At 66.7% G+C, this 52,471-nt stretch carries 65 protein-coding genes (2 of these 65 running past the window's edge); 27 read left to right on the top strand and 38 right to left on the bottom strand.

Going from position 1 to position 52,471, the window contains the following annotated elements; all coding sequences use genetic code 11:
- The 5 genes in view from ACFVTE_RS09885 to ACFVTE_RS09865 are tightly spaced (at most 1 nt apart) and all read right to left on the bottom strand, a layout consistent with a single transcriptional unit that may run on beyond the window.
- Positions 1-966: the 5' portion of a phosphotransferase family protein gene (locus tag ACFVTE_RS09885; RefSeq protein WP_387099663.1), read on the bottom strand. It extends 420 nt beyond the left edge of the window; the window shows 966 of its 1,386 coding nt (coding positions 1-966); its start codon is at positions 964-966; its stop codon lies off the left edge, out of view.
- Positions 963-2,852: an ABC transporter ATP-binding protein gene (locus tag ACFVTE_RS09880; protein WP_387099660.1), complete on the bottom strand. Its 1,890-nt coding sequence runs from the start codon at positions 2,850-2,852 to the stop codon at positions 963-965. The genes ACFVTE_RS09885 and ACFVTE_RS09880 overlap by 4 nt, the downstream gene beginning before the upstream one ends.
- Before the next feature lies 1 nt (position 2,853).
- Complete coding sequence (locus tag ACFVTE_RS09875; protein WP_387099657.1) at positions 2,854-4,020, bottom strand: glycosyltransferase family 4 protein; 1,167 nt, start codon at positions 4,018-4,020, stop codon at positions 2,854-2,856.
- Complete coding sequence (locus ACFVTE_RS09870) at positions 4,020-5,300, bottom strand: glycosyltransferase family 4 protein (RefSeq protein WP_387099654.1); 1,281 nt, start codon at positions 5,298-5,300, stop codon at positions 4,020-4,022. Before ACFVTE_RS09870 ends, ACFVTE_RS09875 begins: the two co-directional genes overlap by 1 nt.
- A complete protein-coding gene (locus ACFVTE_RS09865) occupies positions 5,287-6,552 on the bottom strand; it encodes a glycosyltransferase family protein (RefSeq protein WP_387099651.1) in 1,266 nt (421 codons plus the stop codon). Before ACFVTE_RS09865 ends, ACFVTE_RS09870 begins: the two co-directional genes overlap by 14 nt.
- Before the next feature lie 678 nt (positions 6,553-7,230).
- Between ACFVTE_RS09865 and ACFVTE_RS09860 the strand changes: the two genes are divergently transcribed.
- Complete coding sequence (locus ACFVTE_RS09860; protein ID WP_387099648.1) at positions 7,231-7,683, top strand: hypothetical protein; 453 nt, start codon at positions 7,231-7,233, stop codon at positions 7,681-7,683.
- A 241-nt stretch (positions 7,684-7,924) separates the two neighbouring features.
- Here ACFVTE_RS09860 and ACFVTE_RS09855 read toward each other — a convergent pair whose 3' ends face one another.
- Together ACFVTE_RS09855 and ACFVTE_RS09850 are read right to left on the bottom strand one after the other, a co-directional pair.
- Positions 7,925-8,233, bottom strand: a complete 309-nt coding sequence (locus ACFVTE_RS09855; RefSeq protein ID WP_387099645.1) for a hypothetical protein — start codon at positions 8,231-8,233, stop codon at positions 7,925-7,927.
- Between the two features lie 169 nt (positions 8,234-8,402).
- The gene (locus tag ACFVTE_RS09850) at positions 8,403-9,245 is read right to left on the bottom strand and encodes a hypothetical protein (RefSeq protein ID WP_387099642.1); all 843 of its coding nucleotides are present in this window, start codon (positions 9,243-9,245) and stop codon (positions 8,403-8,405) included.
- Between the two features lie 420 nt (positions 9,246-9,665).
- On the opposite strand from ACFVTE_RS09850, the gene ACFVTE_RS09845 reads away from it, so the two are divergent.
- Positions 9,666-9,827 carry a hypothetical protein gene (locus tag ACFVTE_RS09845; RefSeq protein WP_387099639.1) on the top strand — a complete coding sequence of 54 codons (162 nt, stop codon included), beginning with the start codon at positions 9,666-9,668 and terminating at the stop codon, positions 9,825-9,827.
- A 66-nt stretch (positions 9,828-9,893) separates the two neighbouring features.
- Here the strand turns inward: ACFVTE_RS09845 and ACFVTE_RS09840 are convergent, their stop codons facing one another.
- From ACFVTE_RS09840 to ACFVTE_RS09830, 3 genes are all read right to left on the bottom strand, one after another.
- A complete protein-coding gene (locus ACFVTE_RS09840) occupies positions 9,894-10,946 on the bottom strand; it encodes a hypothetical protein (RefSeq protein ID WP_387099636.1) in 1,053 nt (350 codons plus the stop codon).
- A gap of 257 nt (positions 10,947-11,203) precedes the next feature.
- Positions 11,204-12,199, bottom strand: a complete 996-nt coding sequence (locus ACFVTE_RS09835; RefSeq protein WP_387099633.1) for an aldo/keto reductase family protein — start codon at positions 12,197-12,199, stop codon at positions 11,204-11,206.
- Positions 12,199-13,278 (bottom strand): LacI family DNA-binding transcriptional regulator, encoded by a 1,080-nt coding sequence (locus ACFVTE_RS09830; RefSeq protein ID WP_387099630.1) that lies wholly within the window; start codon positions 13,276-13,278, stop codon positions 12,199-12,201. The genes ACFVTE_RS09835 and ACFVTE_RS09830 overlap by 1 nt, the downstream gene beginning before the upstream one ends.
- 218 nt (positions 13,279-13,496) lie before the next feature.
- Between ACFVTE_RS09830 and ACFVTE_RS09825 the strand changes: the two genes are divergently transcribed.
- From ACFVTE_RS09825 to ACFVTE_RS09815, 3 genes are all read left to right on the top strand, one after another.
- Positions 13,497-13,697 carry a hypothetical protein gene (locus tag ACFVTE_RS09825; RefSeq protein WP_387099627.1) on the top strand — a complete coding sequence of 67 codons (201 nt, stop codon included), beginning with the start codon at positions 13,497-13,499 and terminating at the stop codon, positions 13,695-13,697.
- A 321-nt stretch (positions 13,698-14,018) separates the two neighbouring features.
- Positions 14,019-14,651 (top strand): hypothetical protein, encoded by a 633-nt coding sequence (locus ACFVTE_RS09820; RefSeq protein WP_387099625.1) that lies wholly within the window; start codon positions 14,019-14,021, stop codon positions 14,649-14,651.
- Between the two features lie 474 nt (positions 14,652-15,125).
- Positions 15,126-15,338 carry a hypothetical protein gene (locus tag ACFVTE_RS09815; RefSeq protein WP_387099761.1) on the top strand — a complete coding sequence of 71 codons (213 nt, stop codon included), beginning with the start codon at positions 15,126-15,128 and terminating at the stop codon, positions 15,336-15,338.
- Between the two features lie 28 nt (positions 15,339-15,366).
- Here the strand turns inward: ACFVTE_RS09815 and ACFVTE_RS09810 are convergent, their stop codons facing one another.
- Positions 15,367-15,597, bottom strand: coding sequence for a three-helix bundle dimerization domain-containing protein (locus ACFVTE_RS09810; protein ID WP_387099621.1), 231 nt, complete (start codon positions 15,595-15,597; stop codon positions 15,367-15,369).
- Positions 15,598-15,906: 309 nt separating this feature from the next.
- The gene (locus tag ACFVTE_RS09805) at positions 15,907-16,380 is read right to left on the bottom strand and encodes a hypothetical protein (protein WP_387099618.1); all 474 of its coding nucleotides are present in this window, start codon (positions 16,378-16,380) and stop codon (positions 15,907-15,909) included.
- Positions 16,381-16,803: 423 nt separating this feature from the next.
- On the opposite strand from ACFVTE_RS09805, the gene ACFVTE_RS09800 reads away from it, so the two are divergent.
- Positions 16,804-17,616, top strand: coding sequence for an SGNH/GDSL hydrolase family protein (locus ACFVTE_RS09800; RefSeq protein ID WP_387099758.1), 813 nt, complete (start codon positions 16,804-16,806; stop codon positions 17,614-17,616).
- A 66-nt stretch (positions 17,617-17,682) separates the two neighbouring features.
- Here ACFVTE_RS09800 and ACFVTE_RS09795 read toward each other — a convergent pair whose 3' ends face one another.
- The gene (locus ACFVTE_RS09795) at positions 17,683-18,588 is read right to left on the bottom strand and encodes a trypsin-like serine protease (protein ID WP_387099615.1); all 906 of its coding nucleotides are present in this window, start codon (positions 18,586-18,588) and stop codon (positions 17,683-17,685) included.
- 229 nt (positions 18,589-18,817) lie between these two features.
- On the opposite strand from ACFVTE_RS09795, the gene ACFVTE_RS09790 reads away from it, so the two are divergent.
- The 7 genes from ACFVTE_RS09790 to ACFVTE_RS09760 all read left to right on the top strand — a co-directional run bounded on the left by ACFVTE_RS09790 (position 18,818) and on the right by ACFVTE_RS09760 (position 23,032).
- Entirely contained in the window at positions 18,818-19,345 is a 528-nt protein-coding gene (locus ACFVTE_RS09790; protein WP_387099612.1) for an alternate-type signal peptide domain-containing protein, read from the top strand.
- A 124-nt stretch (positions 19,346-19,469) separates the two neighbouring features.
- Positions 19,470-20,207, top strand: coding sequence for a GAF and ANTAR domain-containing protein (locus ACFVTE_RS09785; protein WP_387099610.1), 738 nt, complete (start codon positions 19,470-19,472; stop codon positions 20,205-20,207).
- Between the two features lie 112 nt (positions 20,208-20,319).
- Positions 20,320-20,847 (top strand): alternate-type signal peptide domain-containing protein, encoded by a 528-nt coding sequence (locus ACFVTE_RS09780; protein ID WP_387099607.1) that lies wholly within the window; start codon positions 20,320-20,322, stop codon positions 20,845-20,847.
- Positions 20,848-20,924: 77 nt separating this feature from the next.
- Entirely contained in the window at positions 20,925-21,545 is a 621-nt protein-coding gene (locus tag ACFVTE_RS09775; protein ID WP_387099604.1) for a SipW-dependent-type signal peptide-containing protein, read from the top strand.
- 12 nt (positions 21,546-21,557) lie between these two features.
- Entirely contained in the window at positions 21,558-21,878 is a 321-nt protein-coding gene (locus ACFVTE_RS09770; RefSeq protein ID WP_387099602.1) for a hypothetical protein, read from the top strand.
- Complete coding sequence (locus ACFVTE_RS09765; RefSeq protein WP_387099600.1) at positions 21,875-22,336, top strand: hypothetical protein; 462 nt, start codon at positions 21,875-21,877, stop codon at positions 22,334-22,336. Before ACFVTE_RS09770 ends, ACFVTE_RS09765 begins: the two co-directional genes overlap by 4 nt.
- 153 nt (positions 22,337-22,489) lie before the next feature.
- Entirely contained in the window at positions 22,490-23,032 is a 543-nt protein-coding gene (locus ACFVTE_RS09760) for a hypothetical protein (RefSeq protein WP_387099598.1), read from the top strand.
- Positions 23,033-23,174: 142 nt separating this feature from the next.
- Here ACFVTE_RS09760 and ACFVTE_RS09755 read toward each other — a convergent pair whose 3' ends face one another.
- The 4 genes from ACFVTE_RS09755 to ACFVTE_RS09740 all read right to left on the bottom strand — a co-directional run bounded on the left by ACFVTE_RS09755 (position 23,175) and on the right by ACFVTE_RS09740 (position 27,205).
- Entirely contained in the window at positions 23,175-23,585 is a 411-nt protein-coding gene (locus tag ACFVTE_RS09755) for a four-helix bundle copper-binding protein (protein ID WP_387099595.1), read from the bottom strand.
- 147 nt (positions 23,586-23,732) lie between these two features.
- Positions 23,733-24,377, bottom strand: a complete 645-nt coding sequence (locus ACFVTE_RS09750; RefSeq protein ID WP_387099592.1) for a DUF305 domain-containing protein — start codon at positions 24,375-24,377, stop codon at positions 23,733-23,735.
- A gap of 139 nt (positions 24,378-24,516) precedes the next feature.
- Positions 24,517-24,978 (bottom strand): DUF6153 family protein, encoded by a 462-nt coding sequence (locus ACFVTE_RS09745; protein ID WP_387099589.1) that lies wholly within the window; start codon positions 24,976-24,978, stop codon positions 24,517-24,519.
- An 88-nt stretch (positions 24,979-25,066) separates the two neighbouring features.
- The gene (locus ACFVTE_RS09740) at positions 25,067-27,205 is read right to left on the bottom strand and encodes a copper-translocating P-type ATPase (protein ID WP_387099586.1); all 2,139 of its coding nucleotides are present in this window, start codon (positions 27,203-27,205) and stop codon (positions 25,067-25,069) included.
- Positions 27,206-27,420: 215 nt separating this feature from the next.
- Here ACFVTE_RS09740 and ACFVTE_RS09735 point away from each other — a divergent pair, with 215 nt between their 5' ends.
- The 5 genes from ACFVTE_RS09735 (at position 27,421) to ACFVTE_RS09715 (ending at position 29,968) form a co-directional block, all read left to right on the top strand.
- Positions 27,421-27,771, top strand: a complete 351-nt coding sequence (locus tag ACFVTE_RS09735) for a metalloregulator ArsR/SmtB family transcription factor (protein ID WP_387099584.1) — start codon at positions 27,421-27,423, stop codon at positions 27,769-27,771.
- Positions 27,768-28,481, top strand: a complete 714-nt coding sequence (locus ACFVTE_RS09730) for an aquaporin (protein WP_387099581.1) — start codon at positions 27,768-27,770, stop codon at positions 28,479-28,481. Before ACFVTE_RS09735 ends, ACFVTE_RS09730 begins: the two co-directional genes overlap by 4 nt.
- A complete protein-coding gene (locus ACFVTE_RS09725) occupies positions 28,478-28,888 on the top strand; it encodes an arsenate reductase ArsC (RefSeq protein ID WP_387099579.1) in 411 nt (136 codons plus the stop codon). Before ACFVTE_RS09730 ends, ACFVTE_RS09725 begins: the two co-directional genes overlap by 4 nt.
- A 240-nt stretch (positions 28,889-29,128) precedes the next feature.
- On the top strand, positions 29,129-29,278 hold the full coding sequence (locus ACFVTE_RS09720; RefSeq protein WP_387099577.1) for a hypothetical protein: 150 nt from the start codon (positions 29,129-29,131) through the stop codon (positions 29,276-29,278).
- A gap of 12 nt (positions 29,279-29,290) precedes the next feature.
- Positions 29,291-29,968, top strand: a complete 678-nt coding sequence (locus ACFVTE_RS09715) for a class I SAM-dependent methyltransferase (RefSeq protein ID WP_387099575.1) — start codon at positions 29,291-29,293, stop codon at positions 29,966-29,968.
- Between the two features lie 52 nt (positions 29,969-30,020).
- Here the strand turns inward: ACFVTE_RS09715 and ACFVTE_RS09710 are convergent, their stop codons facing one another.
- On the bottom strand, positions 30,021-30,317 hold the full coding sequence (locus ACFVTE_RS09710) for a hypothetical protein (protein WP_387099572.1): 297 nt from the start codon (positions 30,315-30,317) through the stop codon (positions 30,021-30,023).
- A 101-nt stretch (positions 30,318-30,418) separates the two neighbouring features.
- Entirely contained in the window at positions 30,419-30,796 is a 378-nt protein-coding gene (locus tag ACFVTE_RS09705; RefSeq protein WP_387099570.1) for a MarR family winged helix-turn-helix transcriptional regulator, read from the bottom strand.
- 98 nt (positions 30,797-30,894) lie between these two features.
- Between ACFVTE_RS09705 and ACFVTE_RS09700 the strand changes: the two genes are divergently transcribed.
- Positions 30,895-32,343, top strand: coding sequence for an MFS transporter (locus ACFVTE_RS09700; protein ID WP_387099568.1), 1,449 nt, complete (start codon positions 30,895-30,897; stop codon positions 32,341-32,343).
- 87 nt (positions 32,344-32,430) lie between these two features.
- Here ACFVTE_RS09700 and ACFVTE_RS09695 read toward each other — a convergent pair whose 3' ends face one another.
- The 3 genes from ACFVTE_RS09695 to ACFVTE_RS09685 form a co-directional block, all read right to left on the bottom strand.
- The gene (locus ACFVTE_RS09695) at positions 32,431-32,826 is read right to left on the bottom strand and encodes a response regulator transcription factor (protein ID WP_387099566.1); all 396 of its coding nucleotides are present in this window, start codon (positions 32,824-32,826) and stop codon (positions 32,431-32,433) included.
- Positions 32,827-32,965: 139 nt separating this feature from the next.
- Positions 32,966-33,337: a DUF202 domain-containing protein gene (locus ACFVTE_RS09690; RefSeq protein ID WP_387099564.1), complete on the bottom strand. Its 372-nt coding sequence runs from the start codon at positions 33,335-33,337 to the stop codon at positions 32,966-32,968.
- Positions 33,338-33,340: 3 nt separating this feature from the next.
- Entirely contained in the window at positions 33,341-33,742 is a 402-nt protein-coding gene (locus tag ACFVTE_RS09685; RefSeq protein ID WP_387099561.1) for a YidH family protein, read from the bottom strand.
- A 145-nt stretch (positions 33,743-33,887) separates the two neighbouring features.
- On the opposite strand from ACFVTE_RS09685, the gene ACFVTE_RS09680 reads away from it, so the two are divergent.
- Positions 33,888-34,994, top strand: coding sequence for an EAL domain-containing protein (locus tag ACFVTE_RS09680; protein WP_387099559.1), 1,107 nt, complete (start codon positions 33,888-33,890; stop codon positions 34,992-34,994).
- Positions 34,995-34,996: 2 nt separating this feature from the next.
- Here ACFVTE_RS09680 and ACFVTE_RS09675 read toward each other — a convergent pair whose 3' ends face one another.
- The 6 genes from ACFVTE_RS09675 to ACFVTE_RS09650 all read right to left on the bottom strand — a co-directional run bounded on the left by ACFVTE_RS09675 (position 34,997) and on the right by ACFVTE_RS09650 (position 38,875).
- Positions 34,997-35,152: a hypothetical protein gene (locus ACFVTE_RS09675; protein WP_387099557.1), complete on the bottom strand. Its 156-nt coding sequence runs from the start codon at positions 35,150-35,152 to the stop codon at positions 34,997-34,999.
- Between the two features lie 118 nt (positions 35,153-35,270).
- Complete coding sequence (locus tag ACFVTE_RS09670; RefSeq protein WP_387099555.1) at positions 35,271-35,852, bottom strand: hypothetical protein; 582 nt, start codon at positions 35,850-35,852, stop codon at positions 35,271-35,273.
- Between the two features lie 333 nt (positions 35,853-36,185).
- Positions 36,186-36,482: a hypothetical protein gene (locus ACFVTE_RS09665; RefSeq protein WP_387099553.1), complete on the bottom strand. Its 297-nt coding sequence runs from the start codon at positions 36,480-36,482 to the stop codon at positions 36,186-36,188.
- On the bottom strand, positions 36,482-36,775 hold the full coding sequence (locus ACFVTE_RS09660) for a hypothetical protein (RefSeq protein ID WP_387099550.1): 294 nt from the start codon (positions 36,773-36,775) through the stop codon (positions 36,482-36,484). The genes ACFVTE_RS09665 and ACFVTE_RS09660 overlap by 1 nt, the downstream gene beginning before the upstream one ends.
- 338 nt (positions 36,776-37,113) lie before the next feature.
- On the bottom strand, positions 37,114-38,166 hold the full coding sequence (locus ACFVTE_RS09655; protein WP_387099547.1) for a hypothetical protein: 1,053 nt from the start codon (positions 38,164-38,166) through the stop codon (positions 37,114-37,116).
- Positions 38,167-38,362: 196 nt separating this feature from the next.
- Entirely contained in the window at positions 38,363-38,875 is a 513-nt protein-coding gene (locus ACFVTE_RS09650; RefSeq protein ID WP_387099544.1) for a VOC family protein, read from the bottom strand.
- Positions 38,876-38,939: 64 nt separating this feature from the next.
- On the opposite strand from ACFVTE_RS09650, the gene ACFVTE_RS09645 reads away from it, so the two are divergent.
- Complete coding sequence (locus ACFVTE_RS09645; protein WP_387099541.1) at positions 38,940-39,737, top strand: helix-turn-helix domain-containing protein; 798 nt, start codon at positions 38,940-38,942, stop codon at positions 39,735-39,737.
- A 10-nt stretch (positions 39,738-39,747) separates the two neighbouring features.
- Positions 39,748-40,230 carry a DUF3592 domain-containing protein gene (locus ACFVTE_RS09640; RefSeq protein ID WP_387099538.1) on the top strand — a complete coding sequence of 161 codons (483 nt, stop codon included), beginning with the start codon at positions 39,748-39,750 and terminating at the stop codon, positions 40,228-40,230.
- Between the two features lie 476 nt (positions 40,231-40,706).
- On the opposite strand, the gene ACFVTE_RS09635 is transcribed toward ACFVTE_RS09640, so the two are convergent.
- Entirely contained in the window at positions 40,707-40,859 is a 153-nt protein-coding gene (locus ACFVTE_RS09635; protein ID WP_387099536.1) for a hypothetical protein, read from the bottom strand.
- 372 nt (positions 40,860-41,231) lie between these two features.
- Positions 41,232-43,355, bottom strand: coding sequence for an acyltransferase family protein (locus ACFVTE_RS09630; protein WP_387099533.1), 2,124 nt, complete (start codon positions 43,353-43,355; stop codon positions 41,232-41,234).
- 210 nt (positions 43,356-43,565) lie between these two features.
- Here ACFVTE_RS09630 and ACFVTE_RS09625 point away from each other — a divergent pair, with 210 nt between their 5' ends.
- On the top strand, positions 43,566-43,856 hold the full coding sequence (locus tag ACFVTE_RS09625) for an antibiotic biosynthesis monooxygenase family protein (protein WP_387099531.1): 291 nt from the start codon (positions 43,566-43,568) through the stop codon (positions 43,854-43,856).
- A 52-nt stretch (positions 43,857-43,908) separates the two neighbouring features.
- Positions 43,909-44,580, top strand: coding sequence for a response regulator transcription factor (locus tag ACFVTE_RS09620; RefSeq protein ID WP_387099755.1), 672 nt, complete (start codon positions 43,909-43,911; stop codon positions 44,578-44,580).
- On the opposite strand, the gene ACFVTE_RS09615 is transcribed toward ACFVTE_RS09620, so the two are convergent.
- Positions 44,577-46,055: a sensor histidine kinase gene (locus ACFVTE_RS09615; protein ID WP_387099529.1), complete on the bottom strand. Its 1,479-nt coding sequence runs from the start codon at positions 46,053-46,055 to the stop codon at positions 44,577-44,579. The two genes, ACFVTE_RS09620 and ACFVTE_RS09615, sit on opposite strands and share 4 nt — an antisense overlap.
- Positions 46,056-46,573: 518 nt before the next feature.
- Between ACFVTE_RS09615 and ACFVTE_RS09610 the strand changes: the two genes are divergently transcribed.
- Positions 46,574-47,263, top strand: coding sequence for a DedA family protein (locus ACFVTE_RS09610; RefSeq protein ID WP_387099527.1), 690 nt, complete (start codon positions 46,574-46,576; stop codon positions 47,261-47,263).
- A 4-nt stretch (positions 47,264-47,267) separates the two neighbouring features.
- The gene (locus tag ACFVTE_RS09605; protein ID WP_387099524.1) at positions 47,268-47,408 is read left to right on the top strand and encodes a hypothetical protein; all 141 of its coding nucleotides are present in this window, start codon (positions 47,268-47,270) and stop codon (positions 47,406-47,408) included.
- Between the two features lie 146 nt (positions 47,409-47,554).
- On the opposite strand, the gene ACFVTE_RS09600 is transcribed toward ACFVTE_RS09605, so the two are convergent.
- The 7 genes from ACFVTE_RS09600 to ACFVTE_RS09570 all read right to left on the bottom strand — a co-directional run bounded on the left by ACFVTE_RS09600 (position 47,555) and on the right by ACFVTE_RS09570 (position 51,941).
- A complete protein-coding gene (locus ACFVTE_RS09600; protein WP_387099521.1) occupies positions 47,555-48,046 on the bottom strand; it encodes a hypothetical protein in 492 nt (163 codons plus the stop codon).
- Positions 48,047-48,125: 79 nt separating this feature from the next.
- Positions 48,126-48,518: a VOC family protein gene (locus ACFVTE_RS09595; protein WP_387099519.1), complete on the bottom strand. Its 393-nt coding sequence runs from the start codon at positions 48,516-48,518 to the stop codon at positions 48,126-48,128.
- Entirely contained in the window at positions 48,515-48,802 is a 288-nt protein-coding gene (locus ACFVTE_RS09590; protein ID WP_387099517.1) for an ArsR/SmtB family transcription factor, read from the bottom strand. The genes ACFVTE_RS09595 and ACFVTE_RS09590 overlap by 4 nt, the downstream gene beginning before the upstream one ends.
- Positions 48,803-48,834: 32 nt before the next feature.
- Positions 48,835-49,452, bottom strand: coding sequence for a DedA family protein (locus ACFVTE_RS09585; RefSeq protein WP_387099515.1), 618 nt, complete (start codon positions 49,450-49,452; stop codon positions 48,835-48,837).
- 42 nt (positions 49,453-49,494) lie between these two features.
- Entirely contained in the window at positions 49,495-50,478 is a 984-nt protein-coding gene (locus tag ACFVTE_RS09580; RefSeq protein ID WP_387099513.1) for a sensor histidine kinase, read from the bottom strand.
- Positions 50,475-51,146 (bottom strand): response regulator transcription factor, encoded by a 672-nt coding sequence (locus ACFVTE_RS09575; RefSeq protein WP_387099511.1) that lies wholly within the window; start codon positions 51,144-51,146, stop codon positions 50,475-50,477. The genes ACFVTE_RS09580 and ACFVTE_RS09575 overlap by 4 nt, the downstream gene beginning before the upstream one ends.
- Positions 51,147-51,197: 51 nt before the next feature.
- A complete protein-coding gene (locus ACFVTE_RS09570) occupies positions 51,198-51,941 on the bottom strand; it encodes a phosphatase PAP2 family protein (RefSeq protein WP_387099509.1) in 744 nt (247 codons plus the stop codon).
- Positions 51,942-52,415: 474 nt separating this feature from the next.
- On the opposite strand from ACFVTE_RS09570, the gene ACFVTE_RS09565 reads away from it, so the two are divergent.
- Positions 52,416-52,471 carry the start of a hypothetical protein gene (locus ACFVTE_RS09565; RefSeq protein WP_387099507.1) on the top strand. Its footprint extends 553 nt past the window's final position, so the window shows 56 of its 609 coding nt (coding positions 1-56); its start codon is at positions 52,416-52,418; the stop codon falls past the right edge of the window.

Raw genomic sequence — 52,471 nt, 5'->3', positions numbered from 1 at the left:
GAAGTCCCCGTGGACCAGGACCGGTGCCGTCCGGTGCCGGCCGAGCAACAGTGCGGCGATCCTGGTTTCGAGGTCCCTGGCCAGCGGCTCCAGCTCCGGGAGCAGAGCGGAAACCATGGTGCGTGTGGCCTTCAGTTGCGCTGCGAGGCCGTCACCCGGGTTGTCCGGGGTGGGACCGGCGGCTGGTCCGGCAACTCCGGCGGCGACGGGAACGCAGTGGAGGGCGGCAAGGGCCTGACCGGCGGTGTAGGCGGCGGCGCGCGCGTCGGTGGTGTCGCCGTGCGCCGCGAGATCGCCGGTACCCCACGCGGTGCTTGCGCTGATCCCGTTGGCGAGGCATTCGTCGTCGGCAATCTGCGGCAGGAGGGGGACGTCGTGGTGACGGAGCCGGTTCAGGAATTGGGTGTGCTGTCCGGGGCCGGCGGGCTTGGCCGCCGTTTTAATCACGACGGCGGTGCTCGCCTTGTGGGCCAGAAGGACCAGCCGCCGTTCCGGCTTGTAGCGGAGCACGCTGCTGCCGGCCAGCGGGGCAGCGCCCGCCCGGAGGCGGAGGTCCAGCCGGCCGATGCCGTTCCTCTTCAGCCAGGTGAGGTTCCTGTGCAGGGCCCAGTCGTCCTCGACGCCGCCCACTGCCACCAGGGTGTCCGGGTGTCCGTGGTCCGGCCGGAGGATGCGCATGTCCCCGCCGCGGCCGCGGGCGGTGTGCTCGCGTTCCAGGAGCTTGCCGCTGCTGGCGGGGGTGCGGGTCATGGCCCAGCCGTAGTCGAAGCTGCCGTTGCGGGTCCTGCGGAATGCCACCAGCAGGGAGGTGCCGGGCTTGTAGCGCACCCGGGTGACCCGGACGGTTTCGCCGAGGAGCTCGGACAGGCGGCCGTTGTCCAGCAGCCAGGGGAGGCCGGGCAGTGCGGCGTCGCGGCGGGCGAGGGAACGTTCTGCGTGCGCCGCCCGGGGTGCCAGGGTGATCATGGCACTTCCACCCTGACGGCATCCGAAGCACTGGCAGTGTCCGAAGCACCCACAGCGTCACCAAGCTGCGCACTAAGTCCTTGCTCCTCCAGCCAGCGGGCAAACCGTGAGCCGGGGTCAAGGAGCAGTTCGTCCGGTCGGCCGACCTCGATGATGTGGCCGTGCTCCAGCCAGATGATGCGGTCGCAGGAGCGGGCGGAGTGGGCGTCGTGGGTGATGGTGATGGAGGTGCGCTCGCGGGTCAGTGCGGCGAGGGCCTGCAGGACGGAGTTCCGCGAAACCGGGTCCAGCCCGGCGGTGGCCTCGTCCAGGATGACGATGGGTGCCTGCCGCAGGATGGCCCGGGCAATGGCGATGCGTTGCCGCTGGCCGCCGGAGAGATCCTTCGCGGCCTCACCGAGCACGGTGTCGTACCCGTTCGGCAGGGCACGGATGAAGCCGTCCGCCTGGGCCAGAACCGCAGCTTCTTCGATCTCTGCGTCCGTGGCGTCCAGCCGGCCGAAGCGGATGTTATCCCGCACCGAGGTTCCGAAGAGCACCGAGTCCTGCAAGAGGATGGACACGTGCGAGCGGACGGACGCGATACGGAGATCGCGCAGGTCCTCGCCGCCCACCCGGACGGACCCGGTGCCGGGGTCAATCATGCGCAGGATCAGTGAAGCCAGCGTGGACTTGCCGGCGCCGGACGGGCCCAGGATGGCGACATGCTCGCCCGCCGGGATGGTGAGGCTGATCCCGTGCAGCACCGTCCCTTCGCCGTGCCCGGCGGAGACGTTGTCCAGCACGATGTCCGGGGCGGTGGAACGGAGAACCCGGGCGTGGGGCTTTTCGGGCAGGTCCGTCTGGGCTTCGAGCAGGTCCGCGACGCGCTCCCCGGAAGCGGTGGCGCGCGCGATCCGGCCGGTCTGCTTGGCCAGGTCCTTCAGCGGCTTCATCCCGGTCTTGAGGTACATCAGGAACACCACCAGGTCGCCGGGGGTTATGGCGTGCTCCAGCACCCGCCAGCCGCCGCCGGCCAGAACCACGGCAGTGGCGACGCCGATGAGAACGTCGGTGCGGCGTTCGAGTCCGGCCGCCAGCCGCAGCGCCGCCACGCCGGTCCCGAGCGTGGCCTGGTTGCTCTTGCGGAAGCCGGAGCTAATGGTGTCCTCCAGCCCGTAGGCCTGGACTTCGCGGATGGCGCCGAGGGTCTGGGCCGCGGTGGTGGCCAGGTTTCCTTCGCCCTTCCGCGAGTTGCCGGCCGCTGCGGTGATCCGCCCGGAGCTGGACCGGGAGAGGAGCGCGAACACCCCGCCGGTCAGGAACACCACCAGCGCAAGCAGCGGGTCGAGCCACAGCAGGATGCCTGTCATCAGGACCAGGGTGACCATGTTGCCGAGCAGCGGCAGGCCGGCGGTGACCGCAACCTCCTGCAGCCGGGACACATCGCCCACCAGCCGCTGGACCGTGTCACCGGTGGAGGCGCGGGTGTGGTGCCGCATGGAAAGGCTCTGCACGTGGCGGAAGGCACGGGCCCGCAGGTCCGACGCCACCCGGGACCCCACCAGCGCGAAACAGATCGCGGACCAGTAGTTGGCCACCGCCCGCCCAATGGCGATCGCCACCACAATGGCGCCGCACAGCAGCAGGGTCTGAACGCTGGCGTCCATGGAGGGCCCGGGCTTGCGGAGGGTCGCGCCCAAAGCGCGGGAGACGGCGTCCACCACCATCTTCACCGGCCATGGCTCGATGAGGCGGAAAACGACGTCGAACGCCAGGGCGGAGAATCCGCCCGCCATCAGCCACCGGTGGCCCTGCAAATGCGGGCGCACGCAGCGCAGCGTCCGCCGCAGCCCGGACTCCGGCCTGGCCGGCGCGGCGCTTGCCTGTGCAGCTCTCGAGCCCATGTCAGGCCACGCTCCTTTCGGTTGCCAGCGCCTGGCGGATGGTTGCCAGGACGCTGTCCCAGCTGTAAAGCCCGACGGCGGCCGCCCTCGCCCGGGTGCCCAGGCGGTCCCGCAGGGCGGCGTCTGCGCCGAGGCGCCCCAGTGCAGCGGCGATCGCGCCAGGGTCGGCCGGCTTCACCAGCAGGCCGGTGCGTTCGTGCTGCAGGATGGACGGAATCTGCCCGACCCTGGAGGCGATCACCGGCAGGCCCGCGGCGAGGTATTCGTAGACCTTCAGCGGCGAGAAGTAGTCGTCCCGGCCGGGTTCCGGTGCCGGGTAGGGTGCCGCGGCGGCGTCGCACTCGTGCAGCAGCCCGGGCACGGAGTCCGGGGCCACGGCGCCGGTGAACTCGGCGTCCACGCCCAGCTGCTCTGCGGTCCATTCCAGCTCCTGCCGGCACGGTCCGTCGCCAATGATCTTTGCCCGCCACGCTGGCCCGTCACTGCGGATGTTGGCCTGGGCCACGGCCTGGAGAAGGTAGCCGACGCCGTGCCAGGGCTTCAGCGTCCCCACAAAGGCCACGGTCAGGTGATCAGCATGAAGCCGGACGGGGCGGCGCGGCGTGATGCGCTCGGTGTTGACGCCGTTGGGCGCCAGGACCGTCCGGGCCCCGGGAACGCGGGCCTCCACCCACTGCACCACGGGCTCGGAGACGCAGGCCAGCACGCCGGCCGCGGCGGCGTTGGTGCGCAGCATTCGCTCCGCCAGCCCGGCGTCGTGGAGTTCGCGGTACTGCCGCTGTTCCTCGATCAGCGGGGCGTTGACCTCCAGCACCGACGGGATCCGCAGCGCACCGGCAAACGTAACCATGGCCAGGGCAGGGCTGAAGAGCGAATACCGCTCGTAGGCCACATCGCAGCCGTCCCGGATAACAGCCAGCGCCAGGGCAACCGCCGCTTCCCGGATGGCGTGCTCCCGCCCCGCCCCGGAGGCAGACTGGGGCCGGATTTCGACGACGGGCAACCCCGCGAGGTCTGCAGGCCGGTCGGTCCCGGCGCGGGTGCAGTAGACCGTGACGTCGGCACCGGCCCGGCGCCAGGCCCGGACGATCTCCTGGACGTGGACCGAGGAACCCTTGGTGCCGAAGACGGGGACGCCGGGGTCAGCGCAGATGTAGGCGACGCGCATCAGGCCACCGCCTCTGAAGTCTGCGAAACGGGCCGGTCCGCAAGCGCATGCTCCGCAACAGGACGTTGCACAACTGTCTGGAGCGAGAGGCGCCGGAGGGCAGCTGCCTGCCGCCCGGCGTCGTACTCGCGTTCGATCAGGTCCCGCGCATTCCGGGCCAGCAGCGTCCTGTCCGTCGCTGGCGAGGTGATCCGGCGGATCGCCTGGGCTAGCAGAACGGGGTCGCCGGGTTCGATGAGGACGCCGGTGCTGCCGTCCCGGATCACCTCGGGGATGCCCGTGACGGCGGTGGAAACGCAGGGCGTGCCGGTGGCCATGGCCTCGAGCAGCACGGTGGGGATGCCGTCGGCGTTGCCGTCCGACCCCACCACGCACGGTGCGACGAAGACGTCGGCCCAGTCCAGCAGCCCGTGGATCTGGTCCTGGGTCTGCGGGCCGAGCATCCGGACCTGGCTGCTGAGCCCGAGCCGGCCGATCCCCGTCTGCAGCTCCTGGTCCATCATGCCGGTGCCGGCGATGCGCACGTCCAAACGGACACCGGAGCCGGTGAGTGAGGCCAGCGCCGGGAGCAGGTGCTGGAACCCCTTCTTCTCCACGAGACGTCCGACGGCGGCCACCCGCACCGTGCCCCCGACCGGCCGCGGGTCCCGGTAGGGGAAACGGGCCAGTTCCAGACCGTTCCGCACCAGGCGGAGCCTCTCGGCCTGCTGCGGAAAGTGGCGGCGCAGGTACTGCAGGTTGTAGTCGCTGATGGTCACCACGTGATGGGCGTCGGCCAGCTTAGCCCGCAGGTCGTCGCGGTTTACGGTGTCCCGGAAGATGTCTGCCGCGTGCGCCGTGAACGAATACGGGATGCCGGTGACCAGGGAGGCGAGCCGGGTCACAGCGGTCGCGGCGGAGGCAAAGTGCGCATGCAGGTGCCGGACGTTGCGGCGCTGCAGCTCGGCGGCCAGGTTGATGCCCTGGACGGCATCGTCAGGGTCGGCCGCGGCGAGGTCCCCGAAGGCCAGTGCCACATCGTCGGTCAGGCCCGCTGACGCGGCCGCGCGGAAGCATTCCCACACCCCGCTGGTGGACTGGGGCCGGCCAACGTAGGTGACGGGGGCTTTGACGCGTGCCAGTTCGGGGTGGAACCTGGCATCGGTGGTGGGGCGGAGCGCGAAGATTTCGATCCGTTCGCCGGCGGCCTCGCGGGCGAGGATTTCCGAGACGATGAACGTTTCGGAGAAGCGGGGATACATCTTCAGGACGTAGGCGGTGACCGGCTCAGACTGCTGCACGTGCGGCACCTCCCCGGAGGCTCTGGGCCAGGCTGTTGAGCTGGGCGCTGACCATCGGCTCGCTGGTGATCTGCTGGCTGAGCGTCCCGAGAAGGTCCGGTGCCTGCGGCTTCAGAAGGTCGGCGGCCAGTCCCGGAACCCGGGAGAGCCCGTTGAGCTGCGCGCCCCGGCGGTCCACCTTGGTGCCGGCCCGCCTGGCGATCCAGGCGGCCAGTGCATCCGGTGTCAGCGAGGCCAGCTCATGCTGTTCGAGGTACCCGGCGGCGGCGAGCGACGCTGCCCGGATCCGCTGCTCGCTGCGGGAATGGTCCCGCGGCACGATCAGCGCGGGAACGGCTGTGCTGAGGATTTCGCAGACCGAGTTGTAGCCGCCCATGGAAACCAGCGCCTCGGCGTTGCTGATGTGCGCCAGCATGTCCTCCAGTGCCTTCACAATTACGACGCCGGGACCCGCCTTCCGCTGCAGGTCGCGCCTTTGCGCTTTGGGCATCTGTGGTCCGGCCACGATGAGGTGCCTGAGGCCGGCGGGCAGCGGGGTAACAGCGGCCAGGTTTGCCAGCGCGTAGCCGTCCGCGCCGCCGCCGACGGTGGTCATGACGTACCTGCCGGGCATCTTCAGCTTTCCTGAACCTTTCGGCCGGCCCGCTGCCAAATACCCGGTGTAGCTGACCATCCGCCGTAGTGAGAAGGGGATTTCGCCGGTGTCCACGGGATCGTGAACCGAACGGTCGCCGTAGATCCAGACCGCGTCAAAGAGCTCCTGGACCCGGCGCGGACCGCCGATGCCGTCCCATTCGGCGTTGGCCGCCGCAGGGGAGTCAAGTACTTCACGAAGCCCCAGCACCACGCGGGCTTTTCCGAAGGCACGGAGCCGGCGCAGCGCTCCCTCGAGTTCGAGGTGGACTCCCGTTGCGTGCCGGTCCACGATCACCAGATCCGGATTGAAGCCCTGCAGCAGCGAGTCCAGCAGCTTCCCGCGCAGGGACACGAGGTCCTGCAGGGGGACGGACAGGTCCCGGGGCTCGTAGCCCTCCGCGCCTTTCATGACGCCGGGCAGGATCACCCAGTCCCACCCCTTGGGAATGCGGAACCCCGGGGCGAGGGCAGTGCCGGCCACCAGGATGCCGGTGACCTGCCGGCCGGTCAGGCCGGGCAGTTGCTCGCTCAGCGCGCTGGCCAGTGCCAGGTTTCGCCGCACGTGCCCCAAACCGAGTGAGTCATGCGAGTACAGGATTATTCTGATGTGTTTCATTTATGGGCCCCCACAGCCTGCCGAAAGATTCTGATAGAAAATTGACTAACCGGGCGGCCAGAGAAATACCCTGACGCCGTAAAACATTTGCCGCGTGCATCGGTTCGTTCCGCCTGAGCGGCGCCCTGTCTGACGCTTCGAATGAAGTATTGAGGCGCGTCATTTGGAAAATCCTGTGCCGTGGTTGACCCTTCAGGGTGGACTGCACCCCCTCGGCCCCCTCACTGGTCCCCCTACAAAACGCGAGGTCAGGGCGGGGTTTGGGGTGGATCCGGCCGTCCCGTCCGCTCCGGACATTGGCCGGCGACGCGCATATTTCCCTGCGCGCACGGAATTCCCGTTGCGTGAGGAACTTTGCGCGTCGCCCACCTGGCCGCGCCCATTACGGCGGCGTTTGCGGTGAGAGGATGCCCCTAATGGACGCTGTGGGGACTGCTCGTGGCTGCATGCCTCAACGCTAGGGATAACCCGTCGAGGATAGGTGCAGGGATAATCCAAGAATTGTCAAAGATTTCTCAGGTGGCTGGCTGCAAATTCTCAGGAACGTGGGGCAGCCTGGGCCGCGGAGTGCCTTCAACCCCGAATATTTACGGCCTGTTGGGGTGCCGCGGAGCTGGCTAGACTTTAAACGCGCCCCTTGGAGGACGCGGCAATTCGTCAATGAATAGAGGCAGAACCATGACGGATAGCAGCGAATTTGAAGATCCCACGAGCGATGCAGCGACCGGGCAACAGCCGGAAGAACCCGAGCTGCGTGGCCGGTACATCAAGGGCGATTATGGTGCCGCAGGCGTCAAACGTGGCCCCCACGCGGGTGAAGAGGAAGGCCAGTACAGCCGCGGAGACTTTGGTGCAGCAGGCATCGAGGGAGGCCTGCCCGAGCCGCTCGGCGGGAAGGCCAAGGAAGCCGGGCGGTTCGTCAGCGGTGACTACGACGAGGCTGGAATCGCCGGTGGCAGGACAGCGGAGTCGGAGGTAGGGCGCTACACCGAAGGGGACTACGGCAGCGAAGGTGTTGTGGGCCCGGCCCGCGAGGCCGCCGATACGGCCGCAGCCGCTACGGCCGCAACTGATGCGGCTGGCACTGAAACAGCTGCCACCGACACGGAGGAAACTCCCGGACCAAAGTAGCAGCCGGACCGGGACAGGCGCCGGCGGCGTACGAGCCCGATGGTGCCCATCCCGCGAGGCTCACATAGCCCGTTGCCGGTCCACGTCGTTTTCTTGGAGGGAGGCGGCATGCCCCGAGGCTTCAGTATGCCCTCAGGGCAAAGGGGAGGGACTGTACCCCACGGGGTGCAGTCCCTCAGTACAGTCGGGAAACGCATCAGCGCTTCAGGGCTGCAGGGTCAACTCAAGCTAACCCTCCGGGTCACTGGTTCTGCGAAATCACGACCGGGCCACTTGGTGCACGACAGACAGTTACGGCGTCACCGGAACGGTCCACCTGCCTTGCCAGTACTGCCACGGGTCCGACCTTAAGGCCGCAGACCTGAGCCACCACATTTGCTGCGACGCCGATATTGGCGTTGTTCAAAACGCTAACATCGCCAATGGCGACATTGACCAGACCATCCTGGGCCTGGTTTGCAGCAACTGCGGGACCTGCTAGTGCTCCCCCAGTCAGCAAGAGTGAGCCAGTGAGTGCGATAGTCGCGCCGGCTTTCCTCATGTTGCGCATGGTGTTCTCCTAGTTCGGTTTCAGCGTGACCCCATTCACGTAACCCTATTAGTAAGCATACTGATTAAACAAGGGATCTAAATGAGCACATGTCTTGTGTTTTGATACCTAGAAACGAAAATGTCCCGCACTGCGGTAGGCCCTGTTCGGGGCCGATCAAGTTCGAGCGTCACCGGCCGAAGCGGTCGTCCTCGCCTTTGGGCCGCGATGACCCCGCGTCCCTTCCGGTGTCGTGCAGCCGGGTCGCGGACACGAATACGTCACCGCCGCTGACGGGCACGGTTCCGATGACCAGTGTGCCGTGCCGGGCCGCGGGGTTAATGTCGAGGCCGGTTTCGGTAATGCCCAGGTTGTCCCCGCTGATGACGAGGATGTGCCCGCCCTGGGCTGCCGCCTGGAGCCACTCGGCGTCGTCGGCGTTGCCGGTGTTCAGCTGTTCCCGGTAGAGGACTTCGCCGTCGATCCTGAGTCGGAGGAGGCCAGCCGGCGTGACGCTGATCCTGCAGTTGGCGGCTGCCTCGGTGGCCTGTTCCAGGATGGCGGCGTAGTCCGGACTCATGGCCAGCTGGAAGCCGCGGCCGAGCAGGAGCGAGACCAAGGCTGAAGTCAGTTCACCGCCGTCCTCGCGGAAGCTCAGGACCGGGACGAAGGTGAAGACCAGTACCGGGACCACCCGGGTTCGGCCGCCCCTGGATTTTTGGGTCAGGACAACCCGGGCGGCAACGGGGGACAGGGTGTCCGGTTGCCACGGTGTTTGCCGGACGGCCAGGCCGGGGCCGCTGCACCGCCGGTGGCAAAGTGCGTCCGTGAAGGTGAGGTATTCGGTGCCGTCCGGCGCCGTGCTTTGCGTGATGTCCACGAGGAGGGACGCGGGTTCATCGGGTTCCAGCAGACCCTGGCAGGAGGCACAGGTTTTCGCGAGGTCAGCGGCCGTGGTCACGTAGTTGGCTGTGTCCCTGCCTTTGAAGGACTGCAGGCGCCCGTCCCAGGCGACGTTGCGTGTGGTGGGCATGCGTCAAGGTTAGGTAACCCTTATCTAGGAAACGTACAGGGGACATCCAAGATTTATCCAAGATCCGCGGTCAGGGCCATCGTTTCATGACCGCCCTGCGGAAACCTTGGAAAGCTTTTCGCTGGGTTGGACTCGTCGCCCTGGGTGGGCCCCAGAGTCCCCCCGCACGGAGTTTTCGCCCCCACTATGGGGACCCGACTCTCACTTTCCCTGGAGGTGTCCCGGCTGATCACAGTGCTGATCGGGAAACATCGGGGGATCAATCAAGGGAGCGTGATGAACATGCTGAACCACGCATTGCCGGTACCGACGCCGGGTCAGGACAGCACGCCGCAAAGGAGCAGCTCCCGGCCGTGGGAACATCCGGTGACGATGGAGGTTCGATGTAGCGGAGGGATTATCAGCCGCCAGGTCCAGCGCATGATGTTCGAGATCCTGAATGACACGGACACAGACGAGCAGGTCCGTCTGGGCCTGCTGCGCCACATCGCGGAGCGCCCGGGGGACCCTCCGGGGGCCATGCTCGCACACCTGCGCGACATGGCAGAGCGGGTTGAGCGCGTTTATTGGACCGGCGGGTGAGAGACCAGCATGCGCACGGCCCCCGAAGGCAAGCGCTTCCGGGGGCCGCATGCATTCCGCGCGGGGCTAAGGCGTCAGTGGTGCATTGAGCCCGTCGGTTGAGGTGCGCGGCGTCAGTTTGCTCCCGGCGGCCACCGGGAAGGGGAAACCGAGGACGGCGAGGCGGCCGCGGACCTGGTTCTGTGCCTGGCAGTCCTGGACGCAGTCGGTGGGGGAATTTGCCACCTCGACGGCGTCCTCACCGGTGACCATGCCCATCCTGCCGCCGCTGGCAACGTCCCAGATGGACATGCCGCCGCAGTGGTCGCGGGTTTCGGCGAGGCCCAGGCTGTTGGTGAAGTCCGGACCCCAGGCAGGCTGCAGGACGCGGTCAGCCACCTGGGCACTGTCCCGGACCACGAAGCGGGACGAGACGTCGTTGCCGATGTTCACCCTGGTCCGGACCCGGACGCAGAATTGGCTCGGCGGCCCGGTCTGCACGCTGGTGCATGCCGATCCGACGAAGTCACCGAGGCGTGCCCGGAAGTTGGCGTTGTCGAAGTAGAAGGCGCCATCGGCGATGCGGTGCACGATCCGGGTCCGGGTTCCGTCGCCGCGTTCGGGTTCCATCTGGAACAGCCCGCCCGTGGCGCAGTCCTTGGCCTGGATGCTCATCGACAGACCGCCGGTTCCCGTGCGGGACAGTGTTGCATCCTCGTCCTTGACCTCCAGCGCGATGGCGGAGTTGAGCACCAGGCCCCGGTGGTCAGGGATCTTGCTGGCGAAGACCGGGGTGAACCGGCCGCCGGTGATGTCGAGCTCATTGGCAGCCCCGGTGAACGCGTAATTGTGGATCGCGAAGTTCACCGGATCAACGTCGAATTGGACATACTTTCCCTGGACCCGGAACAGGCCGCTGGGGGCCGGCACGGTGGCATCGAAGTCGCTGGTGTGGCCCAGCACCGTGAACCCGCCGCCGACGCATCCCTTCGAGGATGCGGCTTCTGCCGGCCCGGCTACGCTGAGGAACCCCGCGGCCAGCACGGCCACAGCAAGTACTGCCGAGGACCGCACCGCCGCTCGTCGCCAGCCCTGGTGCTGCCGGGAGAGGCCCTGTGGTGCTGTGGATTCTAGTGTCATCTTGCTTGCTCCGTCCCTGATTGGGCGCAAGCGTATGACCGGTCCGGCCAGCACCTGCGCTGAAAACAGGTCAACGGCGACCGTGGCGCCGGAAACCGGTAACGGACCGGATACTACGCGGGTAAGGCAGGCCTAACAACGCTTGTCAAATGCGGTTAAAAGTGCGTTGCCACTCCCGCATCCGGTGGAGTTTTTGTCCAGATAATCGGACTTTGGAGGCCTCCAGCGGCCAATATCTGGACAAAAACTCCGTACCGCTAGGGGCGCTCCTTGAACGATTCGACCTTCTGCGGGTCGCGTTCGGCCACCGGGTCCAGCAGTTCGTCGATCCTGGCCATCAGGGATTCGTCGAGTTTCACCCCGGCAGCCTTCGCGTTGTCCTCGAGCTGCTCGGGCCGAGATGCCCCGACGATGGCGGCGGAGACGTTGCTGTTCTGCAGCACCCAGGCCACGGCGAGTCCGGCCATGGACAGTCCGGCCTCGTCGGCAAGCGGCTTGAGCTGCTGGACGCGTCCCAGGATGTCCTCGCGGAGGTAGCGGTTTTCCTTCAGCGATCCGTCGTCGGAGGCGAACCTCGACTGCGCCGGTGCGGCCTGACCCGGAAGGTACTTGCCGGTGAGGATGCCCTGGGCGAGCGGGGACCAGCAGATCTGGCTGATGCCGAGCTCGACGCTGGCGGGGACCACTTCCTCTTCGATGACCCGCCACAGCATGGAGTACTGCGGCTGGTTGGAGATCAGCTGGATGCCCAGCTCCTTGGCCAGCGCGGCTCCGGCCCGGATCTCGTCAACCGTCCATTCGGAGACGCCGATGTAGTGGGCCTTGCCGGCGCGGACCACATCCGCGAAGGCCTGCATCGTCTCCTCGAGCGGCGTCTCGTAGTCGTAGCGGTGGGCCTGGTACAGGTCCACGTACTCGGTGCCCAGCCTGGCCAGGGAGCCGTTGATCGATTCCAAAATGTGCTTCCGGGACAGCCCGCGGTCGTTCTTGCCCTCGCCGGTGGGGAAGTAGACCTTGGTGAAGATCTCCAGGCTTTCGCGGCGGGTGCCCCGCAGCGCTTCGCCGAGGGCACTTTCAGCGCGCGTGCCGGCGTACGCGTCGGCTGTGTCGAAGGTGGTGATGCCCAGGTCCAGCGCCTTCCGTACGCAAGCGTTTGCGGCATGCTGGTCGATCTGTTCGCCGTGCGTGACCCAGTTACCGTAGGCCAGCGCGCTGATGTACATTCCGGATGATCCGAGCTTGCGGTATTCCATTAGGTCTTTTCCTTGCTTTCTGGGGAGATGGGTGAAGCAGCGGAGTTGGGCGAAGCGGGTAAAGCGGACGACGGCGGGGCAGTAGTTCGCCGGAGCACCAGCCTGGCGTCGATGGTCCGGTTAGCCGGGGCCGCCCCGGGCGCCGCGGCGAGGGTTTCCAGCAGCAGTTGGGCGGCTGCCTCTCCCTGGCCGCGGATGTCCTGGTCGATGGTGGTGAGGTCCATGACCTCCGAGAGGTCGTGGTTGTCGAAGCCGACGAAGGAGATGTCCCGCGGAACGGCCAGTCCAGCTGCGCGCACCACCCCGAGCGCGCCGAACGCCATCTCGTCCGACCCGACAAAGACAGCCGTCGGCATCTCCGGCGCGGACAGCAGACGGGTCATGGCCTCCGCCCCGCCGGACACGGAGTTCGCTCCGAACTGTTCGAGGTCCTCGTCCAGCGGGATGCCGGCAGCCAGCAACGACTGGCGGTAACCGGCCAGCCGCGAGATGGGCGGCGTGCCGCCCGAGGTGACCTCGTCGGCGTCGTCAATTCCGATTAGCCCAATCCGGCGGTGGCCCAGATTGATCAGGTGCCGGACCGCGCTCCGGGCGGCCGCCCGGTCATCGACGCGCACGCTGCCGAACACCTCGGAGCCCTGCCCGAGCAGGACCACGGGAAGCCCCAGGGTGCGCAGGCTGTGGGTCTCTTCCTCCGTTAGCCTCAGCGAAAGCACCAGCACGGCATCGGCGCGGCCGCGGAGTGTCTGCCCTTCGAAGAAGCGGCGGCGCCCGTCAGCATCCCCGAGTTCATACAGCAGCACGTCCCGCCCGGCGGCCCGGAGCGCTGTGCCGGCACCGGAAATGACCTGCCCGAAGAACCACTTGGTGGCATCCGGGACGATCACCGCGACGGTGCCCGTGACTCCGGTCGCCAGCCGTGCCGCGTTCGGTGACGCCAGGTATCCGACCTCCGCCGCGATGTCCTTGATCCGCTGCCGGGTAGCCAGCGAAACGCCGGGCACGTCGCGCAGCGCCCGGGACACCGTGGACACGGCCACTCCCGCCCGCTCCGCAACCTCTTCGATCTTCGCCGTCACAGCAGGCCACGCTACGGGACAGGCACCGCGTTGCGCAAGCGCTTGCGTAGGCGACGCCGTCCGGACGGGTGATGACCTTGGAAAACCCGGTGGCGGCACCCCCGAAAGGGGTTGGCTGGCAAATAAACGGGGGGCCGTTCCTGTGCCCTTTTTCCATGGTGCAGCCGCGAGGGTGATGGTACGGCAAGAGGGCAAGCGCGAGTGGAGGGCGGTGCGTGGTGAGGAAGTTGTTTCTGTTGCTGCTGTTCATCCCGGTGCTCGGTATGGCTGGCGGCCAGGTCTGGCAGGAGGCATGCGCCGGACCCGGGGATACCACTCTGCCCGGCATCGTCGTCGACCTGGCGCCAGGCGCCCATCCGACGTCAGCTGCACCGCGGCCGCTTCCGCCGCCGTCCGGGTTCATCGTCGTCAACAGGTAGGGCTCTGCTTGCCTCGTGGTTTTGCCATAAAGGGCCGCTTTGGGGGTTGTGGTCTTGCAGTTACCAAAATGGGCCGTTTCGAACGTTCTCAAGCGGCCTCTTTTGGCAAAACAGCGGGCGGCCAAACGGGGACGCCGCAGACTTACAACAAGCGTTGGAGAAATTAGCGAACATTTTGTTTGCCTAATTCCGACCCTGGGCTGTAATCTCCCGGTTTAGGTTTACCTAACTAGCACCATCACTCTCCCCGCATGGCGCCGTGCATCGCAGCACGGCGCACACCCGCCGGCAGTTACGCCGGCGACCCTGAAAGGCAGCAGCATGTCCCCAGCAGCACCTGCCCCGGCACCGCCCGGCGCACCCCAGTCCGTTCACAAACCGCTGACCACCAAGGCCCCGGCCAGTCGGAAAAGCCAGCGGGTCCGGCTGGTTCTGCTCGGGGCCTTGTGTACTGCAGGGTGGACGGCCTCGCTGCTTGTGGGGCACTTCATTGACTGCGGGCCTGAGCTTCACCGGATCGGCCTGGCCGTCCACATCCTTGCCCTGGTGCTTTCCTTCGGCACTATCCTGGTGGTGGACTGGCTAGGTCTGTTGTGGCTGCTGGGCAAGGTGCAGATGCACGAATCCGGAAAGCTGGAGGCCGCCGCGAAGCCGCTGATCTGGGGCGGGCTTGCCCTGCTGCTGGTGTCCGGCGCCCTGATCGACCCCGACCTGACCAACCCGGTCACCGTCATCAAGCTCGCCTGCGTCCTGGTGCTCATGCTCAACGGCCTGAGCATCGCGCCGGCCATGCACCAGCTGCTGGCCCTGCCTGCTTGCACGCGCTTCGGGGAACTCGGCCGCAGGCTGCGGCTCAGGCTCATGGTGGCGCTCAGCATTTCGCAGGCCTGTTGGTGGACGGCCGTCCTCATCGGCCTGATCAACAGCACGCTGCGCCGCTGGGCCGGGGCCTAGGGGGGGCGCACCTGGCTGCTGTCATAAGGCACCGGGACCGGGGAGGGCTCCGCCGTTCCCGGTGCCAGCCGGTTGTCGCGCGGCAGACGAGTGTCCGGCAAGCAAAATTCTCCCGGCCGGACCTTGGAAAAACCTTTGGCGTGCGACAGCCCGGGCGGTGCCGCGGCGCACGTTCGGGGAGCCTTTCCGCCGGGCCTGGAAAGCATGGGGTACATTCCGGGCCCGGCGACTCGACCTGCAATCATTGCCCGTGACCGCCGGCCTGTTCTGCGTATGACAAATCTGTCTTGCCGGGCTTGGGGAAAGCTGGGGGCACCTTGGGGGCCCAGCAGCCGGCTGCCTTGAGCCAGCTGAATTTCGACGGCGGCCGGTCTGGTTGCGGGAAAGTCACCCCGGCGACACGTTGCCGAAACCCAGGGCCTGTTTACTGGGTCTTGACCGGTCGGACGCTGGAAGGAGCTGCGCGTGAGTGCCATGTACAGGGAGATCCGCTCGTGTTCGGAGCTGTCCCGGGGTGAACGGGTCGAGGCGTGGCAGGACGGCACACTGGTTCACCGGGGCAAGGTCCTGGCCGTGGTCCCGGCCCTGGAGCTGTTCTGGATCGCTGATGCCCGGACCGGAACCCGCCAGCTGCTCGATCTTGACCAGCTGCGCGTTCTGCAGTGCCCGCTTCGAACCGTAGCCTAGGTGTGCCGTAGCCTCGGGGCGCCGCGTCTTAGGTGCCGGCCCCGAAGCCGTCGGGTGCCAATTCACGGCGAAGCCGCGTCTTCGCCCCCTTTTCCACCAGCGTGGGGATGAACGTTCTGATCCGGCCCGAATCGAGCGCGTCATACTCCTCGGAAACGATCCCCGCGATCAGTCCCCGGTCGGCGTCCGGGAATCGCCCCGCAAGCCGTTCCACCACCTGATCGATGGTTGATTCCTTCTCTTCATCGCTGCCGCTCATCGATTCAGTGTCGGTTACGCGCACGGAACCGTCAACGAAAATAGCTGCCGCCGCCCTCCCCGCGCGGTCCCTGATCGCCCGGAGCGCCGGATGCGCTCCAACCAGGAGGCGTAATCTGAAAGTAGGCCGGCGGCGGACCAGCCCGATGGTCCCCATGCCAGAGGGCATACCCAGCCCGTCGTCGGTCCCGGCCCCCCGAATCCGTGGGAGTTTTTGTCCAGAAAATGGCCTCTGAAGGCGCCCTAACTCGCGACAAATGGACAAAAAACTCCACGTGAGTGCGGGGAAGGCCATGGGTCGCCGGGCCGGTTAGCCGCCCCAGACGGAGAACGATCCGGAATGCCCGGTGATCACGCTCTGGTAGATGACGAACAGGCCGGCCAGCACGCCCAGTACCAAGGCCACGATGCGGGCGGGGCGGGAACGCTGGAGTGCGGCCAGCGCCGGGACGCGCCTGGCCAGCGGCGTGAAGGTTGCGGCGAGCATCAGCAGCACCAGGAAGAAGAAGACGACGGCGGTCACCTTCAGGATGTCGCCCTGCCGGGCGTGGGCCGCGATGGTGTCGGTGGCGCCCCGCGTTGACTGCAGCTGCTCACCGGCGGCCGCCGCGATCAGGGTCAGCGGGGCCAGGATGAGTGCAAGCACGCCCAGCGGCCAGGCGAGGTAGCGGCGGGTCGGGCGGGCCAGTCCGTAGACGACCGCGCCCAGGCCCGCGAGCGGCCCGAAAACGACGACGCCGTGGACCAGGAGAATGTGGGCCGGAAGGCCGCCGATCAGCAACACAGGAACTCCTTGCAGGTCAGAGGGACGCAGGCACCTTGAATCTAACACCGGGGGAGCCGGCGGCCTATGGGGTGGAGTCACTCTGGTTGACGGGCCGATTGCCCCGCCAGCCGCCGTCGGGCGGACAGTGGGCAGACAGCGCGTGACCAGAACGCGCGAACGTACAGTTGTGGCCCCAATCAGGGCGGCAAATGGGGCCACAACTGTACGTTCGCGCCTCCGCCGCCGGGAAAATATTCACAAGTCGGAGGAAGTTTTCAGGAATTTCCCGCAGCGTTCGGACGTTCCTTGGATAACGCCGCAGGCGTACCGCGCCAGGGGCGTAAGGGAGAGGACGAGGCGATGAAACACATCGGCCGATTTGGACCCCGAAACTCCGCTGCAGACGCAACGGCCCCACACCCCTGGAGCCGGTATGTGGCAATGGGAGATTCGTTTACCGAGGGTGTCGGCGACCCCGAGGAACGCTGCGCCGGAGGGCTCCGGGGATGGGCGGACCGGGTGGCAGAGGAGCTCAGCGCGGAGCGGAAGGACTTCGCCTACGCCAATCTGGCCATCCGTGGCCTGCTCTTGGACCAGATTCTTGACCAGCAGACCGAACCGGCGCTGGAGCTGAAGCCGGACCTGATAACGCTGTCGGCCGGCGGCAATGACATGGTGTTCCATCGGACCGATCCGGACAAGCTGGCGGCCAAGCTGGAAGCCGGCGTCGAACGGCTGAGTGGCACCGGCGCCACGATCGTGCTGTTCGCCGGCCCGGACTGGCGGCACACGCCGTTCCTGGGCCGGAGCCGTTCCAGGGTGGCCATTTTCAACGAGAACATCCGGATTGTGGCCGCCGCGCATGACTGTCTGCTGGTGGATCTGTGGACCCTGCCGGGGCTCCGGGATCCGCGGATGTGGGATCCGGACCGGCTGCACTTCTCGCCGCTGGGCCACCACACCATCGCCATGCAGGTGCTGAACACGCTGCAGGTGCAGCACTCGCTCCAGCCGCTGGAGCCGAAGGCCCTGCCGAACAGCAACTGGCGCGACGCCCGTGCCGGGGACCTCGCCTGGGCGCGGAATTATTTCCTGCCGTGGGCGTGGCAACGGATTGCGATGCAGCGTGCGGCACTGCCGCTCGTCCACGACCCCGCGCCGGCCGCCCCGCTGCTGCCCAAGCGGCCGGTGTTCGCCCCGGTGTATGCCGTGCGGACCGTTGCGGTTAAGGCCGCAGCTGAGTTCCTGGCGTAGCCGCCGGAAGCGGCGGTCCAGGCAGGGAAGCGTACGACGGCGGGTGGCCACCCGCCGTCGTAGGTGTCAGTCAGCGGTTGCGAAGTCGATCTGGCCGAATTCCGCTTCGGTGGTGTTGGCTTTGATCCAGTTGATCACGTCCTGCCGGTCCGTGCGGTAGGAGAAGTTCGTCCCCTTGCAGTAACGGTTGTGGTTGAACGACGTGATGCCGGTGATGATGTTCGACTGGGTGGTGCCGTAGAACAGCGGGCCGCCGGAGTCAGCGTTGCAGGTGCCGCCGAGGCCCTTGCCGTTGCCGTTGGTCTGGACGTTGTAGCCGTCGGCGCTGGCGCTGGTGAGGTTCGTCAGCTTGGACTCGGCCATGAGCCGTTCCCGGAACGAGGTCTCGCCAGCGGACGGGCTGGCCGCGGAGATGCCGAAGCCGCTGGAGGTGAACGTGGTGTCCTGCTGCCCGCGCTTGGAGGCCAGTGAGTCGAGAGTCCCGGCCGCTGCGAGGCGGCCGTATTCGCTGAGCTCGATGGGCTGGTCCAGGATCACCAGGCCGGCGTCCTTGGTTTCGGGGACCGCGTCCATGCTCGTGTAGCCGTAGTTGTACATCTCATCCGAGGTGGCGCACTGGGTCCCCTCAGTTCCGGCCGCGCAGATGCTCGGGTAGCCGGTGTCCGGGTCAATACCGGTTGCCGGGCTCCAGTCCGCGCCGGCGTCCTGCTGGAAGTAGACCCGCGCCGAGGAGGCGCCGGCGGTGCAGTGCCCGGCGGTAAGGAACACCGTCGGGGTCAGCAGGGAGCCGGAGCACCTGTGGTTGAACCCGCCGTCGGAATCGTAGAAAACGATCAGCCCCACGAAGGGATGCTCGGTGTCCTTGACGTAGTCGCCGGTGATTGCACCGGCAGGACCCGCCGCCGTCACGGCCAGCATTGCAGCAACGGCCAGCGCACCGCTTCCGGCGCGCAATTTCTTGAAAAAGCGCATACAAGCCCCAGCTTCCAGTTGCACGGGCGTCCGGCAGCGCACGTCGGAGTACGCGGCAGGCGCCAGAAAGTAAGTCACCGCCCGAATGTGGCGGTGACTCAAGATACCACCATAAGCAGGCTGTTTTTCTTGACTGATTCTTGACGGTTTATCGCATGGAGTCCTGAGTTTGGCCGTGCATTGTTCATTTCAGCAGGAAATCCACTCACAAGTTTTGAAGGGTCTCATCATGAAGAACAGCGCACTGATCAAGGGAACTGCCGCCATCGCCGTTGGCGCTGCACTGCTGCTGGGTGGAGGCGGCACCCTGGCCTCCTGGAACGCGGAAGCCACCGGCACCCCCGGCACCGTCATCGCCGGTGACCTGAACGTCACCGCCGCCACCGGCGTCTGGACTGACCGGACCGGTGCCACCATCGACATCTCCACCTACAAGGTTGTTCCGGGCGACAAGCTCACCTACACCCAGGTCCTGAACGTGACCCTGACCGGTGACAAGATGGCCGCGAATGTCACGGCAACGGGCGCCGGCGCCGTCAACGGTTTCACGCCGGCGAACGTGGTGGTTTCCGCGCCCGTCCTCACGATCGGCAGCACCCCGGTCAGCAACCCCCTGAAGACGTCGCAGACGGTCACCGCCACCATCACGTTCGAGTTCCTGTCGGGCACCACCGGCCGTTCTGACGTGACCAAGACCTACAACTTCGGCAGCGTCGGCTTCGCCCTGAACCAGATCACCCAGTCCGGCCTGTCCTAGGCTGGCGAGCCGGTAGGGCGGTGACAATTACGACGGCGGCCGGCTGGCCGCCGTCGTAAGTGTCCGACCGGGGGCGCCCGGACACTCTTGTCCTGCTGTGCCGCTGCTTCTAACGTTTGTGGTTATGAGCACCGGAGATCAGTCGGACGACTTCGAGCAGCTTCACGCCCTGATCACCAATTCCGAGGACATCACGGGCTTCCTGGACCGGATGGCCGGTTTCGCGGCCACCGCGCTGACACGGTCCGCGCATGCGCCGATCCAGTGCGCCGTGACGCTGCACCGGCGAAAGCGCAGCGCAACGATCGCGGGCAGCAGCGACGAAGCGGTGATGCTTGACGAAATCGAAGATCGGCTCGACCAGGGGCCCTGTGAGGATGCGCTTCGGACCGGGAAACCGGTGCTCCTCGGCGACGTGGCCACGGACCGGCGCTGGCCGCAGTACTGCAAGACCCTCGAGGCCGCGGGATGCCGGAGCGTTCTGGGCATGCCCCTCGACCTGGGGCCGGACGCGGCCGCGGTCCTGAACTTTTTCGCCCCAGAGACCGGTCTGTTCACCGATGACGCCGTCTCCGATGCAGAGGTTTTCGCGGTCATGGCCGCCCAGGCCCTGCGTCTTGCCCTGCGGATCGCGGCCGCGGACCAGCTCGCCGAGAACCTCAAGGCGGCCATGGAAAGCCGGACCGCGATCGACCTGGCCTGCGGCATCATCATGGCGCAGAACCGCTGTTCCCACGACGAAGCCTTCGAGATTCTTCGGCGCGGCTCCAGTACGAGGAACCAGAAGCTGCATGACCTCGCCGAGGAGATCGTGGCAGGGTTCTCCGGTGCGCCGGCAGCGGCAACCCATTTCGAGGACTGACCCAAAAATCTTGAGTGAATCCTGATCATTTAGCGCATCTTGTCCTGAGGCTCCACCGGCATTGTTCTGTGCAGAAGGAAAACCATCCGCACAGATTTTGAAGGGTCTCATCATGAAGAACAGCGCACTGATCAAGGGAACTGCCGCCATCGCCGTTGGCGCTGCACTGCTGCTGGGTGGAGGCGGCACCCTGGCCTCCTGGAACGCGGAGGCCACCGGCGCCCCCGGCACCGTCATCGCCGGTGACCTGAACGTCACCGCCGCCGCCGGCGTCTGGACCGACCGGGCCGGTGCCACCATCGACATCTCCACCTACAAGGTTGTTCCGGGCGACAAGCTCACCTACACCCAGGCCCTGACCGTGACCCTGACCGGCGACAAGATGGCCGCGAACGTCACCGCGACCGGTGCCACGCCGACCAACGGATTCGACCCCGCCAACGTGGTTGTCACCGCGCCGGCACTGAAGGTGGGCGGCGTGACTGTGACCAACCCGCTGACCTCCTCCAAGACCGTCACCGCCACCATCACGTTCGAGTTCCTGTCGGGCACCACCGGCCGTTCTGACGTGACCAAGACCTACAACTTCGGCAGCGTCGGCTTCGCCCTGAACCAGATCACGCAGTCCGGCCTGTCCTAGGCTGATACCGGCGGGTTGTGCGGCCACGCGGCCGCACAACCGGTACGACCATGACCAGCTTGCCGGGAGGAGGAACCATGCGCGTCCCGCGTCCGCTGCGGGCAGCGGCCCTGATTGCCGCTGCGGTGCTCCTGGGCCTGCTGGCCGTTCAGGGCACGTACGCGCTGTGGAACGCCGCCACGTCGGCCGCACCCGGAACGGTGCAAGCGGCGTCGTTCACCGTCAATCTCACCGGGTCCCCGTCCGGGGTGAGTACCCCGATGACGCAGGCCAGCGGGCAGGCCGCCATCCTGTCGCTCAACTCCACTGCTGCTTCCCTGACGCCGGGAACCTCGGCGTACGCCGGTGCAACGGTGGCGAACGCCTCCGACGCCGGCGGTACGTTCAGCATCAGCATCACCGCCGAAAACGCGAATGTGGCCAACGTTGGAACGGGTACGCTCGCGGCGTTCCTGACCGTCCACGCCAAGATGGGCGCAACCACGGCCGATTGCTCGGTCACCACCGGCTACAACACGACTCTGACGGCCACCACCGGCCTGACCTCAGCCGCTGTTCCCAAGGGCGGCAGCGCGGTGGTCTGCTTCCAGGTCACGCTCGCCGCTAACGCTCCGGCCACCGTAAAGGGGCAGTCCGTGAACATCACGGTTCCCCTCACCGCGCGCCAACTATGCGGTGTGCCCGCGGGCTGTCCTTGATAGTCTCCCCTCATGGGGGAACAGGACCGTTCGAAAACTCCCGCGGGTTCATGGGGCCGCCGCGGCCTGGCGGCGGTTGTCCGCCTCGTTACCCTGGCGCTGCTGCTGGTGCTGGTCTTCGCTGCCCTGTCGCTGATACTCGTGCCGCGGGCCACCGGCTCCCAGACCTACACCGTGCTCACTAACTCCATGGCCCACAACACGGACCGGGGCCTGTGGATGTCTGTCAGGGCGGCGGCGCTGATCTGCTACGGGGCCGTGCTCATTGTCAGGACCCTCCGCGGCATGCGCCGCAGCCGCGGAGCAGAAAAAGCGGGGCAGGGGCCGGCATGAAAGAGCTCAGGGAGGTCCCGGGCGGGAAAGCGGCCATCATCGCCTTCGCGGTGACGGTGCTGCTGGGAGCCGGCGGCGGCATCGCCGTCGGACTCTGGCAGCAAACGGCCACCACCACCATGACGGTTTCCGCCGCCCCCATCTGGCCCGGCGACCAAGCGGTCCTGAACTGCATCACCAGCACCAACCCCAACATCAAGACCGCCACCCTGACGGCTACCCCCACCACCAGCGGCACCATGACGGCCGCCCTCAGGAACGCAGCAAACGGCACCTATGGCGCCGAGCACAGCGTGGGCAGCTTCCCGGGAACCATTGACCTCGGCACAGACACCCCCGGAGTTAAGGAAGCTCTCAACGGCGGCGCCGGCACCGTCCGCCTCACTGCCACCTTCACGGGCTACACCCGCCAGTCACTGGTCAGCTTCGCCGGCAACGGAAAGGCGACCTGCGCGTAGTTCCGGGGCCGCGGTGGCCGCAGCGGTGATGTGAAACAAAGCCCGGGGATTTTCAGGACGGCTTGCCCGGAACGGTAGGCTGGACCGGAATTAGGTCACATTTTCGTTGCCTAATACAACCATTGGTCACCCGCCCCCAACCGCAAGGAAGCTATGCCCTCCTCCGTTCTCGAACAGACCACTCCCACCCACACCAGCGCGGCCCCCACAGCGGCGGCACGTGCCCTGGCCGTCCTGCGCATCCTCCTTGGCTCGGTTCTGCTCTGGGCCTTCACGGACAAGGCGTTCGGCCTTGGCTTCGCCACCCCCGCAGCCAAGAGCTGGATGGCCGGCGGGTCGCCCACCGCGGGTTACCTGGGCAGCCTCAAGGGCTCGCTGGCGGGTGCCTTCCAGCCGCTTGCCGGCAACCCGGCCGTTGATGCCGCCTTCATGCTCGGCCTGCTGCTGGTCGGAGGGGCGCTGGTCTTGGGAGTTGCCCTTCGCGCCGCGGCCGTCGGCGGGACCGCGCTGATGCTGCTGATGTGGCTCAGCTCCCTGCCCCTCAAGACCAATCCCGTGTTGGACGAGCACATCATCTACGCCGCTGCCATGGTGGCCCTGGCGGCAACGGGCGCCGGCCGGGTCTGGGGCTTCGGCCGCACCTGGGAAGGGATCCTGCAGGCCGCACCCGCACCGGTGCGCACTGCCCTCTCGTAGGGAACGCAATTCAAACAAGGGCGGTAACATGCGGCGCGCATGCCACCGCCTTTGCTTTGCCCGGCGTTCGACGGCGGGTGGCCGGGATGGGTCGAACGGCCGGTCGGATGCCTGCCGGGGCGCAGGCCGGGGCGCCGGCCCCCTAGGTGAGCGACTCCAGGAGCGTGGTGCAGTCGTCTTCGCAGCGGCGGCAGGCCTCGGCACAGATCCTGCAGTGTTCATGCATGTGTGCGTGTTTATCGCATTCGTCGGCGCACGCGGCGCAGGCGGTCCGGCAGGCCTCGAGCATCGACCGGACGATCGCGGAGCTGTCACCGGTCTGGCGGGTCAGGACGGCGCCGGTCACGGCGCAGATGTCGGCGCAGTCCAGATCCGTCCGGATGCACCTGGCGAGATCATAGACCTTTTCTTCGGCCAGGCAGGAATCGGCACAGGCCGTACAGGTCTGGGCACACTGGAAGCAGGCGGCGATGCAGGCGGCCAGCTTCTCCTTGTCCTCCGTGCCGATGCCGCCGGGGTGGGCGTTGAGCATGGCAGTGATGTGGTGCGTCATGGTGTGCTCCTGTCGGTGTCCGTGCCTGCCTTTCATGACGCCACCCTAGACCTGCCCGGTTCCGCTGTCTGCCCACCCCTAACATCCCAGCGAACCGGCACCGGCAGTGGTGGCCGCCGGTGCCGGTCGTGCCGGCCCGGACGCTGGCTACAGAGCGGCCAGCAGGTCCTTCATCTCCTGGATTTCCTTCTGCTGCGCGGTGCTGATGTTCCCGGCGAGGGCAACAGCGTCGGGGTTCTGTCCGCCGTCCTTCTCGACATTCGCCATCATGATGGCCCCCTGGTGGTGCGCGATCATCTGGGTCAGGAACAGCTTCGCGGCCTGGGTGCCCTGGGCGGCGTCGAGTTTCTTCATGTCGTCGGCGCTCATCATGCCGCCCATGGCACCGTGGCTGGACATGTCATGCCCGCCGGGCGCTTCCGTGGGTTCGTTCCAGCTCTTCAGCCAGCCCGTCATGGTTTCGATTTCGGGGGCCTGGGCGGCCTTGATCTTTTCTGCGAGGGCAGTGACCTTGGCTGGCACGTTCTGCTTCTTGAGGATCACGTCGCTCATCTCCACGGCCTGCGCGTGGTGCGGGATCATCATCTGGGCGAACATCGTGTCGGCGGAGTTGTGGGCCGCAGCGGATGCGCTGGCACTGCCGGATCTCGCAGAGGCCGAGGCGGTGGCCGACGCGGAGCCGTGGTCCATGCCGGTTGTGGTGGTTCCGCTGCCGGATCCGCCGCCGCACCCGGCCAAGGTGATCGCTGCAGCAAGGGCGGCGGTGGAAAGGGTCAGAAACTTCTTGGTCATGTCAATCAGGTCCTTCAAGCATTCAGCCGGCGCCGGGCGCCGGAAATTGGGGATTGCGCGCTTCAGTCAGGCGCGCGAACACGCGGACAAAGGCCGCGTCTCTGGTGCTTGGGCCGGATGGTTCCGGCAGGGTCCTGTTTTACGTCCGGCTGATGGACAGTTCACCTGGTGAGGGTGTGTCTGGCCTGTAGGCGCTGCGCCCGCTCACCGGTCCCGCCGGGCCTGCACGGACTGCCGCCGTACCCAACGCAGCTGTACCCGGCGCCGGCACAGCCAATGTGCTCGTCTTGACCGAGGGGGTGCAGGCTACGGTCATCGCCTGCCTGCTGCTGCAGTCCCCGTCCGGGCACCCGGCCGCAGCCGAAACCTCCTGGCCCGCAACCGCGTGCACAGCATCGGGGCTCATGCCGTGGGCGGCCTCGCCTGGCCGGTGCGAGTGCCCACCGGATTCCGCGGCCGCCGCCGCGACGGCCGGGCCGTGCATGAGGTGGTGGCCGTTCAGGACATGCATGCCGAAGATCCCGGCAATCAGAGCCAGCACCAGGGAAAACATTCCGGCACGGCGCAGGAAGGTCGGGGCAACGCTGCGGGCTGCAGTCATGACGATTCCTCCTTCCGTGCCGGACCAGTGTGGTTTAAGGCTACCGGGCCGCAGGGTCCAGGTGTGATGGTTACGTGGTCTGCTGTGTTCAGCGGATCTGTGCCGGGTTCAGTTTGACCCGGCGCAGCAGCTGGGCGTTAAGGGCGACGACGATCGTGGACACCGACATAAGCACGGCACCGGCCGCGGGGGAGAGCGTGACCCCGGCGAACGCCAGCACCCCTGCCGCCAGCGGGACGGAGATGACGTTGTAGCCAGTGGCCCAGACCAGGTTCTGCCACATCTTGCGGTAGCTCGCACGGGACAGATCCACCATGGACAGCACGGCCCGCGGATCGTTCCCGGCCAGCACCACGTCTGCTGATTCCACCGCGACGTCGGTTCCGGCGCCGATCGCGATGCCGACTTCGGCCCGCGCCAGGGCGGGGGAATCGTTGACTCCGTCCCCGACCATCGCCACCTTGAAGCTCCGGCTCTGCAGTTCGCTGACCTTCTTGTCCTTGTCCGCGGGCAAAACCTCGGCGAAGACCTCATCGATGTTCAGCTCGGCCGCAACGGCCTGGGCGACCTGCCGGGCATCGCCGGTGATCATGGCCACCTTGATGCCGCGGTCCTGCAGGGCCGCGACGGCCTGCCGGGACTCGGTTCGGACGGCGTCTTCGAGGCTGACCGCCCCCAGCACCCGGCCGTCGGCCAGGACGTGGAGCACGGCGGCGCCGCGGTCCATCCAGGGGCCGGTGGCCGCGGCCAGCTCACGGGGTTCGGTGACGGCGAGTTCCCGCAAGAGGGAAGGCCCGCCCACCTGCACCGTCCGGCCGTCCACGACGGCGCGGACGCCCCGGCCTGTCATGGAGCTGAACCCGGTTGCCTGGGGAACGGAAAGGCCCTGCTCCCTGGCCGCCCCGACGATCGCACGCGCCACAGGGTGTTCGCTGTCCGCTTCCACGGCGGCGGCCAGGGCCAGCAGCTCGTCCCGGCCAACGCCGTCGGCGGCTGCTAGTTCGCGTACCTCCGGCTCACCTTTGGTGAGCGTGCCGGTTTTGTCGAACAGGACGACGCCGACCGTGCGCATGCGCTCCAGCGCCATCCGGTTTTTGATCAGTACCCCGGCGCGGGCCGCCTGCTCGGTGGAGATGGCGATCACCAGCGGGATAGCCAGGCCCAGCGCGTGCGGGCAGGCGATCACCAGGACAGTGACGGTGCGGGTCACCGCTTCCGGGACGCTGCCCAGCAGGGTCCAGACGATGAAGGTGATGACGCCGGCGCCCGCGGCGAAGTAGAACAGGAACGCCGCGGCCCGGTCGGCGAGGGCCTGCGCCCTTGACGAGGAGGCCTGGGCCTCGGCGACGAGGCGCTGGATGCCCGCGAGTGCGGTGTCGTCCCCGACGGCGGTGATGCGGACCCTGACCGTATTGTCGGTGGCCACCGTCCCGGCGATCACTGCGTCCCCTTTAGAACGGGGAACCGTCTTGGATTCGCCGCTGATCATGGATTCGTCGAATTCGGCCTGCCCCTCGGCCACGGTGCCGTCCGCGGGCATCCGCGCGCCGGACCGGACCAGCACCAGGTCCCCGGCCCGGAGCTCGGAGACGCTGACGGTCTCCGTGCCGGCATCCGTGATGAGCTCGGCTTCGTCGGGCAGCAGGGCTGCCAGTGCGTCCAGGGCGCCCTGTGCCGATCCGAGGGCGCGCATCTCGATCCAGTGGCCCAGGAGCATGATGGCCACGAGCAGCGCCAGCTCCCACCAGAAGTCCAGGTCGAAGCCGCCAAGGCCCAGGCTGGTCACCCACGAGGCGACGAACGCGACCGTGATCGCCATGCCGATCAGCAGCATCATGCCCGGACGGCGTGCCTTCAGTTCATTCAGGCCGCCCCTGAGGAACGGTTGGCCGCCGTAGAGGAAGACCGCGGTGCCCAGGACGGGCGGGATCCACGCGGATCCCGGGAACTCGGGTGGCATGTAGCCGAGCAGGTCCCCGAACATCGGGCTGAAATACACCACCGGAACGGACAGGGCCAGAGCCAGCCAGAACCGGTTCTTGAACATCGCGGTACTGTGCCCGGTGTGCTGGCCGTGGGTGTGCACCACGTGGTCGTCGTGGGCGTTGTGTCCGGGGTGCGGACCATGTCCGACGCCGGCAGCTGGGTCGGGTGCCGGATCTGCCGGCGCGTTGTGTTCCGCGTGTCCGGCGGTGGCCGTACGCGGGGCTTGATGTGAGGTGTGCATGTCAGGCGTTCCTAAGCGGGAGTAGGTATAGGTCGCTGGGGTTGAGCGGCAGTAACGGCGCCGTGGTTACGGGCCTGGACAAGCCATTCACTGACAACGCTGAAAATATACCCCCCAGGGGTATCGTGGTCAAGGGGGCAATCGCTTTGAAGGGGGCCTGGTAGCCGCGGCGCATTGACCCGGATATAGATGAGTGCGAATATTTATATGTGTCTATGTCTCTTGAACTGACCCCCGTTCAAACGGCGGCGTGCTGCTCCCCGCTTGCCCGGGAGCCGCTCTCTGCGTCCGAGGCGGAGGGCATCGCCCCGCTGTTGAAGGCGCTGGCCGATCCGGTGCGGCTGCGGCTGATGTCCCTTGTCGCTTCCCATGAGGGCGGCGAAGCCTGCGTCTGCGACCTGAACGACGCATTCGAGCTCTCGCAGCCCACCATCAGCCACCACCTGAAGCTGCTGCACGACGTCGGCCTGCTGGACCGCGAGAAGCGCGGTGTCTGGGTGTACTACCGGGCGCGCACCGAGGCACTGGAAAACCTGGCTGCGCTGATCGGGGGACAGGCGAAGTGACCGTTCTAATGCGCAAGGCCGGCGCGGAGTTCGCCGGGACAGCGTTCCTGGTCATGGCCGTCGTTGGCTCCGGCGTGATGGCGTCCCGGCTTTCCCCGGACGACGTCGGCCTGCAGCTCCTGCAGAACAGCGTCGCCACCGGCGCCGCCCTGGTGGCGCTGATCGTGGCGCTGCAGCCGGTTTCGGCATCGTTCAATCCGGTGGTGACTCTGGTGGAGCGGGCCCTGGGCATGATCGACACGGGGGCTGCCCTGGCGCTGATCGGCGCGCAGTTCCTCGGCGGCGTGGCCGGGACGGTGCTGGCGAACCTGATGTTCGGTCTCGACGCCGTAACACTTTCCAGCCACGAACGCACCGGCGCCGGTCTCTGGCTGGGCGAGGTCATCGCCACCGTCGGGCTGCTGCTTATTGTGTTCGGCGCGGTCCGTTCCGGCAGGGCAGAGCGGGTGGCGTTCGCCGTCGGCGGCTACATCACCGCGGCTTACTGGTTCACGAGCTCCACCAGCTTCGCCAACCCCGCCGTGACGGTCGCCCGGACCATCACCGATACGTTCGCCGGGATCGCGCCGGCCTCCGCTCCCGGCTTCATCCTGGCCCAGATCCTCGGCGGCGCCGCGGGGTTCGTCCTGGTCCGCTTCCTCTATCCGACGCTAGTCCCAGCCACTGCCACGTCCGCCGCGGAAGCGGCCACCCGAAAGGTGCTCTCATGACCGCGAAGCCCTCCGTCCTGTTCGTCTGTGTCCACAATGCCGGCCGTTCCCAGATGGCTGCCGCGTTCCTCACCACCCTGTCCCAGGGCGCAATCGAGGTGCGTTCGGCCGGGTCCCAGCCGGCGGACAAGGTGAACCCGGCCGCCGTCCAGGCCATGGCCGACGTCGGCATCGACATGTCCGCCGAGATTCCGAAGATCCTCACCACCGAGGCGGTGAAGGAGTCCGACGTCGTCATCACCATGGGCTGCGGCGACGAATGCCCGTACTTCCCGGGCAAGCGCTACGAGGACTGGGTCCTGGAAGATCCGGCGGGCAAGGGAGTGGACTCGGTGCGGCCTATCCGGGACGAGATCAAGACCCGTGTGGAGGCGCTGATCGCCTCCCTGACTCCGGCCTCTGCATAGGCAAACCCGTTAGGGGAGGGGGTGATACTCATGAACACCGGCTGCTGCGATGACACCTGCTGCGACGACGATCAGGACTGCTGCTGACCCCGCCCCGGCCCACCAAGAACGGCCACGAGTCCAACCCCTGGCTGTTCGATGGCGGTGCGTCGCCGGCTTTTGAGTGCAAGGCAGACAGCATCGATCGCCGCGCCCCCCCGGTGTGGATCGTCGCCAAGCACCAAATGCACAGGGGGAAACATGCTTGGAATAGTCGCAGCCGTGCTCGGGTTCGCGGTACCGACGATACTTATCGCGACGGCGCTGTACTGGATTATCCGCCTGGGGGTGAAGCACGGCCTCAGGTCGTACGACGAGGAAAAGGCGAGAGCCGCAGAGGCAACACCCTAAGGAGTGAACGGCATGGACAACGACGCGGACCAGAGCGGCAGTGCCCTGAAGCACCTCCAGCATCCGCGGTTCGCCCGTGCCTACGCACGCGCCGTGGGGCGGATGAACAGCCGCGGCGCCACCGAACACCGCCGCCGCATGCTGGCGGGCCTGTCCGGGAGGGGCATCGAGATCGGCGCGGGGGACGGATCGGCCTTCGCGCTCTACCCGCCGGCGGTCACCCACGTTCTGGCCCTGGAGCCCGATGACTATCTCAGAAGCCTCGCCCTGAACCGCGCCGCCACCTCCGCCGTGCCGGTGACGGTGAAGGCTGCCGCAGCCGAGCGCATCCCGGCTGACGACGGCAGTGCGGACGCCGTCGTCGCCAGCCTCGTGCTGTGCAGCGTGGCGGACCAGGCTGCCGCGCTCGCGGAAATCCGGCGTGTCCTGCGCCCCGGCGGGACCCTTGCCTATTATGAGCACGTCCGTTCCGAGCGCCCCGTCCTGGCCGCCGTCGAAGACCTGCTCACACCGGCATGGCAGCGCGTGGCCGGCGGATGCCACCCCAACCGGGACACCCTCGGCGCCATCACGAAGGCAGGGTTCACCGTCCGGGACAACCAGCGGTTCGGCTTCGCGGTCCAGTCATTGACCCCTCCGGTGGCGCACATCCTCGGCCACGCCACGAGCCCGGTACCGCCCGGGGATTGACGACAGCGGCGGCGGTGGCGGCCGCCACCGCCGCCGCGAGGGCGCTCGTCGGTCAGGCGTCAGCACCTGGTGTGAAGTAGTTGTGTACGTCGAGGTAAGTCACTTTCGGCTGCTCCGGTATCCCGGCCTCTGCGCTGTAGGGACCGATCTGGTCCCGCGCGAAGGCCTCGTACTGCTCGCGGGATTGCCACAGGTCCGTGACGAGCAGCCCGTCATCCGTTGCCGCCACCCAGTGCCCAAGGGCGCCGGCCGGACCGGGGCCGCCCTTGGTCAGGTTCATTTTTTCGATGACCTGGTCGTATTGCGCCAGCGTGGCGCCCTTGAATTCCATAATGACCGCGACTGCCATCTCCTGCTCCTCACACCTCGTTGTGCAACGGCCCGCATCTGAACCGATACGGCTGGTTGTACGCGCAGGAGGTGGCCCCGTCAAGGAGCAGTCAGGAGCGGCTAGGCCAGGTTTTCCTTCAGCAGCGCGCGGTGTTCGACGGCGGCAGCCTGGTGGAGCTTGCGGCCCGCCGCGGTGAGCTTGAGGTACAGCGAGCGGCGGTCCTCGGCGCAGGACTCACGGCTCAGCAGCCCGGCCTTCTCCAGCCGGTCCACCACCTTGGAGACGGCGCTCTGGCTCATGGGGGTGCGTTCGCCGAGTTCCTTCATCCGGCACGATGACTTGGTGTTCTCCGCCACCAGGTCCAAAATCTCGAACTCGTTCAGGCCGATGTCGAACTTGGCTTCCAGCGCCCGGTCGAGGGCGCACGAAGTCCGGAAGTATGCGTCCTGGATGCTGCGCCATTGCTCAACCAGCAGGCGGTCCGTCGTCGAAGCCATGCCCCCGATTTTACCCGAGACACGAACTGAAGTCCACGTCATAATATTCCGCGTCATATTCCTTGTCATTGAATGACGCGTCATATAGATTTTCAGGCATGACATCACCCACCGCCCTCGAACGATCTGCCGGCCCCATCGCCACGGCCGTCCGCTGGACCCGTGCCCAGTGGCTCCTGCTCATGGTTGTCTGCACCGTCCTGGCCCTCGACGGGCTGGATGTGTCCATGGTGGGCGTGGCCCTGCCGTCCATCGGGCACGAACTGAACCTCGGCACGGACGCCCTGCAGTGGATTGTCTCCGCTTACGTCCTCGGCTACGGCAGCCTGCTGCTGCTGGGCGGCCGCCTCGCCGACCTCCTGGGCCGCCGCCGCATCTTCCTCATCGCCCTCTCGGTCTTCGCGGCCGCGTCCCTGGTGGGCGGACTCGTGGATGACCCCGCCATCCTCATCGCCACCCGGTTCGTGAAGGGCCTGGCCGCTGCCTTCACCGCGCCCACGGGCTTCTCCATCATCACCACCAACTTCGCCGAGGGCCGCGAGCGCAACAAGGCCCTCTCCATCTTCACCACGTTCGGTGCCAGCGGCTTCTCGCTGGGGCTCGTCGTCGGCGGCCTCATGACCAGCCTCAGCTGGCGCTGGACGTTCCTGGTGTCCGTGCCGATCGCCGTGCTGGTGGTCATCCTGGGCGCCCGCTTCATCCCTCGGGACACCCCCGATGCCACGGACAGCGGCCACGACATCTGGGGCGCCGTCACCCTGGCGCTGGGCATGCTGGGACTCGTGTACACGCTGGTGTCCGCGCCGGAGCAGGGCTGGGGATCTGTGGCAACAATCGCCGGATTCATCGTCTCTGCCGCGGTGCTGGCAGCCTTCGCCGTCATCGAGAACAAGGTCAGGCACCCGCTCATCCGCTTCGGCATCCTGCGCGAGGGCTGGGTGGCGCGGGCCAACCTCAGCGCGGTGGGCCTGTTCGGCTCTTACCTCAGCTTCCAGTTCATCGTGACGCTGTTCCTGCAGTCCGCCCTGGGGTGGAGCCCGCTGGCGATGGCCTTGGCCCTGCTGCCCACCGGCCTGATCGTCGCCACCAGCGCGCCGTTCGCCGACCGCCTGATCAACGTGTTCGGCGCCACCCGGCTGATCCTGGCCGGCCTGGTCTCCATGGGTCTCGGCTATGTCCTGTTCCTCCGGGTGGGCACCACGCCCAACTACGCGCTGGACATCCTGCCCTCGATCATCCTGCTGGGCATCGGCTTCGCCCTGGCCTTCCCGTCCATCAACGTCCAGGCCACGGCCGGGATCAAGGATTCGGAGCAGGGCCTGGCCGCCGGGCTCATCCAGACCAGCACCCAGGTGGGGGCCGCCTTGGTCCTGGCCGTCACCACCGCCATGGTCAGCGGTCATTCCGACGGCGGTGCCGTCCCCAGTGCCGCCGCCATGCTTGAGCAGTACCGGCCGGGGCTGGTGCTGAGTGCCGCCGTCGCCATCGCCGCGCTGCTGGTCGCGGCGCTGCCGTCACGACGGCGGGCGGTCGCCCTGGTTGCCTAGCCCACGTTGGCTGGCTGGCCAGTCCTGCGACGGGCCCAAGCTGGCTACCGCGTGGCGCCGAGGCTCGTGCAGGCTGCTGCCGGTCAGCTACACCGCATGGTGGACCGGGCCCGCGGTTCCGGCGGCAAGCATCGCCTCTATCCGGGTCCGCAGCTCCCGGGGATGGAACGGCTTCGTGACGTACTCGTCTGCCCCGCAGTGCAGCGCTTCGTCGATGTCCGCTTCGTCGGTCCGGCCCGTGAGCACCACGGTCCGGGCGGCGCTGAAGGGCCGGATGCGCCGCAGGACCTCGAAGCCGTCGATGTCCGGAAGGCCGACGTCGACAGTCACAACGCGCGGAAGCCGGTGCCGCACGAGGTCCACCCCCTCGAGCCCGGTGTCCGCGGTGAAAACGGAAAATCCCGTCCGTTCCAGGACTGCGCGCAGAAGATTGCGCATGTCGGCGTCGTCCTCAATGACGACAGCCACTCCCAAGCCGGTCATGGTCCAACTCCACGTCTGGCGGGTCCTTGGGCCGGCCCAGCACCGGCTCGAAGTTCACCACCCACACCACACGGTACAAGCCCGCGGGCCGTTTTTCAGCATTAAATTTGCTGGATTCGATTGCGTTTTCATGAAGCGGTCAGGACAGCACCAGCCAGACGCCCAGCGCACCGAGGGCCACGCAGGCTCCGGCGGTCCAGAAGACGGCAGCGATGTCCGATGGCAGATGCCCTGCCCGGATCCCCTCAACGCTGCGCCGGTAGCGCCGCCGCTGCGTGACGTAGATGCCGGCTCCGGCGGCGATGGTGAGGCCGAACATCGCCAGCACGAACGGCCCCTGGTCCGGAAGCCAGCGCAGGCACACCGCGCTCGCGGCAATCAGCGTCAGGACCGTCCGGCCCCACGCCAAAGCGGTGCGCTCGGGCTGCAGCCCGGGGTCGCCGTCGAGCGGCCCGTTGGCCTGGCGGGGGCCGTCGCCGGGCGGGGGAGCGGTGGCCGGGTTTTCGGGCATGGTTCAGGCCAGAACGACGACGGCGATCACCACCGCCGCCGCGACGGCGCAGCCGGCGGCGAGTAGCGGACCGATCAGCGGCAGGGGCAGTGGCCGGTTGGAGCGGAGGCTGGCCTCAACCCGCAGCCAGCGGACGGCCGAGCCCGCGCTCAGCAGCATGCCCAGCAGCAGGAGGAGCACGGACAGTCCGCGGCGGATGGGCTCGGGGAAGACGTCGGTGGTGAACGCCTCCACTGCGATGCCGCCGGCCAGGAGCGCCAGGGAGGTGCGGATCCAGGCCAGGAACGTCCGCTCATTGGCCAGGGTGAACCGCGGATCGGGTTCGGTGCCGCCGGGCAGGAGCCTTTCGGCGAACCTGCTTCTGCGGGAGTCGGGGTCGGGCGGGGGAGAAGGGGTGGACGGCACCGTCACAGTCTAGCCAGTGTCGCTGTTAACAGGTTTGTGAAATTCTTGTCACATGCGGGTCAAGACGGCTCACGTGCGCTTATGATGCATCCGGAGGCAGGTAGTCCAGCCAGCGGCCAGCTGCCCGGAACCTGAGGAGTGCCCATTGGACAACACCCGGTTCCCTGATGATGACAGCCGGACCGAGGACGACGGGCCCTTCTCCGACATCCCGCTGATGCGAGAGCAGGCCTACGAGATCATCGATGCGGTCCTGTCCGGCACGGATCCGGAAGGGGCCGAGGTCCGGGAGCGGCTCCGCGAGCACGTGGCGGCGCACCCCGGAAATCCGGAAGCAGCGCTGCACGAACATTTGGTCTTCACCCGTTCGCTGGCAAGGCAAGCCGGCGATCAGCCCAATCCCGGCAAGCAGGAAGTGCACCGGCACCCGGCTGAGGGGCAGATCAGCGTCCCCGGCCACGGCCAGGCGGCCATCGAGGCGGTCCTGCATGGCGGCATGCTTGTCACGGCGTTCCAGCCGATCCACGATCTGCGCCGCGGCGGGGTCATCGGCGCCGAAGCCCTGACGCGTTTCCTGTGGGAGCCGGACGGCGACGGTGCGGGCTCCTGGTTCAAGAACGCCGCCGCCGTCGGCCTGGGCGCGGACCTGGAGTTCTCGGCGCTGCAGGCGGCCGTGGCCGCGGCGCAGGAGCTGCCGCCCCAGCTGGTGGTGGCACTGAACCTGTCACCGGCCGTATGCCTGGATCCCCGGCTGCCGGGATTCCTGGAACATGCGCCTCTGGAATCCTCCCGGATCATGCTGGAACTCACCGAACCGCTCAACCCGGAGCAGCTGGGTCCGCTGCTGGAGGTCCTGACGCCGCTGCGCAGGTCCGGCATGGGGCTGGCCGTCGACGAAGCCGGGACGGACGCTGCCTCCATGCGCCACATCCGGTCCCTCCGGCCGGACGTCATCAAAATGGGCCGCGGCCTGGTCACAGGGATCGACGCCGATCCGAGCCGTCAGTACCTGGTGGCCGACCTCGTCGAATTCGGACGTCAGACCGGTACGGCGCTGGCCGCCGTCGGAATTGAAACCTCCGCTGAACGTGCGGTCCTGACCCGGCTGGCAGTGGCTGCCGGCCAGGGCCATTTCCTGGGGCAGCCCACGGTCAATGTGAAGGAATGGGCCACCTGGGCCGGCCCCGCCTCGGCAATTCAGGGCCGGCATGGACGGCACACGGCAGGGCGGCCCCACCCCGACGGCCGCTAGCGTCAGTCACGCGCCCCGAGCAGCCCGGAACGGGCTTCCTCCTCGACTGGGCCCCGTGCCCGGGAGGGCTGGAAGCAGACCCAACCCCAGTCGGCGAGGTCCAGGACAACAAGCACCGAGTACTCCCGGCTGCTCAGCCGACGGATATGGTGCCACACGCCCGCGGCATGCCTTCCTTATCGAACACTTCTCGCAGAGCGGAGGACTGAAGCCTCGGACTGTCGACATTGCTCGGAAGAGCGGCGGGGCGACCTATGCTGGCCTCATGTCCGATCTTTACGTACAGGGATGTTGAGCGATATGTTCCTCGAGGTCCCGGATATATGCGGGGAAGTCCGTAACGAATACCAGCTCCTGGGGCATCCCAGAATGGTCAGGGCTCCACATGGTGGCGGCAGGCGATTCGGTTTGCATGCTGAGTGCCGCCTCGGCGAGCTCAAGGGCGTGCGAATCTCGCTGCAAGAGGTGCAGGGCGAGTGCTTGATTCGCCAAACGAATCAGATCATCGCCGATGCTGAACATGGCAGCCTTAGATAAGGACGCAAATGCGGCAGATGGGTCAAACGCCAACTGGCAGAAACCGAGGTTGTTCCACACCATGGCATCGCCTGGCCTCAACTGGCTGAGCCCGGCGAATATGTCTGCCGCCTTGCGAGCATCGCCTTGGCGTAGATGTCCGAGAGCCTCCGACACGAATTCGTGGGCATCGAACCCGGCCGTCTGCATAAACGAGCGGGACTCATTCAGTGCGTCGAGGCAGGCCGAGGTCAGTCGGTCCTGATGGACTGTACGTAAGGAAAGGACATTGCGCTGCTTGCAGTTTGGTTGCGCGCCGGCTGATGTCTGTCCGAAAGGCAATGCCTTCTGGCATCGAAGTCTTCGACTCCAGCAACTACTTCCCGAGGAAGCACCCGCCCCGTCATCCTTAGGCCGCCTATGTTCTCGGTGACTACGGGTCGCTGTGTGAAGCCCAATTCTTCGGCGATCTGCCGACATTGCTCCCCACACGTTGGACCGTCCTCGGTCGCCCTGTAGAAGGGGCAACTGGGCGTTAGGTTCGGCCGGGTGCACGAGTCGCCATAGGCCCTAGTGCGTTTAGCAGTAGCTGTTCGCGTAATTCTGAGTCAACCATCCGCCCGCCCTTACGTAGATTGGCTAACCTAGCCTATGCCAAACTGCGCGGGTGGGGCCTCAGTCCTTACTGGTGATGGCGAGGACAGTGATAGCGCCGTCGTCGGGTCCATAATGCCAGAAGATCCTCCACGCCGAGGGAGTGTTGTTCTCTACGTACGAGTCCCACACGGCCTCGCCGTTCACTCCTGACAAGGACATGTACTTGTGCGAGCTCAAGCCCGGATGCTTTGGATCCTGCTGCAATCGCCCCAAGGCTCGTCGAACCTTCTTCAGCTTCTTCTCCTGATGACCGTCGCCTTCGAGCGCTTCCAAGGCGCTGACGGCCTCAGGAGTGAAGACGAGCCTGAACGGCATCAGTCCTCGTCCTCGTCTCCGTCGAGGAACTGCGTGAAGTCACCGAGCGACTTGGCCTGCCCGCCTGCGGATTCGAGCAGTCCGCGGCTGAGTGCTTCCCGTATCTGGACATCCTCCCAAACCAAAAGCTCGCGCTTGGGTATAGAAACCAGGGGTGTCAGCAGGATGGCGCCTTCGTCGTTAACGGCGATCGCGTAGCGGTCATCGCGCCGCACGCCAGCTTTCCCCACTGAGATCCGTGAGCGTTCGTCTGCGCTGACTTCTCCCACGGGCGTGAACTTTGTGCTCTCCATTTGATGCTCCTAGGTGGTAGCTACCACAAGCGTACAACGCAAATGGGGTATCGCCCATATTCCCACTTGGGGTTATTAATCTATCCATTACTACGTCAACTGTCGAGCCCTTGCCTATAGGAACCGTGGTGTGTGTGGGGGCGACAAATGTCGCAGTTCCTACGGCGGTTTCGGCTGTCGCCGTTGTCTGACTGAGTACCTCGGCGCACGCGTTTGAGAGCCGGAACCCCGCCGCGCGTGTTTGGGAGCACTCGGCACGCACCACCTGCACCGTTAGGGTCACCGCTGCTTGACCAAGACCAATCCGGCTGGCCGAAAGAGCCGGCGTGGCGGGGCACCTACCTTGGTGCGGGACGCGTCCCTGCATCCGTGCTCGACCCGGACGTTGGAACGAAGCTCCAGCCGAACGAGCCGTCGTCCCGGAGTGTCATCCGAAGGAAACCGTGCGTGTCGCTGAACCGCTTCACAATGTACGGCGGACTGCTGGTGAAGGAACGGAGCCCCATGCCTCCCGTGGAAACCTGGAATGCTGTGATCCCGTCACCGACGCACTGGTCGGCGTTATTCACCGGACATGAGCGTTCGTAGTTGTGCTGTGACCCGGACAGGGTGAACCGCACCCGGTGCTTCCACATCACGTCGATCCACGGTTTGAGCTCGGTGGACCGGCTGTGTCCATGGGTGTCCGACGTGAAGTACGGGTCGTGGTGCACCACCGCCAGGTGTTTGCCCGCCGCCCTGGCGCCAGCGAGGTCCTTGTCCAGCCAGGCTGTGATGGCCTGGGCCTGTGCCGGGTTGTACCGCCACTGCGCGGAGGACAGGAACGCGATGTGCCACTTCCCGAAGTCCTTCGAGTACGGTGTCCCGTTCCCGATCAACCCCCGCTGCTGGTTGATCGCAGCCTTCCCGGGGGCATCCGGGCATTGGCCGTTCATGAAGTTGTCGAGGTCTTCGTTCCGGCCTGGCTGCCAGTCATGGTTTGGTGCGGACACCCAGTACAGCTTCGACTTCGTGCCGCCCCACAGCGGATGCCAGTACTTCACATAGTCCGCGCAGTACGCGGTGTCGTACTGGAAGTCCCCGAGCCCCAGGAACGCGTCAATCTGGTTGGTCCGCACCAGCGTGGAAATGGCCGCGCCGTTGCGCCCGGAGGGGCTGTCGGCTGCCGAGTTCTTCGGGCCGTTCATGTCGCCAACGGCCGCGATCCGCACGCCACCCGCCCGTGCGGGGGTCTCGTCGGGTGACGGCAGGGATGGCGCCGCGACGGTCGCAGTCGGTTGCGGCTCCTGCCCAGCGGTTTTCACGCCGCCGGCAGCGAGGGTGACGGCCCAGAGGCCGGCGACGCCCAGGAGGACTGCGGACGTTCCGGCGGCAACACGATTGCGGCGCATGGGGTGCGAGCCTCCCTTCGCGGGGTGCCGTGTTCCTGCTTCGGGCCAATTGGGGCCGGCGCCATCGCCCGCCTCTTCCAATCGTCAGCCCTCGTCCTTGGAATAACCATGGAGCAGGGGGTCCCGCGTCAGGGCAGCACCAGCCACACGCCCGGCAGCAGCACAGCTAGGGTGTCCGCATTCCGGAGCTCTGGGATCAGCCCTGCTGCGCCGCCCATTCCTCCACGCGGCGGTTGCTTTCCTCTTCGGAGAGGTCCTCCACCCGGGTCATGATGGACCAGCGGACGCCGAAGGGGTCACGGATGCTGGCGTACCGGTCGCCGGAGACAAACGTCGTCAATGGTTCCCGGAGCGTGGCGCCGGCCTGCTCCGCGCGCTGCACCAGGGCGTCCGCGTCAGCGCAGTAGAGGCCCATTGAGTAGCAGTCGTTTTCGCCCTCCGGCGCCGGAACCAGATGGTAGTCGGGGCTGGGTTCGCCGAGCTGGAGGTGGCCGTTCCCGAAGTCGAGTTCCGCGTGGACCACCACTCCGCGCATCTCCGTAGCGGAGACCACGCGGGCGCCGAACACGTCCTTGTAGAAAGCGATCGCTTCCCGTGCGCCGGTCACGGCAAGGAAGGGGGTGAGGCTTGTCAGGCCCTTCGGAATTCCGTGGGTGGTGTGCTCTCCGTGGGCGGCCGTGGTGGATCCGGTGCTTGTAGTATCTGTCATGTCTATGACGCTACGTGCCCCGCCGGCGGCGGCGCTTGGAGATTCGCGACAGTCTGGGGGACCGATGGAGAGCTCGTTCAAGGGGATCCTGTACCCTGCCCGGCTTCCCACTTTCCACCGCCTTCCGGCGCCGGCCCCCGTGGCGGACCTGGTCCAGTGGTTCTGGATTCCCGAGTGGGACATCGAGCCAGGCCGCACCTCCCGCCAGCACCTCATCGCGTACCCCGGCTCCAACCTCGTGGTGCAGCTCCATGGCGTGGTGTTCTCCGGCCCCACCACCCGGGCCGCCCACCAGGACCTGGCCGGACGGGGATGGGCGGTCGGTGCGCTGCTGCGGCCGGCGGCCGTGCCGCTATTCACCAACGACCCGTCGGGCCTGCAGGACACCGAGGTCGCCGTGGCCGCTGACAGGCTGCACTGTGCCGTCGCGGAGGCCATGAACACGCACGACGGCGATACCCGCCGTGAGCGGGCAGTGGATGCCTTTGCGGGGTGGCTGGCTTGTTTTACAGACCCGGAAGTGTCCGGGGAGGCGCTGCTGGCCAACCGGCTGATGGACGTGATCGGATCGGACGCATCGGTGGTCCGGGTGGAGGATGTGGCGTCGTTATTGGCGGTTTCGAAGCGGACCCTGCAGCGCGTGGCCAAGAAGTACATCGGCCTCAGCCCTGCCGCGCTGATCCGCCGTCGGCGGCTTCAGGACGCTGCCGAGCGGACCCGCCAGGACCCGTCGGCGGATCTGGCGGCGATAGCTGCAGAACTCGGATATGCCGACCACGCGCATTTGACGAACGACTTCCAGAAGTACCTGGGGTTCACTCCGAGCACCTACCGGCGCGCGGTCGCCGGGGACGGATCCTAGTATGGGCGCCATGAGTTCGCCGGATCCCGCTGAGAACCACAGGCCCAAAACTCTGCTGGGCCCGGCCGTTCGCGTGGTGCTGGCCGTTGTCCTGGTCCTGGCCGGGCCGGTGATGATCGGCGTCGGTTCGCGGGTGGCTGATGCGCATGAGGACCTCGCGCGGACGGGTGTGCACACCACCGGAACCGTCCTTGACTTCAACGACGCCAGGAGGGCCTCGCAACGGGACATCAGGGTGAGGTACACGACCGCGGACGGGACGGACCGCGTCATCTCGGCCACCGTGGGCCACGGCCAGCAGCCCACGGACGGCGCGGAAGTTACGGTGGTGTACCGCGAGGAAGAGCCCGGCCAGGCAATAGTGCTCGGGTACGAGAGCTACGGCATCACCGTCCGGGGAGTTGGCACTATCCTGACGATGATTTTCATCCCCATCGTTCTCCTCCTCGTATTTTCGAGGCGGGGTAGGGGGCCTGGAAACAAGGTCGGCTAGCCGCGGCGGGGAGATTTCCCTCGAACGAAGGCACCGGGTCCGGGGAAAACTCCTCCGGACCCGGTGCCAGACCGGCTTCAGCGCTGGCAGGTGCATTAACCGGCAAATCCATTGTCATTGGAGCAGCTTGGGAAAACCTTGGAAGAGCCGGAGTGTGCATGCGTGAGCGCGGGGATGGGGGAACGATGCCCCAAGCAACGCCGGACGAGTTCCATCCGGTCGCCGCCCGCGTGGTCCTTGCCCAGAAAACCGCCACCGGCCGAACGCGCGTTACCCCCGTCCTGGCCTACACCCTGGACCAGGTTGTCAGCTTCCAGGAAAACGGAGGCGAACCGGTCTCGGCCCTGGTCTCACTCCTGCTTGCGAACGGCTTCCAACTGGCCATGAGTCCTGACTGCTCCGACATCCTGCAACAAGCCCGGCCAATCTCCGCACGGCGGCCAAGCAAAGCACGCTGGTCATCGGCGCCGTCCCGCTCAGCGCTTAACCAGCGTGTCCCAGACCGGCCCCAAAAGGTGGGCCATCGCCGACATGCCGAACCACACGGCGGTGGCTATCAGCAGAACAATAATGACCATGGCGATCCGGAACTTCGCCGCGGACGGCGGTTTGCGGCTGCTCTCATCCATGACTATCCCTTTGTAGGCTGCAACATCATGTTCGCACCGATACCGACGCAGGGCCCCAATCTGGGCGGAGTCTTGAGCTGATCTTGAGCCGCCTATGACACCAGCGCTTACCCAAGGGTCACTATCGGTTATAACCGTGACTCGCGCGGCGCCGAGCAGTTGGATGAGGTTGCCGCAGCGTCGTCCAGTACCGCGTTTGTCACATCGCCCTGGTCTTTCGCAGGGCCTTCCGGTATCACCTGATCCATACGAACAGGTAGATCCCGAGCATTGCCAGTTTTGTCCAAGGCCTTCCTGCTCATGAACGACCACAAGATCAAGGACGAGTCGATCCTCAGCCAGATCCACGGGAGCCGCGAAAGCCTCGTGTAACTACTTGCCGGCAAGCGCTTCGGACAGCACGGGCCCGAGTGACTTTGAATAGGCAGCCGTGAGATGGGCACCGTCTGCATGCATGGGCGACGTGCCGGCGAACGCGGGGCAGTTTCCGGCCACGCAGAACCAACCAACGGTCTCCACGAAGTGAACGTTCGGCTGCGCGGCAGGGTCAAGCGCCGACCGCCCGGCGGCCGTCATGTCCAGTGAGAGTTGCTGCACCTTGGACGCACAGTCCGCTGGCGTGCTGATCTTCGTGGCGCACTCGGCGAACTTGCGGCCGCGTGGCGGCGGGTCAAGCACGAAAACCTGTTTGGTCGAGGCAGAGAGGTCTGTGTACAGCTTTTTGGACGCCCCGGTCCACTCGCCGGCCGCTGCGCCGCCCGTTGCCCCGCTGGAAAGGCGCACCAACGTTCCCGTTGAGCTGGACGCGATCACCATATCAGGCTTCATGGCGGCTATCTGCCGAAGGGCCCACGTGCGGAAAGGGGCGCACTTGGGGTGTGCCGCTTTGGAGGATTTGATCACGTCAACCGGGGCGGCCGGGCACTGCTGCATGGTGTAAACAAGGACCTTGTACCCCTGCGGTTCAAGGGCGGCGCGTACGCCCGGAACGTAGCTGATAGCCACCGAGTCGCCGAGGACCACTGCCGTCTTCTTGGCCGCTGCGTCCCCGTAGGTGCAACGGGCCGCGTTTTCTGCTGGGTCTTCGAGGGCGCCCCGCTCGTCGGCCAGGCAGCCGTCTTCAACCCATTCAGGCGCCTTCGCCTCGTTGCCAAGGGTATCGATCGCAGGCGTAAGCTCCGGCCACTGGGACGCCGAGAGAGCAAGGGTGAGTTCCTGGCTCAGCTTTGCTGCGGGGGTGTTGGCAACAGCTGAGGAGGAAGCACCCGGCGGCACCACCGGGCGCGCTGTTGCAGCGACCGGGCCGGTCTTGGCCAGGGTGAAGCTCACGACGATGGCGGCAACCAGGGCAAGAGCGGTGACCGCTCCGAAGGCCAGCCGGGCCGGGGCCTCGTGCGGCGCCTTGGCAGCCTTGGCTGCCTTGGCTTCAAGCCATCGCGAGTGCCTGACCGGCTCTTCAATGAAGTGATAGGACCATGCTGACAGCGCCAGGGTGAGGGCTAAAGCAACGGCGTGTTCGACGGCGCCCGACGGTGGCCGGAGTGCTCCCAGCAGAATGATGACGGGGAAGTGCCACAGGTACAGGGAATATGAAATGTCACCCAGGTAGCGGGAGACGCGATTGGTCAGTGGAGCCAGCAGCCGTTGCTCCCCGCCGGTCCCTGCGGCAATGACCGCCATGGTCGCAAGGACCGGCACCGCTGCCCACGGGCCCGGGAAGGTCAATTCCGGTGTGATGGCGAAGGCGCCGATGACGATTCCTGCGAGGCCGAGGTAGGCCAAAGCGGGCCGGATACGGTGCGGGATGCGCAGCAGAGCCGGCGCGAGGACGGCCAGCAGGCCACCGCAGCCGAGCTCCCAGGCGCGGGAAAACGTGGAGAAGTATGCGACCGTGGGTGCGGCGGAGCTTTCCCACATGGCGAAGGCAAACGATGCCCCGGCCACGGCAAACAGGGCCAGGCCCGTTGAACGCCGGACACCGGAAGACGGACGGCCCAGTTTGGAAGCTCCCCAGCCGAGCATGAGCGCGAGCAGCCAGGGCCAGACGATGTAGAACTGTTCCTCGACGGCCAGCGACCAGAAGTGCTGCAGCGGGGACACCGCCCCGCCGGCCTGCATGTAATCAGTACCGACCATGGCCATGTGCCAGTTGGCCGCAGACAGGAACGCCCACAGGCCGTCCTGGGCAGTGCCGGTGAAGCGCGCAGTGGAGAACACAAACCATGAGGCGATGAGGGTCAGGACGATGACCAGCGATGCCAGCGGCAGGATGCGCCGCGCCCGGCGCCGGTAGAAGTCCGCGAAGGAGATCCTGCCGTTTCTGTCATGCTCCCGGATCAGGCTGGCAGTGATCACAAAACCGGAGATCACGAAGAAGACATCCACGCCGATGAAGCCGCCGGTGGGGTAAGCCAGCAGATGATCCGCAATAACCAGGACGACTGCCAGTGCGCGAAGGCCCTGGATGTCATGGCGCTTGGGGGTGCCCGTCTTCACCGCCAGGGAATTCGCTTTGCGTTGAGCGGCCCGGCCTTCTGGCACGCGGGCATGAGCGATGGACAAGAGAATTCCCCCAAACGAGACCGGTGTTGGTGTCATTTTACCCGCCAGGCATATCCGGTATGGCTAGCCGCCGGAGGGGCCGGCGAGGTGTACTCTGCACCGGGGTGCCGAGCACTGGCCCACCCCACACATGAAAGGAACACCATGTCTGTTGTGAAGATCAACGCCATCCACGTCCCCGAAGGCAAGGGCGCCGAGCTCGAGAAGCGCTTCGCCGCCCGGGCACACGCCGTCGATGGACAGCCCGGGTTCGAAGGTTTCCAGCTGCTCCGCCCGGTCAAGGGCGATGACCGCTACTTTGTCGTCACCACCTGGGCCACAGAAGAGGACTTCCAAAACTGGCGGAGCGGCCAGGCCCGCGAGGCACACGGCGGCGACCGCCAGCCGGTTGCCACCCGTGCGGACCTCCTCGAATTCGAAGTCGTGGAACTCTGATCCAGGCTCTGTATCCGCCGCGGATTTAGTCTCTCGTGAGACGATGTCAACTGTGCGGGTCCTGCTTGTGGAAGACGAGGTCCTGCTGGCTGAGACCATCCGGCAGGGGCTGAAAGCCGCCGGTTTCGTGGTGGACGTTGCCCATGACGGTGTTGATGGGCTCTGGGCCGCCACCGAGAACACATATGACGTCGTCGTGCTGGACGTGATGCTGCCGGGCATGCACGGCTACGCGGTGCTGCAACAGCTGCGCGAGCGGCGGAACTGGGTGCCGGTGATCATGCTGACGGCCAAGGACGGCGAATATGACCAGACGGACGCCTTCGACCTGGGGGCGGACGATTACCTGACCAAACCTTTCAGCTTCCCGGTGCTGATCGCGAGGCTGCGGGCACTGATCCGGCGGGGAGCTCCGGAGCGGCCGGTGGTTCTGACCGTCGGTTCATTGAGCCTGGACCCGGCAAACCGGCACGTCACCCGGGACGGGCAGGCCATCACGCTGACGGCCCGGGAGTTCAGTCTGCTGGAATACCTCATGCGCCGGCCGGACCAGGTTGTGTCGAAGGCCCAGATCCTGGACAACGTCTGGGACCCCGATTTCCGCGGCGGCGACAACGTGGTTGAGGTGTATGTCGGGTACCTGCGCAGGAAAATCGATGAACCGTTCGGACTCAACACGCTCGGGACGGTGCGGGGCATGGGGTACAGGCTCAGCCCGGATTAGCGCTTACGACGGCGGCCGCCGGCAGGGGTGCCGGGGGTCACCATGGGCGGCAAACTGATTTCAAAGCGGCACCAGCCCTGCGGTGTCTCGGTTGCGGTGACGCGGCCGCCGTGGGCCTCCACAATGCCGCGGGTGATCGCCAGGCCCAGGCCGCTGCCGCCCTGCTGGCGTGACCGGCTCTCATCCAGCCGGACGAAACGCCCGAAGATCCGTTCCCTGTCGGCCAGCGGCACGGGAGGGCCGTCGTCGTCAATGGCTACCAGCACGGCCTGCGCCGACGCCGACAGGTGCACCGAAACTGTCCGTGCCGCGTGACGGTCGGCGTTGTCCAGCACGTTCCGGAAGGCCTGTCCAAGCCGGACCGCGTCCCCCAGAATCTTGGCCGGAACGAGGTCCGCGGCGAGGCGGTGCCGGCTGGTCGCTTTGAGCCTCCGCAGTTCAGCGGCCAGGACATCATCGACGTCCACTTCCTCACGCCGGACGGGCAGTCCCTGATCGTCCGCTTTGGACAACGCCAGGAGGTCCTCCACGAGGCCCTGCAGCCGGCGCGTCTGTTCGGCAAGGACCGGGCTCATGTCCCGCCACGTCCCGCCCGCGGGGTCGGAGCCGGCGATCTCCAGGCCCGTGCCGAGGGTGGTGATGGGGCCCCGCAGTTCGTGGCTCGCGTCGGAGACGAACTGCCGTTGCCGTTGATCGGCCTCTTCAATCCGGTCAAGCATGGAATTCATGGTGGCGGCCAGGGCCTGCAGCTCGTCACCCGTCCCTGGGACATCCACGCGCTGGCTCAGTCTTCCGGCGCCGATGCGGCTGACCTGCGTCCGGATCCGTTCCACCCGCCGCAGGGAGCGCCCAACGAGGAAATGCACGGACCACGCCACCACGCCCAGCAGCACCGGCATGGCCACCAGCAGGAACCAGCTGACAATTCTGACGGTGTCGGCCTGGGGCTGAATGGTCCGTCCGGCCAGCACCCAGTACTTTTTGCCCTCATCGTTGACGCCGAGCACCACCAGATAGCGTTCGTCGCCGTCTCCCAGGAGGGCGGGCGCGGTTGCCTTGTCTGTGGCGCTCTGGCCCGCGGCGGGCCGCAGCTGACTGAGCGGAGCGGTCAGGAGCGTGGGTTCCGAGGCCCCGATCACCTTGCCCGTCCCGTCGAGGATCTGCACCAGGGGGTCTTTTTTGGCGGTCGCTGCCACCGCAATGCTGGCTTCCTCTGCGTCCTGGCTCTGGATCAATGCTGCGACATCCTGGACCTTGGTCCTCAGGAAGCTGTCTGTTCCGGCAACGAGGTCAGATTCCAGCGTCACGAGCAGCAGCAGCCCGCCGGCCAGCAGGGCGACGGCGACGACGGCGACCGCAGCCAGGGTGGACTGCCAGCGCAGTCCGCGGGGCAGAGTCACCCCTCGTCCCGGCCGTGTGTGCTTCGGTGCCTGAACCGGGAGCCCGTCAGCGGACGGCAGTTCCTGGTGGTCCATGGTTCAAGGATTGAGGCTCAACCTGCCCGGCGCAATGGGGAACGTGCCGGTCTCAGAGTCCTCTCAGGAGCCTTACGGCATGATGAAAGCAGCTGGGTACGGCGTTCCAGCATGCAACGAAAGCTTCGGATCATGAGCGACATCGGCAATTGGCCAGACCCAATGTGAAGGCACAGCACCGCACCCGCAGGTGCGGCGCCTTCGCCGCACACCGTTGCTGGGAAAACGTTGGGGCATCGCACCCCCACACCCCCTGATGAAGGGGCTGGATGCCGTTCGGGTTCCACGATTGCGGCAGTGTCACGGGTGGATACTCATCAGGTCCCTGAAGCCGAAGGTTGCCGCGAACCATCACTTCAGAGAAGCCGGGTCCGGAGCATACTCCCCCTAAAAGTATCCGGACCCGGCCGGACAGGGGACCCCAGGTGATCACGCAGACCCGGGTCAGCGCCGCAGAGCATGCCCGCCCGCCCAGTGTTGTTCTTCCGCGGCGAGGGCGCGGAGCCTAGGCTGGGGCCATGCGCCCCATCGAAACCGCTGCCATGCTGTCCCCGCATCCGGTGGCCGGGCTCCTGCCGCCGTGGATGGATCCGAATGTGTTCCTTCGCGACCCCGCCGTCGCGCCCTGGCTGCTGGTGGTGGTGTGCGCCTTCCTGTTCATTGAAACAGGGATTCTGGTCGGTTTTTTCCTGCCTGGGGATTCCCTGCTGTTCACGGCAGGGCTGCTCGTGGCCACCGGAACCGTGCACGTGAACATTCTGGTCCTCGGCGCCGCCGCCTTTGCCGCCGCGTTCGCGGGTGACCAGACCGGGTATCTGATCGGGCGCAAGGCCGGCCCTGCGGTGTTCAATAAACCCGGGTCGCGCTGGTTTCGGAGCGAATTCGCCGACAGGGCGCATGGCTTCTTCGAGAAGTACGGGCGTCGGTCCGTGATCCTGGCCCGGTTCGTGCCGATTGTGCGGACGTTCCTTCCCGTCACCGCCGGGGTAGGCCGGATGGAGTACCGGACGTTCATCGCCTTCAACGCGATCGGTGCGCTGCTGTGGGGCGTTGGCGTGCCCCTGCTCGGATTCTGGCTGGGCAGGTATGAATGGATCGGCGCCAACATCGACCTGATCTTCATCCTGATTGTGCTGGCGTCCTTCGTCCCGATCGGCCTTGAACTACTCAAGAACAGACGCAAGAAGGCCGCCGGCACCGATTCCTAGAGGCGTGGCGGCTTGTCCATGTGGAGCCAACACCGACGGCAGTGACCCCGAGCTGAAGACGTTCATCGGATCCGTGGGCGGCGACCCCAACGCAGCCCCGCAGATCACGGTCGGGCAGGCAATCGACTCTCCTGACAAGTTCTGACCCGGCGCCGGTCGCGGCCCGGTGATGAAAGGCGCACGACGGCGATACCCGCCGTGCGCGGGCAGCAGATGCCTTTGAGGGGTGGCTGGGGTGCGCTGCGGACTCTGCGTGTCCGAGGCGTTGCTCAGCTGTGAGAACGGTCGGCGTTAGCCGCGGGGCGGAGCGGACACCAGCTCAACATTCCTCCTGATGGCCAAGCGTCCGATCGCTGCCGCAGCGCCGACGGTGGCCCAGAAGCCCAGGGATTCAATGGTCCAGCCGAACTGCAGCAGGCCTCCGAGAACCCAGAAAACCAGGGTCGGAACGGCAAAGAAGACCGCAACGTGGATCCACTGATTAGGCACGTGCCGCAGCACATAGCCGAGGATCCAGGCCAGCGGTGCCGCGAAGACAAGAGCAATTCCGAAGCCGTACCACAGCACCATGATCGCGATGCCCGGCACAGGGCTCGGCCCACTCTCGGACGGCACCGCGGCGGTCAGCTCCTGCACCACCACGATCACGCAAACCGGTACGAGCCACAGGACGGTCGAAATGAACCATCCCTTGATGAAGGCAGAGGACCGCAGGACTACCCGATGGCGTCCCGGCGGGTTCGGCGGCACCGCAGCCGCAATAGCTGGGTCGCTCTCGTTCACGTCACGACACCCCCGTTTCGGCTCCGGTGATCACACTAGCGGGCCCCCATAGCCATAGGGTAGCTGCCTCCCACGTGGGTCAGGCGGGGCCGAGCAGCTGGATGAGGTTCCCGCACGTGTCGTCCAGTACCGCAACCGTCAGATCGCCCTGCACGCCGGGTTGCTGGACGAACAGGACGCCGCGCTCGGACAGTTCGCGGTGTGCGCTCTCCACGTCGTCCACCCGGAAGGACGCCACGGGGATGCCGTCCTCGGTAAGGGCGTGCTGGTACTCCTTCGCCGCCGGATGGGCGTTCGGCTCCAGCAGCAGTTCGACGCCGTCAGTGTCGTCCGGTCCGACGACGGTCAGCCAGCGGTACTCGCCCAGCGGCACATCGTGCTTCAGAACAAAGCCGAGGTGCCGGGTGTAGAAGTCCAGCGCTTTCGCCTGGTCGTCGACGAATACGCTCATGACGTGGATGCGCGGTTTCATGGTGTCTCCTGTCCTGGAATCAGCCAGCGGTCCAGCAGAGACCGCAGCGGTGAGGTGTCGAGATGGTGCAGCTTTGTCCGGCCGGCCCGTTCCGTCCGCACGAGTCCGGCTGACTCAAGCACTGCCAGGTGCTGCGATACGGCCTGCCGTGTGAGCGTTGAGCCGTGCTCCGTGACCAGCCGCGTGCACAGCTCGAACAGCGTCATGCCGTCCCGGCGCGCGAGCTCATCGAGGATCATTCGGCGCGTCGGGTCGCCGATGGCACGGAACACCTCATCGCTCATGCCGCCATCTTATGCAAGTGATCACTTGCCTTTCAAGAGGCCGCGTCACGCTTCCTCCGCGCCGAGCGGACGCGCCACACCACTGCGCCAACAGCGGCAACAACCACGACGACGGCCGTGATGTCCCGTCCGACGGTTTTCGCGATCGCCTCGTACGAGTTGCCGGCGAAGTAGCCAAGGAGCACAAAGCCGGCACCCCAGGCCAGTCCGCCGGCCGCGTTGAAGGCCAGGAACCGGGGATAGTGCATGCGGGAAATGCCGGCCAGCGCAGGCATCACCGCACGGAAGAAGGCGATAAAGCGCCCCAGGAAGACGGCCGACCCGCCGCGCCGGCGCAGGAACTCCTGTGCCTTGTCCAGCTTCCTCCGGTGGCGTTTCAATCCCCGGGTGTCCAGCAGCTTGGGCCCGGCGTGCTTGCCCACCTCGTACCCGACGGTGTCGCCGATGACTGCGGCCAGAACCACCAGGCCGATCATGATGCCCAGCTGCACCTGGCCGCGGCTCGCCACCACGCCGCCGAGCACCGCGGCTGTTTCGCCGGGAATGACGAACCCGATGAACAGCGCGTCCTCGGCGAACACCAGCAGGGCCACCAGCGTATAAGCGAGCAGGGGACTGACGCCGAGAATACCGTCGATGAATCCGCTCACGCCACCGCCTCCGTTCCGGTTGAGCCGTTCCGGCTGGGTCTTCTATGCAGCCGGGAGTTCCAGGCTGAGGACCGTTCCCCCGGGCCCTGTTTCAGCCACCCTCACGTCGCCGCCGTGGCGCAGGGCGGCATCCTTCACCAGCGCCAGACCGATCCCGTAGCTGGTCCGTGCCGGGTTGTGCCAGGCCGGTCTTCCGCGCGCAAACCGCTCAAACACGCGGCCGGGTTCAATGCCAATGATCCCGGGCCCGGTGTCCCGGACCATGATCCGGACGTTTCGGCCGGCGGCAGCAACAGTGACGCCGATCCGGCCGGACTCCGGCGTGTGCGAGATGGCATTCTCCACTAGCGCCGTCACCATCCGCCGCAGCAGGTGCGCGGGAATCCGCGCGAGCGGCGGTCCCGCCGCCCCGTCGGCAACCGAGCAGTCCAGCCCGATGCGTGCCTCCTCCGCCAGGAGCCGCAGATCGTCCGTCACCGCAGCAACCAGCGCGGCCACGTTCACAGGCTCCGTATGATCGGCGGATGGGGGAGCGGACATCAGCAGCAGGTCGTCCACCAGTTCTGCGAGTCCGGCGCTGTCCTGGCGGAGGCGGTCCAGCGTCGCGGCCGCCGGGCTGTCCGGCCCGGCCTTGCGCTGCGCGAGCTGCAGCCGGGCGTCGAGCACTGCCAGCGGAGTCCGCAGTTCGTGGCTGGCGTCCTGGACGAAACGCCGCTGCGCCGCCAGTGCCTCGCCGAGCGGCTTCACGGCACGCCTTGCGCTGACCAGGCCGGCGGCCGCCGCCAGCATCACACCGAGCGCGCCGCCGAGGATCAGCGCCAGGAGGCCATCGGCCTCGTCGATGTAGATCCGGCCGGCTCCGGCAGGGTGCTGCACCAGTTCGGCTGGCTGGGACCGGTAGAGCGCGAACAGCACCAACGCCAGGATCACGACGGCGACGCAGGCAGCGCACACGAGCGCAATCTGGGCGCTCACCTTGCGGGCGGCGGTCCGGAGGATCAGCCGGTCGGCGTCCGGCGCCGTCACGACGGATCCCCCAACTGGTACCCCGTGCCGTGCACGGTGCGGATGATGTCCCGGCCCGCCTTCCGGCGCAGGTAGTGGACGTAGGTGTCGACGGCGCCCGGCTGGTCCGCCGCCGAGAACACCTTGCCAAGCAGCTCGGCCCGGGAGAAAACCCGCTCCGGCTCGGCGGCCAGCACCTCAAGCAGCGACCCCTCCCGAGGGGAAAGCGATACGCGGTCGCCGTAAGGCGACAGCAGGAGCCGGGCATCGGCGTCGTACGTCCAGTCCCCGAGCGGCACGGTCCGCAGCGGCGGACGGAAGATGCGGGTCAGTGCGCGGAGCCGGGCGGCGAGCTCGGCGGCGTCGAACGGCTTCACCAGGTAGTCATTGGCGCCGGCGTCCAGGCCGTCCACCTTGTCCTGCACGGTGCCGAGGGCCGTGAGGATCAGCACCGGCGCGGTCACGCCCTTGGCCCGCAGCGCGGTGACCAGTGCTGCGCCGTCCAGCAGGGGGAGCCCGCGGTCCACCACCAGGGCATCCCACTCCCGCGTGAGTCCGAGGTGCAGACCCTGCTGGCCGTCCCGGGCCAGGGTCACGTCGAAGTCGTCCCCGATGAGCTCGGCGATGAGAGGCCCGAGCTGCCGGTCATCCTCCACCAGCAGCACTTGCTTCTTCCGGTTCGTGTCCATGACTGCCATTCTGTCCCAATCCCTCGGGGGTGCCGTGTCCGACAAGTCCGGTCAGGACGCCGGCGCAGGCACAGGTCCCAGCCGGGCCAGGAACGGCATGCGGGCGAGCACCGCCAGCCCGTACCTGTTCCACAGGCCCGTGAAGAAGGAGGCTCCGGTCAGGGAGGTAAGGAACGACGCCGCAACGTCAGTGGGGTAGTGAACGCCAAGATAGACGCGGGACAGGGCAACAGTGACGGCTATCGCCGTCCCCGCCACCAGGACGGGCCATTGCCAGCGCGTGCCCCGGGCGAGCAGGAACATGGCGATGACCAGGGCCACGGCAAGGGCGGTATGTCCGCTGGGGAAGCTGTCCGTGCCGGGCTCGGGGGTGATGGGGTCGAAGAGCGCCGCGGAGTCGGGCCGGTGCCGGGCGACAACCAGTTTGAAGAGTTCGCTGCTGACCCATGAGCCGGCCGCCACCACTCCCGTGGCGAAGGCATTCACCGGACTCCGGCGGACCAGGAGCAGGAACAGGCAGATCCCGGCGATCATCACCACGCCGGCCACGGGGCTGAAAACGACGTTGATGAGCAGCGCAACCGCCGTCCGCGGCGGCGTGTGGTGATGGCTTAGGGTGGCATCGACCGACAGGTCGGCCGCTGTGAAGGCGGGGGTGGAGCGTATGGTCCACCCCGCGGCCACAATCAGGACGGCAAGCACCAGCGGCAGCGTGATCCAGTGCCGCAGCTGCGGCAGCCTGGCCAGCCGTGTCCGTTCCGCTGTGATCCCTTTTGCTGTTTCCGCCGTGCCCACTGGCCAACCCTTCCGTTATGCCGGCAGGTCCTGCGCCTGCCTGATTCCAGTGTGGGAGGCGGGTGCCAAGAAAGTTCCAAGAATCCGCTGCGGGGCCGCCGCATGGTTTGGCGTGTGGGCTGAAAGTCGTCGCCGGGTCCAGGCGAAATAGGTGCTCCACCTGAGAGCCCGAGCCCAATTAGACCCCCCGTTTGAGAGGGCCGGCGGCTGCCTCCAAGGTTTTCCCAAGCTCTGCCGTGCCGCCAACCATTGCCCGCTGGAGCTCCAATCGCAGCGTGAATATGGTCCAGGACTTGAACCGGTCAGATAGACCGTAGATTAACCTTTTGTAAACTCTGGACTTGCTTGGCTGGGAGCAAGCTGTGAGTGATACCGTCGGCGCTGGCTAGACATTTGGGATTTCAGCACTTTACGGCACGGGGATCTGTATCCCCGTCACCACGGGAATTTCGTTTTTCGTCTCAGGGGGGACAAATGAAGAAGTCTATTGCAGCGCTTGCACTTGCAGGAATAATCGCACTGGCTGGCAC

It is taken from the genome of Arthrobacter sp. NPDC058097 (assembly GCF_042884885.1).
Classification (GTDB): Bacteria; Actinomycetota; Actinomycetes; order Actinomycetales; family Micrococcaceae; genus Arthrobacter.
This window is presented reverse-complemented; position numbering and strand designations above follow the sequence as displayed.

Excerpts from the sequence above, each read along its gene's own strand:
- ACFVTE_RS09880 (WP_387099660.1), bottom strand. The coding sequence starts at position 2,852 with ATGGGCTCGAGAGCTGCACAGGCAAGCGCCGCGCCGGCCAGGCCGGAG.
- ACFVTE_RS09875 (WP_387099657.1), bottom strand. The coding sequence starts at position 4,020 with ATGCGCGTCGCCTACATCTGCGCTGACCCCGGCGTCCCCGTCTTCGGC.
- ACFVTE_RS09865 (WP_387099651.1), bottom strand. The coding sequence starts at position 6,552 with ATGAAACACATCAGAATAATCCTGTACTCGCATGACTCACTCGGTTTG.
- ACFVTE_RS09860 (WP_387099648.1), top strand. The coding sequence starts at position 7,231 with ATGACGGATAGCAGCGAATTTGAAGATCCCACGAGCGATGCAGCGACC.
- ACFVTE_RS09855 (WP_387099645.1), bottom strand. The coding sequence starts at position 8,233 with ATGCGCAACATGAGGAAAGCCGGCGCGACTATCGCACTCACTGGCTCA.
- ACFVTE_RS09850 (WP_387099642.1), bottom strand. The coding sequence starts at position 9,245 with ATGCCCACCACACGCAACGTCGCCTGGGACGGGCGCCTGCAGTCCTTC.
- ACFVTE_RS09845 (WP_387099639.1), top strand. The coding sequence starts at position 9,666 with ATGATGTTCGAGATCCTGAATGACACGGACACAGACGAGCAGGTCCGT.
- ACFVTE_RS09840 (WP_387099636.1), bottom strand. The coding sequence starts at position 10,946 with ATGACACTAGAATCCACAGCACCACAGGGCCTCTCCCGGCAGCACCAG.
- ACFVTE_RS09835 (WP_387099633.1), bottom strand. The coding sequence starts at position 12,199 with ATGGAATACCGCAAGCTCGGATCATCCGGAATGTACATCAGCGCGCTG.
- ACFVTE_RS09820 (WP_387099625.1), top strand. The coding sequence starts at position 14,019 with ATGTCCCCAGCAGCACCTGCCCCGGCACCGCCCGGCGCACCCCAGTCC.
- ACFVTE_RS09815 (WP_387099761.1), top strand. The coding sequence starts at position 15,126 with ATGTACAGGGAGATCCGCTCGTGTTCGGAGCTGTCCCGGGGTGAACGG.
- ACFVTE_RS09810 (WP_387099621.1), bottom strand. The coding sequence starts at position 15,597 with ATGAGCGGCAGCGATGAAGAGAAGGAATCAACCATCGATCAGGTGGTG.
- ACFVTE_RS09800 (WP_387099758.1), top strand. The coding sequence starts at position 16,804 with ATGGGAGATTCGTTTACCGAGGGTGTCGGCGACCCCGAGGAACGCTGC.
- ACFVTE_RS09795 (WP_387099615.1), bottom strand. The coding sequence starts at position 18,588 with ATGCGCTTTTTCAAGAAATTGCGCGCCGGAAGCGGTGCGCTGGCCGTT.
- ACFVTE_RS09790 (WP_387099612.1), top strand. The coding sequence starts at position 18,818 with ATGAAGAACAGCGCACTGATCAAGGGAACTGCCGCCATCGCCGTTGGC.
- ACFVTE_RS09785 (WP_387099610.1), top strand. The coding sequence starts at position 19,470 with ATGAGCACCGGAGATCAGTCGGACGACTTCGAGCAGCTTCACGCCCTG.
- ACFVTE_RS09780 (WP_387099607.1), top strand. The coding sequence starts at position 20,320 with ATGAAGAACAGCGCACTGATCAAGGGAACTGCCGCCATCGCCGTTGGC.
- ACFVTE_RS09775 (WP_387099604.1), top strand. The coding sequence starts at position 20,925 with ATGCGCGTCCCGCGTCCGCTGCGGGCAGCGGCCCTGATTGCCGCTGCG.
- ACFVTE_RS09770 (WP_387099602.1), top strand. The coding sequence starts at position 21,558 with ATGGGGGAACAGGACCGTTCGAAAACTCCCGCGGGTTCATGGGGCCGC.
- ACFVTE_RS09765 (WP_387099600.1), top strand. The coding sequence starts at position 21,875 with ATGAAAGAGCTCAGGGAGGTCCCGGGCGGGAAAGCGGCCATCATCGCC.
- ACFVTE_RS09760 (WP_387099598.1), top strand. The coding sequence starts at position 22,490 with ATGCCCTCCTCCGTTCTCGAACAGACCACTCCCACCCACACCAGCGCG.
- ACFVTE_RS09755 (WP_387099595.1), bottom strand. The coding sequence starts at position 23,585 with ATGACGCACCACATCACTGCCATGCTCAACGCCCACCCCGGCGGCATC.
- ACFVTE_RS09750 (WP_387099592.1), bottom strand. The coding sequence starts at position 24,377 with ATGACCAAGAAGTTTCTGACCCTTTCCACCGCCGCCCTTGCTGCAGCG.
- ACFVTE_RS09745 (WP_387099589.1), bottom strand. The coding sequence starts at position 24,978 with ATGACTGCAGCCCGCAGCGTTGCCCCGACCTTCCTGCGCCGTGCCGGA.
- ACFVTE_RS09740 (WP_387099586.1), bottom strand. The coding sequence starts at position 27,205 with ATGCACACCTCACATCAAGCCCCGCGTACGGCCACCGCCGGACACGCG.
- ACFVTE_RS09735 (WP_387099584.1), top strand. The coding sequence starts at position 27,421 with ATGTCTCTTGAACTGACCCCCGTTCAAACGGCGGCGTGCTGCTCCCCG.
- ACFVTE_RS09725 (WP_387099579.1), top strand. The coding sequence starts at position 28,478 with ATGACCGCGAAGCCCTCCGTCCTGTTCGTCTGTGTCCACAATGCCGGC.
- ACFVTE_RS09720 (WP_387099577.1), top strand. The coding sequence starts at position 29,129 with ATGCTTGGAATAGTCGCAGCCGTGCTCGGGTTCGCGGTACCGACGATA.
- ACFVTE_RS09715 (WP_387099575.1), top strand. The coding sequence starts at position 29,291 with ATGGACAACGACGCGGACCAGAGCGGCAGTGCCCTGAAGCACCTCCAG.
- ACFVTE_RS09710 (WP_387099572.1), bottom strand. The coding sequence starts at position 30,317 with ATGGCAGTCGCGGTCATTATGGAATTCAAGGGCGCCACGCTGGCGCAA.
- ACFVTE_RS09705 (WP_387099570.1), bottom strand. The coding sequence starts at position 30,796 with ATGGCTTCGACGACGGACCGCCTGCTGGTTGAGCAATGGCGCAGCATC.
- ACFVTE_RS09700 (WP_387099568.1), top strand. The coding sequence starts at position 30,895 with ATGACATCACCCACCGCCCTCGAACGATCTGCCGGCCCCATCGCCACG.
- ACFVTE_RS09695 (WP_387099566.1), bottom strand. The coding sequence starts at position 32,826 with ATGACCGGCTTGGGAGTGGCTGTCGTCATTGAGGACGACGCCGACATG.
- ACFVTE_RS09690 (WP_387099564.1), bottom strand. The coding sequence starts at position 33,337 with ATGCCCGAAAACCCGGCCACCGCTCCCCCGCCCGGCGACGGCCCCCGC.
- ACFVTE_RS09665 (WP_387099553.1), bottom strand. The coding sequence starts at position 36,482 with ATGCCGTTCAGGCTCGTCTTCACTCCTGAGGCCGTCAGCGCCTTGGAA.
- ACFVTE_RS09660 (WP_387099550.1), bottom strand. The coding sequence starts at position 36,775 with ATGGAGAGCACAAAGTTCACGCCCGTGGGAGAAGTCAGCGCAGACGAA.
- ACFVTE_RS09655 (WP_387099547.1), bottom strand. The coding sequence starts at position 38,166 with ATGCGCCGCAATCGTGTTGCCGCCGGAACGTCCGCAGTCCTCCTGGGC.
- ACFVTE_RS09650 (WP_387099544.1), bottom strand. The coding sequence starts at position 38,875 with ATGACAGATACTACAAGCACCGGATCCACCACGGCCGCCCACGGAGAG.
- ACFVTE_RS09645 (WP_387099541.1), top strand. The coding sequence starts at position 38,940 with ATGGAGAGCTCGTTCAAGGGGATCCTGTACCCTGCCCGGCTTCCCACT.
- ACFVTE_RS09640 (WP_387099538.1), top strand. The coding sequence starts at position 39,748 with ATGAGTTCGCCGGATCCCGCTGAGAACCACAGGCCCAAAACTCTGCTG.
- ACFVTE_RS09635 (WP_387099536.1), bottom strand. The coding sequence starts at position 40,859 with ATGGATGAGAGCAGCCGCAAACCGCCGTCCGCGGCGAAGTTCCGGATC.
- ACFVTE_RS09625 (WP_387099531.1), top strand. The coding sequence starts at position 43,566 with ATGTCTGTTGTGAAGATCAACGCCATCCACGTCCCCGAAGGCAAGGGC.
- ACFVTE_RS09615 (WP_387099529.1), bottom strand. The coding sequence starts at position 46,055 with ATGGACCACCAGGAACTGCCGTCCGCTGACGGGCTCCCGGTTCAGGCA.
- ACFVTE_RS09610 (WP_387099527.1), top strand. The coding sequence starts at position 46,574 with ATGCGCCCCATCGAAACCGCTGCCATGCTGTCCCCGCATCCGGTGGCC.
- ACFVTE_RS09595 (WP_387099519.1), bottom strand. The coding sequence starts at position 48,518 with ATGAAACCGCGCATCCACGTCATGAGCGTATTCGTCGACGACCAGGCG.
- ACFVTE_RS09590 (WP_387099517.1), bottom strand. The coding sequence starts at position 48,802 with ATGAGCGATGAGGTGTTCCGTGCCATCGGCGACCCGACGCGCCGAATG.
- ACFVTE_RS09575 (WP_387099511.1), bottom strand. The coding sequence starts at position 51,146 with ATGGACACGAACCGGAAGAAGCAAGTGCTGCTGGTGGAGGATGACCGG.